The sequence below is a fragment of the Vandammella animalimorsus genome (assembly GCF_002285265.1).
In the GTDB taxonomy this organism is placed as follows: Bacteria; Pseudomonadota; Gammaproteobacteria; order Burkholderiales; family Burkholderiaceae_C; genus Lampropedia.
Genome location: NZ_NSJB01000015.1, coordinates 1 through 56499 on the forward strand (window position 1 = coordinate 1; position 56499 = coordinate 56499).

A 56499-nucleotide genomic window follows, 5' to 3' on the forward strand; every position below is an offset into this window, starting at 1 on the left:
TGGGGCGCTCTCCGCGCTCCAGCGCTGCCAGCACTCGGTCTCGCAAGTCTTGCGAATAGGCGCGCATCTCATGCTCCGGCTGGTAGAAAACCCTATTATGTAACCTTATCAATCAAAGTTTCTCTAGAGCAGTTTCGATTCTTATGAAGACATTGCCTGCAAGCGTGCGGCCTTCTCTCGTTTTCGTCACACCCGCGAAGGCGGGTGTCCAGTCGCGACGCGGGCAGACGGCGCTGCCGTTGGCCAATCGCCTTCTCGTGCGCAAGGGTGGCGCTGGATGCCCGCCTTCGCGGGCATGACCAGAGCTGCTTGCGAGATGGCGATGCCAGTCAGCGGCCAGGTCTTGGATTGGTCAACGTTCGAGCAGAACACGCCTAGAGCAAGGTGTGCCCGAGGCCCCAGGGCAGCAGAGCCTGTGTGCCTTTGTGGCCTCGGTCTGTGTGTTTTTGCCCCGGCGCTTGCGCTGACAGCGGCCATTGCTGCAGCCTGCGCCCTGCTGCAGGCCATCTTTGCAGCCCATCCCATGCCGCTGCTTGCCCGCTTGCGGCGAGATTTTGAGCAGGCTCAGGCCATCTCAGGCACTTTCAGTTTCAGGCCGTGCGCGCCAGCGCGGCAAAGCGCGCCTGGCACAGACGGGCCAGGTCCTGCGGCGCCAGGGCGATCTCCAGCCCGCGCCGCCCGGCGCTGACGTACAGGCAATCCAAGGCCTGCGCCGCTGCGTCGATGAAGCTGCGGTGCGCTTTTTTCTGCCCCAGCGGGCTGATGCCGCCCACCAGATAGCCCGTGGCGCGCTGCGCTGCCTGTGGCTGCGCCATCTCGCATTTCTTGCAGCCAGCGGCCTGGGCCAGGGCCTTCAAATCGAGCTGGGCGGCCACGGGCACGACGGCCACCAGCAGCTCGCCAGCCTCGGTCTGCGCCAGCAAGGTTTTGAACACCTGCTGCGGCGCCAGGCCGAGTTTTTCGACCGCCTCCAGGCCGTAGGACGGGGCCTTGCTGTCGTGCGTGTAGCTCAGCACTTGGTGCGCCACGCCGTGCGCCTTGAGCAGTTCGATGGCGGGTGTCATGCGGCGGCAGGCGGTTGCGCATGGCAGGCCGCGTCGGCCTCAACGCCCAGTGACACGCCAATGCAGCGCGCCGCCTGCAGCATGGGGTGGTCCAGCGGCACGGTGCGATGGCCTTGGGCCACTTCGGCCAGGGGCACGCTGGAGCAGGTCTCGCCCTGCAGTACGACCATGCGGCCAAATTCGCGCCGCGCCACCATGTGGGCGGCGTGGTGGCCAAAGCGGGTGCAGAGCACGCGGTCGAAGGCCGTGGGGCTGCCGCCGCGCTGGATGTGGCCCAGCTGGGTGCTGCGCACTTCGGCGCTCAGCAGGGGCTGCAGCTGGGCGCGCAGCGCTTCGCCCACGCCGCCCAGGCGCACCGGGTCGGGGCTGTGCGCCAGGTGGGTGCGCACGGTCATGGCGCCATCGGCCGGGCGTGCGCCCTCGGCGATGCAGATCAGGGTGTGGCCGGGGTGTTGCTCGCGCGCCTGGCAGTGCCGGGCGATGGCCTGCAGATCGTAGGGCAGCTCGGGCAGCACGATGACGTCGGCGCCGCCGGCCAGGCCGCCGGCCAGGGCGATCCAGCCGGTGTAGCGGCCCATGGTCTCCAGGATCATGACGCGCCGGTGGCTGCGGGCGGTGGTTTCCAGCCGCTCCAGCGCCTCGGCGACGATGGCCACGGCGCTGTCAAAGCCAAAGCTGCGCTCGGTGTGCAGCAGGTCGTTGTCGATGGTCTTGGGCACACCCACCACAGGCAGGCCCAGCGTGTGCAGGCGGTGGGCGATGTGCATGGTGCCATCGCCGCCGATGGCCACCAGCGCGTCCAGGCCCAGCTCGCGCGCATAGTCCAGCACCTGGGCCGAGACATCGGCGCCGCCAGCGCCGGACCAGCGGAACGGGTCGGCGGCGTTGTGCGCGCCCAGGATGGTGCCGCCCTGGTGCAGGATGCCGCTGACGGCGTTCCAGTCCAGCGGGCGGGTGCGGCGCTCGATCAGGCCGAGAAAGCCGCGCTCGATGCCGGTGACGCGCGCGCCGGCGTCGTGCAGCAGCGATTTGGTCACGGCGCGGATCACGGCGTTCAGGCCGGGGCAGTCGCCGCCGCCGGTCAGCAGGCCGATGTGCAGGCCCGATGTGCTGCGCGGCTGCGCCGCCGGGGTCGATGGGCAAGAAGGGGAAGTCATGTGGCGCTCTGGCTGGCAGCTCAAGTGGTGGCGGGCGTGGTGGCCGCCGGTGGCGCGGGAGAGGCGTGCGCATCGGCGGGCTCTTCCAGCGGCACGTGGTCGGCATCGGCCATGGCCTTGGCCAGGCTGGCGGCGAGCAGCAAGATGGCGCTGGAGAAGTACAGCCACATCAGCAGCGCCACCAGCGAGCCGGCTGCGCCATAGGCCGAGACCACGGCCGCGCCGGCCAGGTAGGCGGTCATGGCGTGCTTGCCCAGCGTGAACAGGATGGCGCCAATGGCGGCGGCGCGCACCAAGTAGCGCATCGAGGGCTTCTTGCCATCGCTGATGCGCATCAGCCCGACGAACAGCAGCGCGATGAAGAGAAAGGAAATGGTTTCGTTGAGCAGCAGCAGCGCCCAGGGGTGCGAGAGCACATCGCCGAGCATGGGGGTGATGACGCGCAGCACGGTGGTCAGCACCAGCGAGACCATCAGCAGGCCACCGACGACCAGCATGTAGCCCACGCCGCGCAGCCGCAGCACCAGCAGCCACCACCACGGTTGGTTTTCGTCGCGCGATTGCTCCCAGATGTCCTTGAGGGCATCTTGCAGGGCGACGAACACGCCAGTGGCCGCCGAGAGCAGCACGCCAAAGGCAATCAGCGAGGCAATGACCCCTTGCGCCGGGGCGGTGGCGCTGTTGAGCGCCTGCTGCACCACGGCGGCGGTGCGCTCGCCGGCCACGGCCTGCACCTGGCTGAGCATGGTGTCCTCGACCACGGAGCGGTCGACCCACCAGCCCACGCCGGCGACCACGAGCACCAGCAGCGGCGCCAGGCTGAGCATGGCGTAAAAGGCCATGGCCGCGCTCATGCGCATGCCGTCGGCATCCAGCCAGGCCATGACGCCGCGCACCAGCCAGTGCTGCATCACGCTGGCCTGCAGCCGCGCCAGCCAGGAGGCGGGCTTGCGCGCTGTCTCCGCAGGGTTTTGGGGGGATGGGGCGTGCGGCGGGGGCGTTGTCTGGGTGATCGCCTGGCCGTGTGGGACGGCTGCCGCCAAGGGGCGCTGGGTTGGGGATGGGCTCTGTGGCATAAGGCGCGCAATGGTAGCAGTGCTTGGGGGCCATTGCTGGGGCGCAGCCGGCATGCCGCCAAGCCTGTGGGGATGTTCGAGCAGGGCCGGTTTGCCGGCCCTGCCTGCGGCGGCGGGGATGCTGATGTCCACGACAAACCCCATGAAAAAGCCCGCCCCTGCATTGGCAGGGGCGGGCGCTGGGGCGCTGGGCGCAAGCGGTGCGCGCCAAGACTTTGAACAGGCTCTTCAGCTTCCCAGGGCCTCGAATACGCGCTGGGTGATGGCCTCCACGCTGCCCACGCCGCTGATCTTGCGGTACTTGGGGGCCTTGCCCGGCTCCTTGGCGGCCCAGTCGGAGTAGTAGCTCACCAGTGGGCGCGTCTGCGCGTCGTAGACCTCCAGACGTTTCTTGACCGTCTCTTCCTTGTCGTCATCGCGCTGGATCAGCGGCTCGCCGGTGACGTCGTCCACCCCCTCGACCTTGGGCGGGTTGAACTTGATGTGGTAAGTGCGGCCGCTGCCCGGGTGCTGGCGGCGGCCCGTGGCGCGCTCCATGATGTCGCCAAAGGGCACGTCGATCTCCAGCACGTAGTCCAGATCGACGCCCGCCTCCTTCATGGCATCGGCCTGGGGGATGGTGCGCGGAAAGCCGTCGAACAAAAAGCCTTTGGCGCAATCGGGCTGGGCGATGCGCTCCTTGACCAAGCCAATGATGATGTCGTCGCTGACCAGCTGCCCGGCGTCCATCACGGCCTTGGCCTGCAGGCCCAGCGGCGTGCCGGCCTTGACGGCCGCGCGCAGCATGTCGCCGGTGGAGATTTGCGGGATGGCGAATTTCTCGCAAATGAATGCGGCCTGTGTTCCCTTACCGGCACCGGGTGCGCCGAGCAAAATCAGTCTCATTGGATGGTTCCTTTGTTGTGCTGGGCCTTCGCCGCGCATCGCAGCACGCGGCAAAGGCCCCGAAAAATGCCGCCCGAGCATAGCATGGGGCCCATGCGCCCCAGGCGCAGGCCGGCGATGAATTTGCCCGTGGATACCCGCAGGCGCTCAGGGCCTGGCCAGCGGGGCGGCAAACAGCAGCACGGCCTCGTCGCTGGTGGGGCGCTCGATGCGCGCCTGCAGGCGCCAGCCCGCGCGCTGCAGCGCTGCCTGGGTGGCCTCGCTGGCATGGGCGCCAACCAGGCTCAGCGGGCAGGCCTGGGCATCGGCTGGTGCCTGCGCGGCCGGGCCGTTGGCGCCGCGCTGGCGCAAGGGCCAGCCGGCCTGGGCCCAAAAGGCCGCCAGTTGCGGCGTGCCCAGCTCGTAGGCCCACAGGCAGGGCGCATCCTGCGGGATGTGGGCGGCGAGCTTGTCGATCTGCGGCTGGTAGGAGCGGCCATAGTCCAGCATGGGCAGCCACAGCGTCATGACCAGCGTCAGGCACCAGGTCGCGCCGCCGGCGGGCAGCACCAGACTCTTCCACAGCGCAGAGCGGTGCCGCCCGGTGCGCCAGGCAATCACGGCCAGCCAGATGGCCGTGCTCAGCGCTGCCAGCCCGAAGGCCAGCGCCGAGAACTGCGGCACATATTCCGGCGCCAGCTTGGCCACGTTGGCCGCCGGCTTGGCCGGCAGGCCGGTTTGCGTGGCCGTCCAGATCACCCAGATGGCCACGCCGCAGGCGGTGAAGAACAGCAGCGTGAACCAGTCGATGAGCGAGGACAGCGCGCGGCGCATCGTCGGCAGCGCAAACGCCGCCAGCGTGGCGGCCATGGGCAAGCTGAGAAACAGCGTACGATCGCGCGCCGAGCCCTGGGCACACGCGGCCAGGGCCAGGGTGAGCAGTAGCCACAGCAGCGGCAAGGCCAGGTGCAGGCTGGGCCGGGCGCGCAGCCAATGCCGCCGCCAGCGGTACAAGGCCCAGCAGGCCAGTGGCCAGGCCGGCCAGCCAAACCAGATCAGCAGGCGCACGAAGCGCAGCCACTGCGCGCCATCCAGCCCCGGCCAGGTCAACGGCCAGGCCGTGCTGTGCCAGACGGCCTGCGCCGCAGCGCTGAGCACAGCCAGCAGCGCCAGCGCGCCCAGCAGCGGCAAGGGCAGCGCAAGGCGCGCGGCAGATCCTCTGAGCTGCCAGGCCAGCAGCAGGGTGGCCAGCAACACCGGCGCCAGCCAATAGGCCCCGCCGCTCAGCAGCAGCGCGGCGCAGGCCAGCGCGGCCAGGCTGCAGGCCAGGGGCCGCCGCGCCTCGGGCAGGGCCAGGGCAAGAAACAACAGGCTGGCGCCGCCCAGCTGCACGACCGTGGCCGTGGTTTCGTGCGAAAACTGCATCAGGCCCAGGCTGGCCACCAGCGCCAGCACGCTGCCATCGGCAATGGCGCGGGCGTAGGCCACGGGCTCGGCCTCGCCGCCAAAGGCAAAGGGCACGGGCTGGGCCTCGGGGCGCCTGGCCAGGTGGTAAGTGGCGTACCAGACGGCGGCCAGACTGGCCAGCATCAGGCCCATGAAAGGCAGGCGCACGGCCAGCGTGGGGGCCAGCCAATCCGGGCGCAGCAGCAAGGCCAGCGCGCCCAGCCAGACGGACAAATGCTGCGAGGCATGGCCCAGCCCCTGGCCCAGCAGCTCCGGCTGCAGCCAGCTGCTCTGGCCCTGGGCCAGCGCCTGCATGTAACCGTAGGCGGCCATGTCCTCGTTCTTCCACGGGTGGCGGCCGATGAAGCCCGCGCAGACGTACACCAGGCTCAGTGCCCAGAGAACGGCGCGCGCCAGCGGGCGCACGGCGCTTTGGCTGACGATGGCGGGCGAGGGGGGCAGGGCGCTCACGCGGGAAAGCAGTCGTGGAAAAGGAGGAGGCTGAGAGCCTGTTCAAAGACTCCGCCTGATTGGCAAGAGGGGCGAATGGGAAGTGCCATGGCGTGCGCAAAGCCCATCCCGGGCGCGATTGTGCCGCACATCCCGCATGCGGCCATTGGGCGGGCGGGCCGCAAAAAAACAGCGCGGCCACACGGGCCGCGCTGTCGGGTGGGGCAAGAGCCAGGCTTACTTGGCGCCCAGTTTGCCGAAGCGGTTGCGGAAGCGCTCGACGCGGCCGCCCATGTTGTCCACCGACTTCTGCGTGCCGGTGTAGAACGGGTGCGATTCGCTGGAGGTATCGAGCTTGAACAGCGGCAGCTCGCGGCCATCGTCGGTGGTGCCGGTCTCCTTGGTGTTGACGCAGGAGCGGGTCACGAACTTGAAGCCGTTGGACAGATCGACGAACAGCACTTCGCGGTATTCGGGGTGGATGCCTTCTTTCATGGCGAAATCTCTCGGGTTTTTCTCTTGCAATTGGGATAAGGGCAAGAACCTCGCGCCAGCCACATGCAGCACCCATTGCCACAGCACTTGGCACAGAAAAAGCGCGATTATCGCATGTTTTCAAACCGCGCAGGGACCGTCGCCTTGCGCAGGCGCTGGCATTGCCCTTGCCCGGGTGCCCGGGCGGAGCTTCATGCGCAAGCGCCTTGCACCCGCACTGCCACCACTGAGCAGTCGTCCGGCGCGCCGGCCTGCAGGTAGGCCGCCTTCAGGGCCTGCACATTGGCATCCAGGCTGGCCTGGGCCTGCCACAGCTGGGGCAGGCGCTCATCGCCCAGGCTGTCGTGCAGGCCATCGGTGGCCAGCACGAACACGTCGCCCGCTTGCACCTGGCCATGCCAGATGTGCAGCCAGTTTTCCAGCGCTGGCGGCGGGGTGTCGTCGCCAGCCGGGGCGTCCAGCCAGTCGGGCTCGTTGCCCTGGTTGCTGCCCAAGGTCAAACAATGCAACAAGCCCTGGTAGATGGAGGCGCCGGCGCCGCGCTGCTCGGGGCTGACTTCGCCTTCGTCCAGCATGTGCTGCCAGATGGTGTGGTCGCGGCTGAGCTGTTGCCAGGCCATGCCGCCCGTGGCGTTTGGGCGCAGGCGCCAGATGCGCGAGTCGCCGCAGTTGACGGCGCAGGCCTGGCCATTCTTGATCATCAGGCTGGCCAGCGTGGTGGAGGCGCCTTGCGTGGCGGGCTTGAGGTAGCGCGATTGCCATGCCGAGGCGGCTGCGCGCACCAGGGCCGGCAGGGCCGATGCGCTGCCGGGCAGCAGGCCGGCTGGGTGGTGCAGGGTGTGCAGCAAGCTGCGGCTGGCCAGTGCGGCATGGGGGCTGGCCGATACGCCGTCGGCCACCGAGAGCCAGAGCGCCGCGCCTGCGGGCACGGGCTGTGCGGGCAGGCTGGCGTCTTGCTCCTGCCAGATGGCGCGCTGGCGGCCCCACTGGAAAGCCAGCGCGTCCTGCATGTTCAGGCGGTGGCCATTGCGGCAGTGGCGCTGGTCGATGGCGTGCTGGAACAGGGCGATGGCAAACGTGGCGGGCGCAGGCAGGGGCATAGGCAGGCATTGGGTAGTGGCGTTGCCCGCGATGATGCCCAGGGCTGCGACAAAACACGTCGCATGCAGTGGCGGTGTGCAGGGTGCGACCCAATATGCCGCTGCACCGGCTGCCCATGGGCGAGGCGCGCTGCAGAACGTGCCGGATGCGCGCCACGCCACGCGCGCTGTGTGACGGGGCGCTGCAAGGACAGGCCTTGCCTGGGTGTCCCTTTGGGGTGTCGCTTATTCCAGCTCGGCGATCAGCTCGACTTCGACGCAGGCGCCCATGGGCAGTTGCGCCACGCCGAAGGCGCTGCGTGCATGCACGCCCTTGTCGCCCAGCACTTCGACCAGCAACTCGCTCACGCCGTTGGTGACCAGGTGGTGCTCGGTGTAATCGGGCGCGGAGTTGACCAGGCTGAGGACCTTGACGACGCGCTTGACGCGCTCCAGATCACCGCCTGCGGCGGCCTGCAAGGTGGCCAGCAGGTCAATGCCCACGGCGCGCGCGGCGGTCTTGCCTTCCTCGGTGCTCATGTTCTTGCCCAGTTGGCCGACCCAGGCCTTGCCGTCTTTTTTGGCGATGTGGCCACTGAGGAAAACCTGCTTGCCGCTTTGGGCGTACATCACATACGCTGCCACCGGGGTGGCGACGGCGGGCAGCTCAATGTTCAGGGCTTGGAGCTTTTCGTAGATTCCCATGACTTGGACCTTTCTGGTGAGGGGGATGCCTTTGGCCTTGGCCTGGCGGTGAGCCCCCATGGCCTTGGCGGCGCGACGGTGGCGCTGCCGCTCGCGTGATGATGGATGCAGCAGCAAGAAGGAGGGGGCCGGAAGCGGGCGAAATGATACGGCATGCACCATGGGCCGCTTGGGCCGCGGACGCTGCGCCCGGCCCGGCCATGGGGCCAAAGGCATGCCGCGCAGCGCCTGGCGGGCCCAGTGCAATGCGTGTGAACAGCTTGGGAAAAAGGCAGTGGCAGGCCGTGGCGGCCGGGCGCGCCGGCCTGGCCGATGCTGGGCCGGCCGGCCTTGGCGCGTGCCGGGCCTGGGCCTTGCTGGGGGCTGGCTGCGTGGGGCTGGCCGTGCAATTGCGGCAGCCGCAGTTGTGGGCCTGGGGCGCATACCTGGCATTGCTGTTGGCGGCGTTGATGTGGTTGGTCGCCTGGTGGCGCCTGGGGCGCAGGGGCATCGCCCGTAGCGCGCTGTGCATGCTGGCGGCTGCGGCGCTGGGCTTGGGCTGGGCGGGGCTGCGCGCCGCGTGGCATGCCCAGGGGGCCTTGCCGCCGCAGTGGGATGGCCTGCAGCTGGAAGTCACTGGGGTGGTGTCGGCCTTGCCGCGCCAGCAGGCCGATGTGCTGCGCTTTCGCTTTCAGCCCGAATCGGCGCGCCGCGCCGATGGCCAGGCGCTGGCGCTGGTGCAGCCGCTGGAGGTGGCCTGGTACGCACCATCGCAAGCCAGGGCTGGAGCCTGGCGGGATGCGCCGCAGGGCGCGGCGGCGCAAGCGCTGCCGCCGTGGCCGCCGCAGCTGCGGGCGGGCGATCGCTGGCAGTTGCCGCTGCGCGTGCGCGCGCCCAGCGGGCTGCGCAATCCGCTGCTGTTCGATTACGAGCAATGGCTGTGGCAGCAGGGCGTGCAGGCCACGGCCAGCGTGCGCCAGCAGGGGGCAGAGGATGCGCGCTGGCTGGGCGATTCGGGCCGCTACCGCCTGCAGCGCTGGCGGCAGGCGGTGCGCGACCGCATCGTGGCCTTGCCGCCGCCGGCCTGGGCTGGCGCGCCGGCCGATGTGCCAGCCGATGTACCTGCCAGCGCGCAGGGCGATGGTCAGACCCAGGTCCAGACTCAGGGGCAAGGCCCGACGCTGTGGCAGCGCAGCGCCGGGGTGCTGGCGGCCCTGGTGACGGGCGATCAGCGCGCCATCGACCAGGGCGATTGGCAGGTGTTTCGCAGCACCGGGGTGGCGCATTTGATGGCCATCTCCGGGCTGCACATCACCATGTTCGCCTGGCTGGCCACGGGGGCGGTGGGCTGGCTGTGGCGCTGCTGGCCGCGGTTGATGCACGCCGTGCCCGCGCCCGTGGCCAGCCTGTGGGGCGGTTGGCTGCTGGCGGCCTGCTACGCGCTGTTCAGTGGCTGGCAATTGCCAGCGCAGCGCACGGTGTGCATGCTGGGCGTGTGGGTGCTGCTGCGCAGCGCCGGCCTGCTCTGGCCCTGGCATGCCACGCTGGGCCTGGCGGCGCTGGCCGTGCTGTTGTACGACCCCTGGGCCTTGCAGCAGGCCGGGTTCTGGCTGAGCTTCGTGGCCGTGGCGGTGCTGCTGGTGCTGCCCGGCAATGGCGATGCCGCAGACCGCGGCGCAGCGGGTGCGCCAGGTGCGCCTGACGGGGGGCCGGTGCGGCGCGGGGGCCTGGCGCTGGCGGCGCAGCTGCGCCAACTGTGGCAGATGCAATGGCGTCTGTCGCTGGTGCTGGCGCCGCTGACGCTGGGCCTGTTTGGCCAGCTCAGCTGGCTGGGCCTGCTGGCCAATCTGCTGGCTGTTCCTCTGGTGACTTTGCTCATCGTGCCATTGGCCATGCTGGGCAGCCTGCTGGCGGCATGGTGGCCCGCGCCACTGGCGGCTGCGGCCTGGCTGATGGTGCAGCTGCTGCACGGCCTGCAATGGCTGGCAGGCTGGCCCCTGGCCGCATGGCACGGCCCCAGGCTGCCGTGGTACTGGGCGCTGCTGGGCCTGGCCGGCGCTTGGCTGGCGGTGGGACGTTGGCCGGTCTGGCTGCGCCTGCAGGGCCTGGTCTGGCTGGCGCTGATGCTGGCTTGGCGACCAGCGCCCGTGCCTTGGGGGCACTTCCGCCTGCTGGCGCTGGACGTGGGGCAGGGCGGGGCCTTGCTGGTGCAGACCCGGCAGCACACGCTGCTTTATGACGCCGGGCCCAGCTACGGCGGCGGGCGCGATGCCGGGCACAGCGTGGTGGCGCCGCTGCTGCAGGCCCATGGCCTGCGGCCCGATGCGCTGGTGCTCAGCCATGGCGACAGCGACCACGTGGGCGGCGCGCGCAGCGTGCTGGCGGCGTTCGACGTGGCGCAGCTGTATGCGCCGGCCACGCCGCTGGCGCTCTGGCCTGCGGGGCTGGCCAGTGTGGCGGCGCAGGCCAGGCCGTGCCAGGCGGGCTTGCAATGGCAATGGGATGGCGTGACGCTGGCGTTCGTGCATCCCCAGCCTGGGGCAAGCTGGCTGGAGCGCAATGCCAGCAGTTGCGTGCTGCGCATCACGGCCAGCGATGGGGCCAGCGCCTTGCTTACCGGCGACATTGGCCGCCTGCAGGAGCAGGCGCTGCGCCTGGCGCTGGGGGCGCAGCTGCGCGCCGATTGGCTGCAGGTGCCGCACCACGGCAGCCGCACTTCCTCATCGACGCCGTTCATTGCCAGCGTGGCGCCGCGCTTTGCCGTGGCACAGGCCGGTTACCGCAACCGCTTCGGCCACCCGCACCCGGAGGTGGTGGCGCGCTACCAGCAGCAGGGCGTGCGGTTCGTGAATACGGCCGATTGCGGCGCGGCGCTGTGGCAGTCCAGCGCGCCGCAGCAGTTGCGCTGCGAGCGCGAGGCCGGGCGGCGCTATTGGCACCGGCCGCCGCGGTGATGGGTGGCGGCCCAGTGCAGTTCAGGGCCTGCCCTCAAAAACGAAAGCCCGGCGGGGCGCTGCTGCCGTCCGAGCCGCTGGCGGTGCTGGCGCTGGCAGCTGGTGCATTCTGTGCGGCGGCGCTGCTCAGCGACCGGGGCGCAGGGGCGCTGTAATCGGCGGGCAACTCGGATTGGGCCGGGTAGCCGGCGGCATCCAGGTACTGGGCCCATTGCGAGGCGCTGAAGCCATCGAGCGTCTGGCGGCCAATGTGCAGTTGGGGCAGGGATTCGATGCCCAGGCGCGCTGCGGTTTGCTGGTCCTCGGGTGTTTTGATGCTGTATTCCTGAAACGGAATGCCGCGCTCTTGCAGCCATTTGCGGCCGTTGTTGCAGGCCGGGCAATTGGGCATGACGTACAGGGAAACGGGGTAGCGGCGCATGGCGGCCTGCAGGCCGCCGCTGGCCGGGCGGCTGTCCTCGGCCGCCTGGGCGTTGCCTTTGCCTGAGAGGGATTGCGCGCCAGCCGTTGGCGGCTTGTCGGTGTAGAGCGTGCTGCCGCTGGCGCTTTTGCTGCGGTAAACCTCTTGCGCGCCGGCTGGCAGGCTGACGGCGCAGGCCAGCGCCAGGGCAGCCAGGGCTGTCAAGGCGGTGGCGCGGGGTGGCAGATGGGCCATGGTGATTCCTCCTCTGTTGTTGTGATGCGGCGCCATTCTGCCAGCGCGGTTGCCGGTGATGGCTTTCAGCTCCAGCGCAGCGCCGAGAGGTCGTTGACGAAGATGGGCATGTCGCGCCACAGGCCGCGCACGTCCTTGTGCGCCACGGTGACCCACTGCGGCTGGTAGAGGAAGGCGTTGACGCAGTCCTCGGCCAGCAGGCGCTGGGCCTGGCCAAGCAGGCGCGCGCGCTCGGCCGGCTGGGTGGCGCTGCGGGTTTGCTCCCAGATGTCGCGGAAGGCCTGGGAATCGTAGCCCCAGTAGTAGTCCGGGTTGGCGTAGTTGCCCAGATCCAGCGGCTCGACGTGCGAGATCAGCGTCAGGTCGAACTGGTGCTGGCCCATGGTGTTGCGCAGCCATTGCGCCCATTCGACGTTTTCCAGCTGGGCCTGGATGCCGACCTTGGCCAGCATGGCGGCGATGACGATGCCGCCCTGGCGCGCATAGGGCGTGGGCGGCAGCGTCATGCGCAGCTTCAGCGGCGTCTTGACGCCAGCCTCCTTGAGCAGGGCCACGGCCTTGTCCGGGTCGTAGGGGTTGATGCCGGTGGTGTCCACGTAGCCGAAGGCGCCGGGCACGTAGTGGCTGCCGATGGGCACGCCATAGCCGCTGGCGGCGCCTTCGATGACCTGGCGCCGGTCGATGGCCGCAGCGATGGCGCGGCGCACGCGCACATCGTTCAGCGGCTTGCGGCGGTGGTTGATGGACAGGATGGTCTTGGCGCGCGAGCCGCTGACCAGCACCTGGAACCTGGGGTCTGATTTGAATTGCTCCACGCCGCGCTGCGCCACGCGCGGGAAGCAGTCCACATCGCCGGCCAGCAGGCTGGCCACGTGGGCTGCGGGGTCGGCGATGAAGCGGAAAGTGGCCGTCTTGATGGGCAGCTGCGCCGCGCGCGGCGAATCGTCCCAGCGCTGCAGGGTCAGCGCCGTGCCGCGATTCCAGCGCGCCAGCCGGTAGGGGCCGGTGCCGACGGGGGCGCTGGCGTTTTTCGCCACGCTCTGAGGCTCGACGATGATGGCCGTGGCCTGGCCGAGCACGAACAGCAGATCGGGCTCGATCACTTCGTTGCGGATGCGCACGGTGTATTCGTCCACCACCTCGGTGCTGAGCTTGGACAGGCGCGCCTTGTCCTTGTTGGTGCTGTTTTGCGCCTTGGCGCGGTCGAAGCTGAACTTGACCGCCGCGGCGTTGAAGGGCTGGCCGTTGTGGAACTGGGCGTCGCGGCGCAGGCGGAAGGTGTAGGTCTGCAGATCGGGCGAGACCTCCCAGCTTTCGGCCAGCAGCGGGGCCACGCTGCCATCGGGGTTGATCTTGGTCAGGGTCTCGTAGATGTTGTAGAGCGTCACTTCACTGACGGCTGCAGCGGCGCTGACGGTGGGGTCCAGCCCGGGCGGCTCCAGCACCATGCCGATGGTGATGCTGGACTTGTCGGTCTTGTCCATGCCAGCGCCACGCGGGGCGGCGTGCAGGGCTGCGAGCGGGCTGGCCGCGCCGGTGGCGGCCAGCCAGGCGGCGCTGGAGGCCAGAAGGGTTCGCCGTTTCATCATTGCGGGGGTCTCTCCAAAATCGGTGGGGCGCGCATTATTCCACGGGCGTTGCATGGGCGTGCTGCATGGGGGCGCAAGGGGCCGAAGGCTCAGCCCTGGCGGCGCAGCGCCAGCAGCCATCGGTCCAGAATGCCCGCCACCAGCGCGGGCTGCTCCAGCGTGCTGAGGTGGCCGCATTGCGGCACGATGTGCAGCTGCCGCAGCGGCGCGGCGGCGGCGCTGCCGCTGGCGCCGCGCGCCTGGTCGCCGGCCAGCAGCGCGGCGTGGATTTCCTCGGCCAGGGCCGGCGGGGTGAGCTGGTCCTCGGCGCCGACCAGCACCAGGCTGGGGCAGCGGATGTGCGCCAGGCCGGGGCGCGAGTCGCAGCGCTGCATGATGGCCGTTTGCTGGCGCAGGTAGGCGGCCACGCCAGTGTCCTGCGCCATGGCCTGCACCACGGCGCGCAGCGCCGCATCGTCGGCGCGGCTGGCATGCACGGAGCGCGGGAAATTCAGCTCGATGGCCAGGGCCAGCTTGTCCTGGCGGGCCAGCTCCATCACGCGCAGGCGCAGCGCGCGGGCCTCCTCGCTGTCGGCGCGCGCCGAGGAGTCGAGGATGGCCAGCGCAGCGACCCGATCGGGCGCCTGGCGCAGGATTTCAAAGGCGATGTAGCCGCCCATGGACAGGCCCATGAGAGCAAAGCGCGGCGGCGCATCGCGCAGGATGGCGCGGGCCATCTCGGCCATGCTGTCGTGCGCGGTGGTCTGCGCCAGCGTCACCGGGCCGTGGCGCCACAGCGTGGGCAGCTGCGGGGCAAACAGGGCCGGTGAGCAGGCCAGGCCCGGCACCAGCAAGATGGGCAGGGCGCTGGCCGGCGGCGCGGATGGCGCGAGTGGCGCAGATGGAGGGGTGGTGCTGGTGGTCATGCGTTCATGCGTTCATGCGGGGGAGGCTGCGGCCAGTTGCGCGGCGATTTGCGCGATGGAATCGAAATGGCCATCGGCGGCAACCTGCTCGATCGGCTCGCCGTGGTTGAAGCCGTAGCGCAGCAGGGCAATGGCGCAGCCGGCCGCGCGCGCGGCGGCGGCGTCGTTGGCCGAGTCGCCAATCATCAGCACCTGCTGCGGCGCCTGGCCCAGGCGCTCGCAGGCCTGCAGCAGCGGGTAGGGGTCGGGCTTGCGCCGCGCAAAGCTGTCGCCAGCGTAGAGAAATTCGATCTGCCCGGCCAGGCCGGTGGCGTCCAGCAGCGGGCGGGCCAGGCGCATGGGCTTGTTGGTGACCACCGCCATCGGCAGGCCCAGCGCCTGCAGGCCCTGCAGGCCTTCGCGCACCCCAGGGTAGACCTTGGCATGTTCGTGGCCGGCGCTGTCATAGCCGATGAAATACAGCCGCATGGCCTCATCGAAGCGCTGCGCCACGGCCTGCTCGTCGTGCGGCAGACCGGCCTGGGCCAGGGCCTGGGCCAGGATGCTGCGCACCAGGTGCTCCGAGCCCTTGCCGATGGTGCGCGCAATGGTGGCGCGCGTGGTGGGCGGTAATTGCAGGCTGCGCAGCATGTGGCCCAGGGCCAGCTCGAATTCGTCCAGCGTGTCGATCAGGGTGCCGTCCAGATCCAGCAGGACGGCGTGGATGGGGCGTGCGCCCAGGTGGGCGCGGGCGCTGCGGTGCGGGTGGCTCATGGCAAGCGGGGGCGGGCGGGTGGCGGTGTCTTGGCGCGGTAGTCTCTTGGCGGCCTCATGGCGGCCGGGCTGCGCCGGGCGGCTGGCGATAATACGGCAATGGCTGTTGTGACCCTGAACAAAACTCCCTGGCACCACCACTTCCTGGGCGTGTTCCAGCGCTTTGATGGCTGGCTGATTGCCGCCATCTTGTTTTTGGCGGCCCTGGGGCTGATCGCCATGTATTCGGCCGGCTTCGATCATGGCGCGCGCTTTGGCGACCATGCGCGCAACATGGCGCTGGCCGCGGCGATCCTGTTCGTGCTGGCGCAAATCCCGCCCCAGCGGCTGATGGCGCTGGCCGTGCCCCTGTACCTGGCCGGCCTGTTGCTGCTGCTGGGGGTGGAGTTCTTCGGCGTTGCGCGCAAGGGCGCGCAGCGTTGGCTCAACGTCGGAGTGGTGATCCAGCCCAGCGAGATCATGAAAATCGCCGCGCCGCTGATGCTGGCCTGGTGGTTCCAGCTGCGCCCCACGCCGCTGCGCGCCACGGACTTCGTCGTCGCCGTGGCGCTGCTGGCCCTGCCCGTGGGGCTGATTCTGCGCCAGCCCGACCTGGGCACGGCCCTGCTGGTGCTGGGCGCCGGGCTGGCTGTGATTTTCTTTGCCGGCCTGCCCTGGAAGCTGGTGCTGCCGCCAGTGCTGCTGGCGCTGCTGGGGGTGGCGGCCATCATCGGCTTTGAGCCCTACCTGTGCCAGGACGGCGTGGACTGGGTGGTGCTGCACGACTACCAGAAAACCCGCGTCTGCACGCTGCTGGATCCGTACAACGACCCGCTGGGCAAAGGCTTTCACATCATCCAGGGCATGATCGCCATTGGCTCGGGCGGCCTGTGGGGCAAGGGCTTCATGGCCGGCACGCAAACCCACCTGGAGTTCATCCCCGAGCGCACCACCGACTTCATCTACGCCGCCTTTGCCGAGGAGTTCGGCCTGCTGGGCACGCTGGCGCTGCTGCTGGGCTTTCTGTTTCTGATCTACCGCGCGCTGTGGATCGCCCTGCGCGCCAAGACGCTGTTTGGCCGCCTGATGGCCGCGGCCGTGGCGATGATTTTCTTCACCTACGCCTTCGTCAACATGGGCATGGTGATGGGCGTGCTGCCCGTGGTGGGCGTGCCGCTGCCCTTCATCAGCTATGGCGGCACGGCCATGGTGACGCTGGGCTTGGCGCTGGGCATTCTGATGTCCGTGGCCCGCGACGCCGCCATCGCGCCGCCAACCATTGAGTTCTCGGCCCAGCGCTTGTGAGCTCTGTGAGGCCTGTGAGCGTTGGGCGGCTGGCCTCGCACAAAAAAACCTTCAGCGCATGCCGATGGGCAGCTCCTGGCCTGGCAGGTGGTAGGTGCTGTGCAGTTCGTCTTCGGGCAGCAGGCTGTTCCAGGCCGTGGGCAGAAAGGATTCGGGCGGCAGTTGCGACAGGCCGTCCTCCTCGCCCAGCACGTGGTGGCCGGCACGGATGGATTCGATGTCGCCCAGCTCGTCGTGAAAGATGGTCACCACGTTGGATTGCTGCAGGCGGTCGAACATGGTGCGCGAGACTTCGAAGGCGCGCATCAGGCGCCGCTCTTCAAGTTCTTGGGCGTTCTTTTTCGAGCGCGCGCCCAGCAGGCGGATGAGGCTGGCCCACAGCGCCATGATGAACAGATCCAGCAGCAGCAGGGCGCTGTAGACCAGGGCGATGATGCCCATGCTGCGCAACAGGTGCGCCAGCATGCCCAGCCAGCCGCCGTGCTCTTTCTCGGGGTGGCCACCGATGTAGAGCACGGTGGCATAGATCAGCCCGGCCCAGATCAGCAAGGTGATGAAGGTTTCGACGGCATAGCGCGGCGAGCGCGTGTCCGGTTGCAGCACCAGGCGCTGGTGCGTCAGGTACGGCGGCAGCGCTGCCGGGCCGATGGCCGGCGGCAGGTTGCGGTAGTGCTTGTGGCGGCGGCTTTCAGCCATGGGCAATCCCCCTGTCGGGGCTGGTCCAGCGGGCGCGTTTTTGGCTTTTGCGCAGCATGACCTTGGGGTAGCTGGCCAGGGAGGTGAGAAAGCCGATCAGCCAGAACGCGGCCGGGTACCAGACGGTCCAGATCAGCGTGCCGCCGTGGCCGCGTTCGTAGCGGCGCTCGATCATCAGGCTGATCAGCATCTGGATCAGGCAGGCCAGCGCCAGGATGACGCCGGTGAAGGCCGTGGGCGCCAGCGCCGGGTGGTGCCAGCTGGCCGGCAGCGGCAGCAGCCAGTCCACGATTTGGAACAGCAGGGTGTAGAACAGGCAGAAGGCCCAGAAGGTGGAGAGGGCAAACTCGGCGGCCAGGCCCCACATGTGGCGGTGTTTCCACTGCGCCAGCACAGGCAGGTTCTTGATGAACACTTCGGCGCCGCCCTGTGCCCAGCGCAGGCGCTGGCGCCACAGGCCCTTGATGGTTTCGGGCATGAGGATCCAGCACAGCGCGCGCGGCTCGTAGAAGGTGCTCCAGCCGCTCATTTGCAGCTTCCAGCTGATGTCGATGTCCTCGGTGATCATGTTGCTGCTCCAGTAGCCAGCCTGGTGCAGGGCGCGCTTGCGGAAGGCCGCAGCCACGCCGGAGACGGTGAAGATGCGGCCGTAGATGCGCTGCGTGCGCTTGATCAGGCCGATGATGGAGGAGAACTCGCCCACCTGGATTCGGCCGATGAGGGTGCTGCGCGTGCGGATGCGCGGGTTGCCGGTGACGGCGCCCACGTGCGCCAAGTGCAGCATGGGCGCGACCATGTAGGCGGCGCTGTCGGCGGCCAGCATGGCGTCGCCGTCGATGCAGACCAGGTATTCGCTGCGCGCGGCCAGTGCGCCCATTTGCAGTGCGATGGCCTTGCCCTGGTTGCGCGCCAGATGGATGACGCGCAGCTTGGGGTTGAGCGCGGCCATTTCGTTGAGGATGCGGGCCGTGCCGTCCTTGGAGCCGTCGTTGACGGCGATGACTTCGATGTGGCGGTAGCGCTGCGTCAGCGCCGCGCCGATGGTGTCGCGCACATGCTGCTCTTCGTTGAAGCAGGGCACGATGATGGAGATCAGCGGGTTGCCCGGCAGTTGCGGGGGCGGCATGCGCTCGCCCCAGGGCCAGTGGCGCTCCCAACGCCACCAGAACAGCAGCCCGCCGGAGACCCAGATGCAGGACATGAACAGCGGGTAATAGAGCACGAAGCTGAGCACGGCCTCCAGGCTGAACAGCCAGGCGGCCAGCAGCGGGCCCAGCAGCATGGCCAGCAGCGCGGGAATGGTCAGACTGCGGCGATTCATGGCGCGGGGAACCAGTACAGCGAGAAGTGGCGGCGCAGCATGCCCTGCGGCGGGTGCTCGCCGATGAAGTCGTCGGGGTAGTAGCCCAGGTGCTGCGCGCCTTGCATGCTCAGGCGGCGCAGCCATTGCGCCAGCCGCTCGGGGGCGATGGCGCGCTCGGCGTCGCTTTTGCGCCAGTCCACGCTCTGGATTTCGAAGATGGTCTTGTCCAGCGCGCCGGGGATGCGCGCTGCGCTGGCCACGACCCGATCCAGCCAGGGCAGGATTTGCGCCTCGGGCACCTGCTCCATCAGCGGCATGACCATGGGCGCGACCCAGTCGTAGGCGGACAGGGCCTGCTGGTAGTTCTGCGCGAACCAGCGCTCGCTCTCGGGCTGCAGCAGGGTGTTGACGTAGAGGTTGCGCGCGCTTTGCACGTCCGCGCCGCGGATGGCGCGCACGGTCTGCAGCAGCTCCAGCGTGAAGTCGGTCAGGGCCTTGGTCTTGAAGCGCATCCAGCGCTGCTGCTCGGGCTGCGAGGCATCGGTCTTGGGGAAGGGGCCTTCGAAGCCGGCGGCGCGGTAGGCCGCCAGCGCCGGCGCGCTCACGTCCTCGTCCTCGCGCAGCAGCGCGTCGTCGTGGAACACGATGCCGGCAAAGTTCGCGTGCCAGGCCAGGTCGGCATACAGGGTCTGGATGGCCTGGCGCACGCGCGCATCGAACAGCGACAGGCGCTGGTAGTCTTGCCCGCCATCGTGCGGCGGCAGCGTCTTGCCTTGCAGCTGATCGGGCAGCGGCGGCTCGGCGCGGGCGATGCGCGGGTAGCTGCTGTCCAGGTTGAAGCTCAGCACCGGCATCCAGGCAAAGACCTTGACCCCGGCGCGCGAGCGCAGCTGCCAGGCCACGCGGTTGAACAGGTCGGCGCGCATGGGCAGCACGCGGTTGGGGAAGTACACCGAGCGCACCAGCCCGTCGCCTTCGGGGTCGGCAAAGGCCTGCAGGTAGACGGTGGTGATGCGCAGGTCGTGGATGCGCTGCACCAGCTGGCCGAGGTTTTTCTCCTGCTGGATGGGGTCGGGGTCGTAGATGTAGTCCAGATCGACGTGGGTGATGCGCTGCGCGCTGCGCTGCTGGATGTTGACGATGGAGGCGGCGAACTGCTCCAGGCTCTGGTCCTCGCCCATCAGAAAGCGCGGGATGTTGTCGAGCTGGCTGGCATGGGCCAGCCCTTCGTCAAGGCTGAAGGAGAGGCGGTAGCCCTGGGCCTTGGCCAGCGCCCAGGCCTTGCCGTTCATGGCGCCGTAGGGCCAGACCCAGGCGCGCGGGGCCTGGCCGGTGGCGGCCTCGATGTTGTGGCTGATGGCGCGGATGTCGGCCTCCAGGCGCTGCTCGAATTCGGCCGGGGTTTCGTAGCGTTGGCGGGCCGGGTCGTAGCGCAGCGTGGCCGCCGCTGGCTGGGTGTTGCCCTGCGGGTTGGCGATGTGGCCGAAATGCAGGTTCTGCGTGTGCGCGGCGATCTCCACCAGGCCGCTGGCGTGCACTTCGCGGATTTCCTCCCAGTTGCTGAAGTGCTTGCGCGGCACGTTCAGGCCGCCGAAGTCGATCTCCGGCTGCGAGGCCGGCGCGCCAACCCAGTGCCCGACCGGGGCCAGCACGGCGGGCCATTGGTAGCTTTTGAGCAGCGGGAAGACGCGGGTGTAGAAGCTGCGGTAGCCGTCGTCAAAGGTCAGCAAGATGGCCTTGGGCGGCAGCGGGGTCTTGCCTTCGTGGGCATCGAGGATTTGCTGCACCGAGACGGCCTGGTAGCCGTTCTCGCGCAGCCAGGCCAGCTCGGCCACGAGCTTGTGCGTGGTCACGGCCAGAAAGCGCTGGTCGGCCTGGCGGTCGTCCACGTCGTGGTAGGACAGCACGATGAAGCTGTTGTGCGGCCAGGGCTGCTCGCGCGCGGGCAGCGGGCGGCTTTGCACGGCGCTGAACACCGGCTCGCCCGCATGCGCGCGCTGCGCCAGCGGCAGCAGGGCGGCCAGGGTCAGCAGCATCAGCGCGGCGGCTGCGGCGCCAAGCCAGCGCAGGCCGGCAGCCTTCATGGCTTGGCGCATGGCAGGTGGGGGCGGGGCAAAACAGAGCATGGCAATCGGTACAAAGGGTGGGAACGGGCCGCGCCGCGGCGGCGGCCCATTCTGGGGTGAGGCAGATGCGACTGGCCTGGGCTTGGGCGGCGCGCGTCAGAACCGGTGCGAGAAACCAATGTTGAAGTACAGCGCCCGCTCGCGCGCGCCGTCGTACGGGCGCCAGCTCAGGCCGGTGTTCCAGTCCAGCGAGGTGGTGTCGTTCCACTTCCATTGCTGGCCGTAGCGCAGGCGTTGATAGCCCCCGCTGCCAAAGCCGTGCTGGGTGTAGCGCCCGGCAGCCAGGTGCAGCTCGTGACGCCAGACCTGTTCATAGCGCCGGTGCAGGATGTGGTAGGCCGTCAGGCCCGGCAGGATGCTCCAGTCGCGTTGCGGCGCGAAGTAGGGCCCCTGGCCTGGGCGGGTGTTGCGGCTGTGCGAGAGCTCCAGCCCGGCGTCGAGCTGCAGGTGCGCGGTGGTCAGCAGGCGCTGCTGGCCGTCGATGAAATAGCCGGTGCGGCGGTTGCCGTCGCTGAAATCCATGGCCTCGGCCGTCAGGCCCAGGCGGGTGCTTTCGTGCGCGCGCCATTGCAAGCCCAGGGCCAGCTCATCGGCGGTGATGCCCGCGCGCAGTGCGCGCAGCGGCGTCTCGATGCTGTTGCGCGCGGCGCGGGCCTGCAGTTGCCAATGGTCGTCCAGGTTGTGGCGCGCAGCCAGGCGCAGGCCGGTGTGGGTGCGTTGCGCAGCGCGCAGCGCGGAGAGCTCGAACTCGGCCTGGGTGTCGCGCCAATGCCATTGGGCGCCAGCGGCCAGCTGGTGGTAGCGGCCCTTGCCTTCCAGGTAGTTGCCGCTGCTGTGGCGCGCGGCGGCAAACAGGCGCCAGCGCTCGTGCAGCGGCGCCGAATAGCCCAGCAGGGCGTAGCGGGTGGCGCCTTCGCCGATGGCGCTGGGGCTGTCGGAGTCGCGGTATTCGGCGTTGAACTGCACCATGGGCATGCGCGCCACCTGCCACTGGCGCTGGGCGCGCTGCACGCGCGGCTCCTCTGGGTAGCGCTGCTGCGCGTGATCCAACAGGGCCTGGGCCGTGGGCCAGTCTTGCAGCTCTTGGGCCACGCCGGCTTGCTCCAGCAGCAGGCTCAGGTCGTGGGCATCGCCGGAGGTGTGCTGGATGATTTTCAGCTCCTCGGCGGCTCGGCGCGGCCAGCCGCGGTTGCGGTAGGTGCTGACCAGGCCCATGTGGGTGTGCGAGTCGCCCGGCCCCAGGGCCATCAGCTCTTCGAATTGCGCCTGCGCCTGCGGCAGCCGGCCGGCGTACAGCTCGACGGCGGCCTGTTCGCGCCGCGTGGCGCTCCAGTCCGTGTTGGGCAGCGGGTTGGGGTTGCCGGGGATGCGGCGCTCGGGCGAGGTCTGGGCCAGGTGCTGGCGCGCCAGTGCGCGCGCGGCGTCGAGCTGCTCGGTTTCCACCCGCGCATAAAGCCGGCCCGTGTACAGGCTCTGGGGCTGCGGGCTTGCGTTGGCGCCGGCGGTGGCGGCCCGGCGTTGGGCAATGCCGTCGTAGATGCGCAGCGCCTCTTCGGGCTGGCGGGTTTCGAGCAGGGCTGCGCCGACTTGCATCAGCGCGTAGTCCGGCAGCTCTGGATCCTGGGCCAGCAGCGCGGCGTATTCGTCCAGCAGCGCCTGGGCCTGGCGGGCCTGCCACAGCGCGATGAGGCGGTCGGTGCGCACGCGGCGGATGTCGCGCTGCAGCGCCTGGTGCTCGGCCGAGCCGGGCGCGCTGGCCTGCAGCGCCTGCTGCCATTGCGCCAGCAGCTGGGCGTAGTAGTCCAGCGTGCGGCGCTTGCGGGCCTGGTCTTCGGCCCGGGTGCCGCTGGCCGATTCGCCGATGCGCACCAGCTCGGCGCCGTAGTCGGCCTGCAGGCTGCGCACCAAGGCGGCGTCGGCCTCGGCGGGGCGGGCAGCGGCCAGGTATTGCAACGCGCGCTCGGCCATGCCGGCGGCGCGCAGCGCATGCAGGTAATGGTTTTGCGCCTGGGCGTTGTCGGGCGCCAGGTCGATGGCGGCGCTGGCGTATTGCAGCGCGTCGTAGGGCTGCTGCGTGATGCGGGCCACGTAGCTGCGCGCCAGCAGCAGCGGCAGGCGCTGCTGTGCGAAACGCTGTTCAAAGGCATCGAGCTGGGCGCTGGCCTGGGCCGCGTGGCCGCCTTCGGCCAGTGCGTAGGCGGCGGCCAGGTACCAGTCGCTGTGCTGGGGCTCGCGCTGGATGGCCGCATCCAGCAGCGAGGCGGCCATGTCCCAGTGCTTGAGGTTGCGATAGGCGCGCCCCACGGCGGCCAGGCTGGCGGGTTCGAGCCGCACGCGCTGGCGGTGCTGCTGGTAGATGGCCAGGGTTTGCTGATCCTGGCCGGCCCAGCCGCTGATGACGAGCCAGTCGTTGACGTGCCGGGCGCTGAGGGCGTCCTGGCTCTGGGCGGCGAAGTACGCCAGCGCGGGCGCGGTCTGGCCGGCGCGGGCCTGATGGATCAGGCTGTCGTAGTGGGCATCGGCCAGCGCGGGCGCGGCGGCGCAGCCCAGCGCTGCGGCAGCGGCAAGGCAGCGCAGCAGGCGGCTTGTTGGCAGGGGAGTTCGTGGTGACATGGGCAAACAGGTGGCAAAGCGCTGGGGCTGTTGCCAGGGGTGTTCAGGCCGGTGATGGCTTGTTGGCGGTGCTGTGCAAAAGACGCCCAGCACGGCGGCCGATTGATGGCTGTTTATACCTGCAAAAGCCTTGGCAGACCGAGCCTGGGGCGCCATGCCCGGGCTGCCGCGCGTGGCAAGTGTTGTTTTTGCCGCCCAATCAAATTGGGTGGGAAAGTGGGTGGGGCGCCTGGCTTTGGGCGGCCGGTGGCGGCCCGGGCTGCGCCGTGCGGGGCGTGGGCTGCAGCGCCGTGGCCGCGGCGCTGGCCGGCTGGGTGCGCCACTGCGGGCCGATCAGGCGCGCGCCATGCACTTTCTTGACGGCCACGATGAAATAAACGCCGCTGAACACCGGCAGGCGATCCTGCAGCAGGCGGTCGATCCAGGCCAGGCGCTCATACCACTGCGGCCGGTGGCCGTTGGGGATGTGGCAGCCGAAGAACTGCGCCTGCAGCTCGAAATCCAGCAGCGCCAGCCAATCGCGCAGGCGCTGGTGGCCAATGGCGGCGCTGGCCGGTTGCAGGCGGCGCGGCGCGCGCGCGCCCAGCAGCAGGCGCGCCGGGTTGAAGCCGCTGATGATGAGCCGGCCTTCGGGGCGCAAGGTGCGCGTGGCCTCGCGCAGCACGGCGTGGGGCTGGCAGCTGAGCTCCAGCCCGTGGGGCATGACGATCAGATCGAGTTGGTTGTCCGCAAAGGGCAGGGCCTCGGGCGCGGCGCACAGGTCGGCCGCTGCGTCGCCGGGCCACTGCGGAGCCAGCTGCCAGGTGTGCGCAATGCGGCTGGTCTGCAGCGCGGCAATGCTGGCCACGCCGATGTGCAGCGCGTAGTAGCCAAAGACGTCCTGCACGGCGTGCGCATAATGGCGCTGCTGCCACTGGCGCACGTACAGGCCGGCAGCGCTTGTCTGCAACCATTCGTCGAAACGGGTCTGTGGCATGGCCATGGAGAAACAACTGCATTGGCGCGCGATCGAGGCGCTTTCCGATAACTACATCTGGCTGTTGCACGAAGCCCCGGCGGCGGCGCAAGAGCAGGCCGCGCAGGCCGTGGTGGTGGACCCAGGCGATGCCCAGCCGGTGCTGCGCTGCCTGGCGCAGCAGGCGCTGGCGCTGCAGGCCATTGTAGTGACCCACCACCACGCCGATCACACGGCCGGCATCGCTGCGCTGCAGGCCGCGCACCAGGCGCGCCACGGCGCGCCGCTGCCGGTCTATGGCCCGGCTGCGGAGGCCATCGCTGGCGTGAACCGGCCCGTGCGGGATGGCGATGCCATCGAGCTGCTGGGGCTGCACTGGCAGGTGCTGGCCGTGCCGGGCCATACGGCCGGGCATGTGGCCTACTTCGTGCCGGCCGCGCCCTTGGCCGAGGAGGGCCTGCGGCCCATGCTGTTCTGTGGCGATACGCTGTTCTCGGCCGGCTGTGGCCGCCTGTTCGAGGGCACGGCCGCGCAGATGCTGCATTCGCTGCAGCGCCTGGCGCAGCTGCCTGCAGATACGCTGCTGTGCTGCGGCCATGAGTACACGCTGGCCAACATGGCCTTTGCGCAGGCCGTTGAGCCCGATAATGCGCAGTTGGCCGCCGCCTTGCAGCAGGCGCGCGCGCTGCGCGCGCAGGGCCTGCCCACGCTGCCGGCCATGCTGGGGCAAGAGCGCCAGATCAACCCCTTTTTGCGCAGCCGCGAGCCGGCTGTGCGCCAGGCCCTGAGGCATTTTCTGCAGGGCCAGCAGCGCGCTGATGAGCCGCCGCCGCAGGACGATGCGCAGTGGTTTGCGCTGCTGCGGGCCTGGAAGAACCAATTCTGAAAACAGTGAGCGGTGTGAATTTCGTAACGGTATGGGCGCGCGTGCGCTTTTGGCTGGCCTCGGCAGGGGCCTGTGTGTTGGTGGGTTGCAGCACGGTGCAGGCCCCGCTGGGCGATGACGCCGCGCAGGCGCGAGCGGCGCAGTCCGGCGAGCTCTCGCCCATCGAGCATGGCCGCCTGCAGTCCTTGCGCGTCAATGGCCTGGAGCCGCCGCGCGACGTGTGGCAGCGCATGCGCGCGGGCTTTGCCATGCCCGATCTGCAATCGCCGCTGGTGCACGACCGCGAGCAGTGGTATGCCAGCCGGCCCGACACCATGCTGCGCATGAGCGAGCGCTCGCGCAAATACCTGTTTCACATCGTCGAGGAGCTCGAGCGCCGCGGCATGCCCACCGAGCTGGCGCTGCTGCCCTTCGTGGAGAGCGCCTACAACCCCGGCGCCGTCTCCAGCGCCAAGGCCGCTGGCATGTGGCAGTTCATGCCGGCCACGGGCACCTACTTCGAGCTGCGCCAGAACGCCTTCCGCGACGACCGGCGCGATGTGCTGGCCTCCACGCGCGCCGCGCTGGATTACTTGGAAAAGCTGCACGGCATGTTCGGCGACTGGCATCTGGCGCTGGCGGCCTACAACTGGGGCGAGGGCAGCGTGCAGCGCGCCCGCGCAAAAAACCAGAACCAGGGCCTGGGCGTGAGCTATCTGGACTTGCGCATGCCCGAGGAAACGCGCTGGTATGTGCCCAAGTTCCAGGCCCTGAAAAACATCGTGCGCGACCCCGAGCGCTTCAACGTTGTGCTGGCCGACATCGGCAACCACCCCTATTTCGAATCGGTGGAAATCCGCCGCGACATCGACGTGGCCCGCGCCGCGCAGCTGGCCGGCATCAGCGAGGCCGACTTCCGGCTGCTCAACCCCGCGCACAAGGGCCCGGTCATCTTCGCCGCGGCCACCTCGGAAATCCTGCTGCCCTGGGACAACGCCGAATTCTTCAAGAACAACCTGGCCCAGCTGCGCGATGCGCGCCTGGCCAGCTGGACGGTCTGGACGGCGCCGCAGCGCATGCCAGTGGCCGACGTGGCCAAGAAGGTCGGCGCCGACGAGCAGGCCATCCTGAGCGTCAACCGCATCCCCAAGGGCATGCTGATCGAAGCGGGCGCGGCCCTGCTGGTGCCGCGCTCGGCCTCGCTGCTGGTGGATGTGGCCGCCGAGATCGCGCAAAGCGGCCAGCTCAAGCTCGCGCATGCGCCCAGGCCGCAGCCCGCGCTGCGCCGCAGCAGTGCCGTGGCGCGCAAGGGCGACACCCTGGACAGCGTGGCGCGCCGCCACGGCGTCAGCGTCAGCGACCTGTACAAGTGGAACCGCCTGGGCCGCAATGCGCGCCTCAAGGCCGGCCAGAAGCTGGTGCTGTACCAGGCGGCCCCCCAGGGCGCGCGCAACGCCAGGGCCGCAGCCGGCGCGAAAAGCAATGGCAACGGCAACGGCAACGGCAATGCCCGCAAGGCCACGGGCGGCAAGGCCACGAACGGCAAGGCCAATGCGGCCAGCGCCAAGTCGCCCGGCAAGGCCGCTGGCAAAGCGGGCAGCACCAAGGCTGCCAGCGCGGGCAGGGCCACCGCTGGCAAATCCGGCAGCAAGCCGCTGGCCAAGGGCAAGGCCCAAGCCAGTCAGACGCGCAACGGCAAGGCCAAGGTCAGCAGCGCCGGCAAGTCAGGCAACGGGAGCAAGGCCGCCAAAGCGGGCCAAGCCAAAAGCACGCGCCGCTGAAGGCTGGCGTAAAGCCCGCAGCAGGCAGCGCACCACACAACGCGCAACGCCCGCCGCGCATGCAAGGCGCGGCGGGCGTTGTGTTTGGTGATAGGTGCGAGGAATCCCTTCTGAGAACCGCGCCGCTCAGGCCTCGGGCACGATGGCATCGGCCCATTCATACAGCGCGGCCAAGATGTCCTGCTGCGCCTCGGTCGCGGTGTCTGACAGGGCATCGACTTGCTCCATCAGCTGCTCGGCCGTGCGCGCGCCGCCCGCGCCGTCGATCAAGACCGCCTTGCGGTGCTGCTCCCAGCGCTGGCGCTGGGCCTCGTCCAGGCTTTCGGGGTGGTTGCGGGCGCGGTAGAAAAACACCAGCTCGTCCAGCCGGGCATCGTCAAAGCCCAGGTTGCCGGCGGGCCATTGCGCCACCGGCTGCAGCAGCAGGCGCTGCAGGCGCTGGCGATCGGCATCGCCCACGAAGCCGCCGTACAAATCCTGCTCGGCCGGCAGAGGCTGCGCCGGCGCTGCGGGGCGTTGGAAGACCTCGGCCCACACCGCGCTCATGTCCGGCAAGGCGCGCGCCGCTTGCGCGTGGCGCTCGATCTGCGCCCAGTCCAGCCCCCAGCGCTGTTGCAGCGCCGGCGTCAGCACCTTGCAATTGCCCACCACCATGGGCGATTTGTTCAAGTGCACCGTCTTGATGGGCAGGCGCTGCACGCCCTCGGGCAGATTGGCCTGGCGCGTGAACAGCCGCTGGTGGATGCTGCGGGCATCGAGCTCGACCAGCTCGCTGGGGTCGTGCGCCAGATTCCAGGCAATCAATTCATTGCGGTTGTGCGGGTGGCTGGCCAGCGGCCACATCACGGCCAGGCAGCCCTGCTCCACAGGGAACATGCCCGAGACATGCACGAAGGGCCGCGCCTGCGCCGGCGCTGCGGGCAGGCCCAGCTCCTGGGCCACGGCCCGCTTGTCGCGCAGGCGCAGCGCAAATTCGAACAGACGCTCGTTGCACTGGCGCAGGCGCCGCGCCAGTGCAATCGTGGCGCGCACGTCGGAAACGGCGTCGTGCGCTGCCTCATGCGCCAAACCGTTGGCAGCGCTCAAGACCTCCAGCCGAAAGCTGACCCGGCCATCCTCGCCCAGCGGCCATTGCAGACCATCGGGGCGCAGCGCATAGGCCATGCGCGCCACGTCCAGCAAATCCCAGCGGCCATTGCCATCGCGCCACTCGCGCGCATAGGGGTCGCGCAGATTGCGCCAGAGCAAAAAGCGCGTGAACTCATCATCAAAGCGAATGGTGTTGTAGCCCACGCCAATGGTGCCCGGCTGCGAGAAGGCATCGTGCACGTGCTGGGCAAACACCGCCTCGCTCACCCCCTGCTGCCAGGCGCGCTGCGGCGTAATGCCCGTGATCAGGCAGGCCTGGGCATCGGGCAGGTAATCCTGCGGCGGCTGGCAAAACCACTCCAGCGGCGCCTGCAGCTCATTGAGCTGCAAATCGGTGCGAATGGCCGCAAACTGCGCCGGCCGATCGCGGCGCGGATCGGCGCCGAAGGTCTCGTAGTCGTGCCACAGAAATGTCTGCATGCATCCCCATTTCTTCGCTGAAAAACACTTGGTCCGAGAGCCGAGGGCTCACCGGCGCGGGCGATTGTAAGAGTGGGCCTGGGCAAGGCTGGCGCGATCCTGACGGCCCGCGCGGGCCCTGGCACTACAATCGCGCCCTTATGGACACGCCCAACGCATTGACCACCCGACTGGCCGAGCAAATCGACCAGCTGCTGGCGCACCTGGACGCCAAGGAAAGCGACAACCTGCGCCTGCGCCAAGAGCTGTACAGCCTGGTGCAGGAGCGCGATGCGCTGCAGGCGCGATTGCAGACGGCCCGCATCCGGCTCGATGCCCTGCTCGAACGCCTGCCCGCCATCCAAACCGCACTGGAGAGCGGACAATGAACCAGGTCGAAGTCAAGATCCTGCAGCAAAGCTACACCCTGGCCTGCAAAGAAGGCCAGGAAGACCGCCTGAACGAGGCCGTGCGCGCCGTGGACCTGGCCATGACGCGCATTCACGACACCGGCAAAGTGCGCGCGCGCGACCGCATCGCCGTGCTGGCAGCCCTGAACCTGGCCTACGAGCTGGCCGATCTGCGCGAGCAACTGCAGCGGCTGCAGGCCCAGTCGCCGCATGCCGCGCCTGCGCCCCAGCCCGGCGGCACGGGCGATGAGGGCCTGGCCCTGGCGCAATCGCAGGCCCTGCAGGCCTTGGTGGGCAAGCTCGATGGCGTTCTGGCGCAGCTGGCTCCGGCGTCTGGCGGCGTTGCAGATCGCAGCGGCACGGCGCCCGATGCCTCCGCCCTGGCCCAATGAGCTGGGCTGAGCGCGCCAATTGCCGTAAAATGCCCCCGTCTGCTTCACTGCTGGGCTTTATATTTCCTTGAACCAATGCTCATTGAGCTCGGGTTTGGAACATCATCTGGCGGGCGTGATCATCTCGCGTCAGATGAACCCAACGCCAGGTTGACCGGACCCACCTGATCCTCCGGTTCAGGCTGCCGGTCCAGCGGCTCGAAGCAGACACTGTTTTCCCCCAGCGCTGCCGTGGCACACACGGCAGCGCTTTTTCGTGCCCGCGCGCCGCATAGCGCACCAGCCCGGCCCAGCCTGCCGCAGCGTGCGGCCCAAAGCCTTTGCTTTGAATAGGCGCTCAAGGCCCTTCCTGGCTGGCAGCGGCCTGTTGCTGACGGAATGCCTTGGCCGCGCTGAAGTGGCCGCAGCCGATGAAAGGGCGCGGCGGCCTGGTAGCCGACAGCGGCGAGGGGTGATTGGCCAACAGCACAAGATGGCCCCGATCGGGCGGGATCAGCGCCTGCTTGGACTGCGCGTGCGCCCCCCACAGCATGAACACCACCGGCCGCGGCCCCTGCGCCACCTGCGCGATCAGCGCGTCGGTCAGCACCTCCCAACCCTTGCCAGCATGGCTGGCGGCCTGGCCTTCCTCGACCGTCAGGCAGGTGTTGAGCAACAGCACGCCATTTCTGGCCCACTGCACCAGGCTGCCGCCCGGCTGCGGGAAGGCCGGCGGCGCCACGCCCAGGTCGCGCTGCATTTCCTGGAAGATGTTGCGCAGCGACGGCGGCAGAGGCACGCCCGGCGCGACGGAAAAGGCCAGGCCCTCGGCCTGGCCGCGGCCGTGGTAAGGGTCCTGCCCCAGGATCACCACGCGCACATCCTGCGGCGCCGTCAGCTCCAGGGCGCGCAGCGGCTGCGGCGGGAAGATGCTGGCGCCCGCATCCAGGCGCTGCTGCAAAAAGGCCAGCAGCGCCTGGCCTTTCGCGCTGCCAAAGAATGCGCTGGTGGCCGGCATCCATTCTGGGGCCACAGGCCAATCGACGGGGTCGGCGCTGAGCAGTTGATCGGCCGGCAGGGCTGCACTATGGACTGGGCTTGAATTCACGTTGGCACTCTCCATCGCGGGACAGGGGTTGACCAGCGCCACTCCGACTGCAAGGCACAAGGCGGGCGCTCGCTGGCCATTGAGCTTCCATTGTGCGGCCTGTTGGCGTCACCTCCCGGCAGGGCGCGCCGCCACAGCTCCTACAATGCGCAGCTTTTTCCGCTCCCCCCTATTGCTTTCGAAGCCCATGACTCTGACCGCCCTGCTCTCCGTCTCCGACAAAACCGGCATTGTGGAATTCGCCCAGGCGCTGCATGCGCAGGGCGTGCGCCTGCTCTCCACCGGCGGCACGGCCAGGCTGCTGGCGGGCAGCGGCCTGCCCGTGACCGAGGTGGCCGATCACATCGGCTTTCCCGAAATGCTCGATGGCCGCGTCAAGACCCTGCACCCGCGCATCCACGGCGGCCTGCTGGCGCGGCGCGACCTGCCTGCGCACATGGCCGCGCTGACCGAACACGCCATCCCCACCATCGACATCCTGTGCGTGAACCTCTACCCCTTCGAGGCCACCGTGGCCCAGCCCGGCTGCACGCTGGCCGATGCGATCGAGAACATCGACATCGGCGGCCCGGCTATGGTGCGATCGGGCGCCAAGAACTGGAAAGACGTGGCCGTGCTGAGCGATGCCAGCCAGTACGCCCAAGTGGTGGACGAACTCAAAGCCCAAGGCCGCGTGAGCCTGGCAACGAAATTCGCGTTGTCGGTCGCCGCCTTCAACCGCATCGCGCAGTACGACGCGGCCATCAGCGACTATCTTTCCTCCATCACTTTTGACGAAAACCAGATCAACGGCGCGCCCGCGCGCACCCTGTTTCCGGCGCAAAGCAACCCCGCCTTCATCAAGGTGCAAGACCTGCGCTACGGCGAAAACGCCCACCAGCAAGCGGCGCTGTACCGCGACCCGCAGCCCGTGCCCGGCAGCATCGTCACCGGCCAGCAATTGCAGGGCAAGGAACTGAGCTACAACAACATCGCCGATGCCGACGCCGCCTGGGAATGCGTCAAGCAATTCGACGCGCCGGCCTGCGTCATCGTCAAGCACGCCAACCCCTGCGGCGTGGCCGTGGGCCAAGATGCGGCCGAGGCTTATGCCAAAGCCTTTCAGACCGACCCGACCAGCGCCTTTGGCGGCATCATCGCGCTCAACCGCCCGCTGGACGGCGCAGCGGCCGAGCAGATCGTCAAGCAATTCGTCGAGGTGCTGATGGCGCCCGCCTTCACGCCCGAGGCGCTGGAAATCTTCAAGCCCAAGACCAATGTGCGCCTGCTCCAGATCGCCCTGCCCGAGGGCGCGCCCGCCTGCGCCAACCGCCTGGAATACAAGCGCGTGGGCTCCGGCCTGCTGATCCAGAGCGCGGACGACCATGCGCTGGCGCTGGCCGACCTGAAGGTCGTCACCCACAAGCAGCCCACGCCCGAGCAGTTGCAAGACCTGCTGTTTGCGTGGAAGGTGGCCAAATTCGTCAAGAGCAATGCCATCGTCTTCTGCAAAGACGGGCAAACGCGCGGCGTGGGCGCGGGCCAGATGAGCCGCCTGGATTCGGCGCGCATCGCCAGTATCAAGGCGCAGCACGCCGGCCTGTCACTAGACGGCACGGCGGTGGCCAGCGACGCCTTCTTCCCCTTCCGCGACGGGCTGGACGTGGTCATCGACCACGGCGCAAGCTGCGTGATCCAGCCCGGTGGCAGCATGCGCGATCAGGAAGTGATCGACGCGGCCAACGAGCGCGGCGTGGTCATGGTCTTCAGCGGCGTGCGCCACTTCCGCCACTGAGCGCCTGCTGCAAGCAGGCCAGGGGGCCTGGGCGCCCTTCACAAAGCAAAACGCCAGCCGCACTCCATGCGCGGCTGGCGTTTTGCTTTGGGTCATTCCTGCTGCGGCCGGCCCTGCTGAAGCGCCTGGCACCGCAATCGGTGGCGCAAAGCCGTTGATTGCCCATGCGAGAATCTCGCCCCACAAGCAGGGCCGCCCCCGTGCGCCGTGGCGCAGCAGAAAAATGGGTAAGCAGGCCCCTATTCCGCATTGCAACGACAAGGAGTGTTTCCATGGGTTTTCTCAGCGGCAAGAAATTGCTGATCACCGGCGTGCTGTCCAACCGTTCCATTGCCTACGGCATTGCCAAGGCCTGCCACGCCCAGGGCGCCGAGCTGGCTTTCAGCTACGTGGGCGAGCGCTTCAAGGACCGCATCAGCGAATTTGCCGCCGAGTTCGACTCCAAGCTCGTGTTCGATTGCGACGTCAGCGATGACGCGCAGATCGAGCAGCTTTTTGCCGACCTGGCCGCGCACTGGGGCCAATTCGACGGCTTCGTGCACAGCATCGGCTTTGCACCGCGCGAGGCCATTGCGGGCAATTTTCTGGACGGCCTGACGCGCGAGAACTTCCGCGTCGCGCACGACATCAGCGCCTACAGCTTCCCGGCCATGGCCAAGGCTGCGCTGCCGCACCTGAACACGGGCGCTTCGCTGCTGACGCTCTCGTACCTGGGCGCCGAGCGCGCCGTGCCCAACTACAACACCATGGGCCTGGCCAAGGCCAGCCTGGAGGCGAGCGTGCGCTATCTGGCCGAAGCCGTGGGCCCGCAGGGCATCCGCGCCAACGGCATCAGCGCCGGCCCGATCAAGACCTTGGCCGCCAGCGGCATCAAGGATTTCGGCAAGCTGCTGGCCAACTTTGCCGCCACCTCGCCGCTGCGCCGCAACGTCACGATCGAGGACGTGGGCAATGCCGCGGCCTTTTTGCTCTCCGATCTGGCCGCGGGCATCACCAGCGAAATCCTCTACGTCGATGGCGGCTTCAGCCACACCATCGGCATGCCTTCGCCGACCGAGGGCTGAAGGCGCGGCCGAGGGCGGGCGCGCAGCCTGCCTGCCAGGCTTTCTTTGCCCCGCGCGCAGAGCGCCACAGTGAAACCGCTGGCCGAGCTGTGAAGCTGTGCACGGGCTTGGCACAGGCGCTGTGAAGGCGGTTTGCCACGAAGTGCGCATGACTGTTGCTGGGGCAGAATGCCCGCATGGACGATCGACTGCTTTTCTGCCCCGGCGGCGCTGGCGGGCTGTTGCTGGCGGCGGCGGGGCTGCCGGCCTTTTTCAAACGCAAACGCGCTTTCACCCGTGGCCCAGGGGATGCCCCGGCCGCGCGCTGCCGTGCGTGGCTGGCGCTGGCGCGTGGGGGCGTTCTCTGCGCCGCCTTGGCTGGTGCTGTGGGCGCGGGCATTGCCCAGGCCGAGCCGTCCCACGCCTACGCGCTGTGGGGCCAGCCCAAATACCCGGCGGGCTTTGCCCATTTCGATTACGCCAACCCGGCCGCGCCCAAGGGCGGCGAGCTGCGCCTGGTGAGCAATCTGCGCAGTTCCACCTTCGACAAGTACAACCCCTTCACCCTGCGCGGCTCGGCCCCGGCCTATTTGCAGGCCATGCTGTTCGAGAGCCTGCTGACTGGCGCGCTGGATGAGACTTCCACCGGCTATGGCCTGCTGGCCGAGAGCGTGGATGTGGCGGCCGATCGCCTCTCGGCCACCTTCCGTATCCGCGCCCAGGCGCGCTTTCACAATGGCAAGCCGGTGCTGGCCGAGGACGTGCGCCACAGTTTCGAGACGCTCATCAGCGCCCAGGCCGCGCCCGGCTACGCCACCTTGCTGGAAAAAGTCGCCCGCGCCGAAGTGCTGGATGCGCGCACCGTGCGCTTTCACTTCAAAAGCCCCGATCGCGAGCTGCCGCTGGTGGTGGGCGGCCTGCCCATCTTCAGCCGCGACTGGGGCCTGGGCGCAAACGGGCAGCGCAAACCTTTCGACCAGATCATCACCGACACGCCCATTGGCAGCGGCCCCTACCGCATCGGCCCGGTCGTCTTCGGGCGCGACATCACCTACGTGCGCGACCCCGATTACTGGGGGCGCGAGCTGGCCGTCAACGCAGGCGCGCACAACTTCGAGCGCATCACCATCCGCATCTACAAGGATGCGACCGCGCGGCTGGAAGCGCTCAAGGCCGGCGAGTTCGATCTGATGCAGTTTCACAGCGCGGGCGACTGGGCGCGGCGCGTCAAGGGGCGGCGTTTTGACAGCGGCGAGCTGGTCAAGGCCGAGTTCGAGCACCGCAACCCCACGGGCTTTCAGAGCTACTTTCTCAACCTGCGCCGCCCCCATTTGCAAGATGTGCGCGTGCGCCGCGCCCTGGCCCTGGCGATGGATTACGAGTGGATGAACCGCCGCCTGTTCTACGGCAGCTACCGCCGCGTCCGGGGCCTGTTTGGCAACACCCAATGCGCCGCCGAGGGCCTGCCCAGCGCCGCCGAGCTGGCCTTGCTCGAACCCTGGCGCGGCCAGATCCCGCCCCAAGCCTTCGGCCCCATGCCCGAGCCGCCGCGCACCGACCACGGCGAGCACGGCCTGCGCGAGAACCTGCGCCAGGCGCGCGAGTTGCTGGCCCAGGCGGGTTGGACGCTGCAGGGCGGCACGCTGCGCAACGCCCAGGGCCAGCCGCTGGTGCTGGAGGTGATGGACAGCAACGAGGCGGGCATCCGCACCGTCGCGCCCTGGCAGCGCAACCTGCAAAAAATCGGCATCGAGCTGCGCTTTCGCGTCGTCGATTTCGCGCTGATGCTCCAGCGCATGGATGCGTTCGACTACGACATCACCTCGCTGAACATCCAGGGCACGCACAACCCCGGCCAGGAATACGCCCAGCTCTTTGGCAGCGCCGCCGCAGAGCAAAACGGCTCGGCCAATTACAGCGGCCTGAAAAGCCCGGCGGTGGACGCCCTCATCGCCCGCATGGTGCAGGCAGGCACCCAGGCCGACTACCAGGCCGCCTGCCGCGCGCTGGAGCGCGTCGTCACCGCCGAAAACGTCATGGTGCCCGCCTGGTACGCCAGCAACTTCCGCGTCGTCTACAACGCCCAGCGCCTGGCCTTTCAAGCGCCCATGCCGCCGTATGTGCAGGTGATGGAAAACTGGGCCATGGCCTATTGGTGGCGCAGGCGCTGAATGGCCGCGCTGGCCCTGCTGCCAGCGCCGCAGGCAGGGCAGGCGGCGCCCATCCCGGGCCGCTGCGCACCACGGGCCGCGGGCTTCGTGCAGACCATCCCTGGCAAAAAGTTAGAATCACGGGTTTTTTCCGTTTCTTTCAACCCATTGGGATCTTTTATGGCAATCGAACGCACCCTCTCCATCATCAAACCCGATGCCGTGGCGAAAAACGTCATTGGTCAAATCTACGCCCGCTTCGAGAACGCCGGCCTGAAAATCGCCGCCGCGCGCATGGTGCATCTGTCGCGCCAGGAGGCCGAGCAGTTCTACGCCGTGCACAAGGAGCGCCCCTTCTTCAAGGATCTGGTGGACTTCATGGTCTCCGGCCCCGTCATGGTGCAGGTGCTCGAGGGCGAGAACGCCATCGCCAAGAACCGTGAGCTGATGGGCGCCACCGATCCGAAGAAGGCCGACGCCGGCACCATCCGCGCCGACTTCGCCGACAGCATCGACGCCAACGCCGTGCACGGCTCGGACGCCGCCGAGACCGCCCAGGTCGAAGTGGCCTTCTTCTTCCCCGGCCTGAACATCTATTCGCGTTGATGGCCCATCCGGTGCGTCTGGCTGCTTTGGCAGAACGCACCGGAACCTTTTTGGGGCTGCGCCGCTCTTTCACGGCGCCCCGGCCGGCGGCTGTGCCGATGTGAGACACTTGCGCCGGGCGGGCACAGATTGGCCCAGCCATCTGTTTTCTTCTTTTTCTTCCCCCCGATGCCAGCGCCCGCAGGGCCGGTGTCTGGATCACACACATTTGCCAATGAGCTCTCCCGTTGCGCAGAAAGTTTCCCTGCTGGGGCTGGACCATGAGGCCCTGGTGCAATGGTGCGCGCAACTGGGGGAAAAGCGCTTTCGCGCCACGCAGCTCTACCGCTGGATTCATCAGCGCGGCGTGGCCGATTTCGATGCCATGTCCGACCTGGCCAAATCGCTGCGCGCCAAGCTGCACGAGCAGGCCCAGGTGCAGGCGCTGCCGGTGCTGACCGAGCAGGTCTCGCGCGATGGCACGATCAAATGGCTGTTCGACGTGGGCCAAGGCAATGCGGTCGAGGCCGTGTTCATCCCCGAGCGCGATCGCGCCACGCTGTGCGTGTCCTCGCAGGCCGGCTGCGCCATCGGTTGCCGCTTTTGCTCGACGGGCCATCAGGGCTTCAGTCGCAACCTCAGCAGCGCCGAGATCATCGCCCAGCTCTGGTATGCCGAGCACACGCTGCGTCGGCGCTTTGGGCGCGAGGAGCGCATCATCACCAACGTGGTGATGATGGGCATGGGCGAGCCGCTGCAGAACTATGGCCAGCTGGTGCCGGCGCTGCGCACCATGCTCGATGACAACGCCTACGGCCTCTCGCGCCGCCGCGTGACGGTGTCCACCTCGGGCATCGTGCCGATGATGGATCGCCTCAGCCAAAGCGTGCCGGTGGCGCTGGCCGTGTCGCTGCACGCGCCAGACGACGCGCTGCGCGACCAGCTCGTGCCGCTGAACCGCAAATACCCGCTGGCCGAGCTGATGGCCGCCTGCCGGCGCTACCTGCAATACGCGCCGCGCGATTTCATCACCTTCGAGTACTGCATGCTCGATGGCGTCAACGACAGCGACGCCCATGCCCGCGCGCTGGTCGATCTGCTCAGCGGCGCGCCGGACGGCGGCCAGGACACGGGCTGGTGCAAGCTCAACCTGATCCCGTTCAACCCGTTTCCCGATTCGGGCCTGAAGTGCTCGAAGCCCCAGCGCGTACAGGCCTTTGCGCAGGTGCTGCTGGAGGCGGGCATCGTCACGACCGTGCGCAAGACGCGCGGCGATGACATCGACGCCGCGTGCGGCCAACTGGCCGGCGAGGTGCAGGATCGCACCCATGCGCTGGTGCGCATGCAGCGCCAGCGCCAACCCGCCGCCGTGCAGGCCACTGCGCAGGCGGCCCTGGAAACCGGCCCGGCCAAGGTGCCCGGGCCGGCCCAACGATTGGAGACCAACGCATGAAACCTCGCCACACACTCTGGCGCCTGCCGGCGGCCTTGGCCCTGGCTGCGGCTGCCCTGGGCCTGACGGCCTGCCAGACGTCGTACACCCGCTCTTCCGTGCCGGTGGCCACGCCGGGCGCCGCAGCCGCCGCATCCGAGCCCGATGTGCAGCGCGCGGCCAAGGTGCGCCTAGAGCTGGCCTCCGAATACCTGCGCGTCGGGCGCAGCAATGTGGCGCTGGAGGAAATCAACCATGTGCTGTCCATCGCGCCGCACATGGTCGAGGCCTACATGCTGCGCGGCATGATCCATGCCGATCAGCACAACTTTGCCGCCGCCGAAGCCGATTACGCGCGCGTCATGCGCGAGCGCGGCAATGACCCCGATGCGCTGCACAACTACGGCTGGATCCTGTGCCGCCAGGGCCGCTACGCCGATGCCGAAGGCTATTTCGACCGCGTGCTGGCCGCCCCAGGCTACACCGCCTCGGCGCGCACGCTCATGGCCAAGGGCTTGTGCCAGCAAAGCGCTGGCAAAGCCGGCGCGGCCATGGCCACGCTGCAGCGGGCTTATGAGGTTGACCCCAACAACCCCATCGTGGCCTACAACCTGGCCAGCATGCTCTACCACGCCGGGCGCGTGGCCGATGCGCAGACCTATCTGCGCCGCCTCAATGGCTCCGATCTGGCCAATGCCGAGACCCTGTGGCTGGGCATCAAGGTAGAGAACGCGCTGGGCCGGCGCGATCGCGTGCGCGAGCTCGGCAGCGTGCTGGCGCACCGTTTCCCGAACTCGCGCGAGTTCGCCCTGTATGAGCGTGGGGCTTTCTATGAGTGATTACGAAGCGGCCCGCACGGCCGCGTCTGCCGATGCCGCTGCGGTCGAGGACGCAGCCCTGGCCGCCGCCCAGAGCGAAGCGCAGCAGGACGGGCAGGCCATGCCGGGGCTGAGCAAGCCCTCGATCGAGTCTTTCAAGACCCCGGGCGGGCTGCTGGCCTATTACCGCATGGAGCGCGAGGTCAGCCTGCCCGAGCTGGCGGCGGTGTTGAAGGTGCCGGTGGACAAGCTCGAGGCGCTGGAGCGCGACGACTACGCCATGCTGCCCGACATGGTCTTCACCCGCGCCCTAGCATTGAGCATTTGCCGCCTGCTGGGCGCGGACGCGCAGCCCGTCATGGCGCTGTTTCCCAGCGCCCATGCGCCGCGCCTGGCGCGCGACTCCGACGGCCTGAACCGGGCCTTCAAGGCCACCGAGCAACCCGCGCTGGGCGGGGAGCGCAAGCCGCCCTCGGCGGGCATTCCGCGCTCGGCCTGGCTGCTGGGCGCGCTGCTGCTGTTGGCGGCGCTGGCGGTGTTTTTCTGGCCGCAGATCCAGCAGCGCCTGGGCTGGGCGAGCCCGGGCGAGGTCACCACGGGCGCGCCCGATCCCGCGGGCACGCCGGGCGCGGCCGATGGCCTGCGCAGCCAGCCGCTGCACATCCCAGGCCTGAGCGATGGCGCCGGCGCAGAGCCGCGCTCGGCCCAGGCCCCTGAAGAGCCCGAGGACAAGCCCGACGAAGAGGACAACAGCGCGGCCAACGCGCCTGCAGGCCCAGGCCAGGCTGGCGCCGACACGGCCGCCGGGCAGGCGCCATCTGCGACCACACCTGCCACAGCAGCCACCGCGACGGCCACAGCGGCCGCCGGGGCGGGCGAAGCCGCCAGCGCCGCAGCGCCGGCGCACACCCTGCACATTCAGGCGCAGGAGTCGGTGTGGATCCAGATCCGCGATGCCTCCAACGCCATCCTGCACCAGAGCACGCTGCCCAAGGGGCGTGAAATCGCCATCACCAACGAGCCGCCGCTGCGCGTGGAAATCGGCCGCGCCGATGCCGTCAAGGTCACCGTCAAGGGCCAGCCCTTCGACCTGCAGCCCTTTGCGCGCGGCAATGTGGCGCGCTTTGAGGTGTCGCCGTGACGCGCGCGGCCCAGGCCTTGCCCATCGCACTGTCCGAGCCGCGCCCGCACCACTCCCTGCAGGCGCAGGTGCGCTGGGGCGAGCACCTCGTCACCATGGGCGGGGGCGCGCCGGTGCGCATCCAGTCCATGACCAACACCGACACCGAGGACGCCATCGCCACGGCCATCCAGGTCAAGGAACTGGCGCAGGCCGGCTCGGAGCTGGTGCGCATCACCGTCAACACCAACAAGGCCGCCGAGGCCGTGCCGCACATCCGCGAGCAGCTCGACCGCATGGGCGTGCACGTGCCGCTGGTGGGCGACTTCCACTTCAACGGCCACAAGCTGCTGAGCGACTTTCCCGACTGCGCCCAGGCCCTGTCCAAATACCGCATCAACCCTGGCAACGTGGGCAAGGGCGCGCGCCATGACATTCAATTCGGCCAGATGATCGAGGCCGCGCTGAAGTGGGACAAGCCCGTGCGCATCGGCGTGAACTGGGGCAGCCTGGACCAGGAGCTGCTGGCGCGCCTGATGGATGAAAACCTGCAGCGCGCCCAGCCCTGGGACACGCGCCAGGTCATGTACGAGGCGCTGATCTCATCGGCCCTGGACTCGGCGCAAAAGGCCGAGAAGCTGGGCATGGCCGCCGGGCAAATCGTGCTCTCCTGCAAGGTCAGCAGCGTGCAGGACTTGGTGGCCGTCTACCGCGAGCTTTCGCGCCGCTGCAACTACCCGTTGCACCTGGGCCTGACCGAAGCGGGCATGGGCGCCAAGGGCACCGTGGCCTCGGCCGCGGCGCTGTCGCTGCTGCTGCAAGAAGGCATTGGCGATACCATCCGCGTCAGCCTCACGCCCCAGCCGGGCGAGGCGCGCACGCAGGAAGTCGTGGTCGCCGCCGAGATCCTCCAGGCCCTGGGCCTGCGCACCTTCGTGCCCAGCGTCACCGCCTGCCCGGGCTGCGGGCGCACCACCAGCACCACCTTCCAGGAGCTGGCCAAGCAAATCGACGATTTCCTGCGCGCCCAAATGCCGCTGTGGCGCGCGCGCTATCCGGGCGTGGAGAACATGAAGGTGGCCGTCATGGGCTGCATCGTCAACGGCCCGGGCGAGAGCAAGCACGCCGACATCGGCATCAGCCTGCCGGGCAACGGCGAAGCGCCTTCGGCGCCCGTGTTCATCGACGGTGAAAAAGCCATGCACCTCAAGGGCGAGGACATTGCCCAGCAGTTTCACCGCATCGTCAGCGACTACGTGCAAAAGCGCTACGGCACGACCACGGCGGCTTGAACCGTCGCAACGGGGGCGCGAGGGCATTGGGCCAGGCCATGGCGGCGGGCCTTGAAAAGTTTGCCAACGTAGAACAGGCAAGGGCTGACAGCAGCAAGGCTTAATCGGTGTGCCAGGGACAGCGCAAGAAGCACAGCTGTTGGCCGCTGCTGCTCAGGATGAGTGTCACTCCAGATGCCGTGCGGCATCCATGCGCTGATGAAGAATGCGCACGATCAACAATGGATTGCTACCCTGATGGCGGTAGAACAGCAGGTGCTGACCTATAACGTATTTGTGGTAGCCACTGCGAATGGCCTCGGCAGATTGCCCTTGCAAGCGGCCGGCACCAAGAGCCTGGCAGGCTTGATCGATCAATCGAACATAGCGCTCGGCTTGCGCAATGCCCCATTGATTGGCCGAGTATTCCCAAATGCTGGCAAGATCCGCAACGGCTTGATTCGTGAGCTGGTAGCTCACGGGCATAGGGCTTAACCGGCATGGTTTTGTCGCTGGGTTTGTAAAAACTCTTCCAAGTCAAACCCTTGGGCGACGCCGCTGCGCTCGCCTTCCTCAAGGGCGCGGCTCAGGGCTTGCCATTGCTGTTGCTGCTTTTCCAGAAGATGCAACCCGGCGCGAACCACATCACTGGTCGAGCCATAGCGGCCGTGCATGATTTGTTGCTGGATAAAGCCAGTGCAGTGCTCGTCAAGGGAAATAAAAGTGCCTTTGCTCATTGCAAAGCTCCTGGATGTGCCACGAATGAGTTCTCTGCCGGCCATTGTAGGAGCTCTGTTCTCGGGCTGGTTTGGGGGCTGTGAACAGGCCCAAAGCGCCAGTGCAGACGGCAGACTTGGTAACATCGCGCCCCTTGCGCTGGCCGCTGCTTGGCAGTGGCCAGCCATTTCTTTTGCGCCTTCTTTTTGACACTGCCCTAGTGAACACCGTGACCCAGCCCGCCCTTTCTGCCCAGACCGAGAAGGCCAACAAGGCCGCAAACCAGGCGCTGCGCGCCGTGCGTGGCATGAACGACATCCTGCCGCCCGAATCCAGCCGCTGGCAGTGGCTGGAAGATGCGGTGCGCCGCGTCATGGCGCGCCACGCCTTTCGCAACGTGCGCCTGCCCATCATGGAGCACACGGCGCTGTTTGTGCGCGGCATTGGCGAGGTCACCGACATCGTTGAAAAAGAGATGTACGCCTTCGAGGACCGCGCCGACCAGCACGGCCGCGCCGAGCACCTGGCGCTGCGCCCCGAGGGCACGGCCGGTCTGGTGCGCGCCACGGTGGAGCACAACCTGCTCTACGACGGCGGCAAGCGCCTGTACTACATGGGCCCCATGTTCCGGCGCGAGCGCCCGCAGCGCGGCCGCTACCGGCAGTTCCACCAGATCGGCGCCGAGGCGCTGGGCTTTGGCGGGCCGGAGGTCGATGCCGAGCTCATCCTGCTGGCCGTGGCGCTGTGGCGCGAGCTGGGCATCCAGAACTGGCGGCTGGAGCTCAACAGCCTGGGCCAGCCCGAGGAGCGACGCGCGCACCGCGCCGCGCTGATCGCCTACTTCGAGCAGCACGCCGAGCAACTGGACGAAGACGCGCGCCGCCGCCTGCACAGCAACCCGCTGCGCATTCTGGACACCAAGAACCCCGCCATGCAGGCCCTGGCCGAAGGCGCGCCCAAGCTCATGGACTATCTGGGCGAGGCCTCGCTGGCGCACTTCAAGGCCGTGCAGGCCATTCTGGACGCCAACGGCGTGCCCTGGCGCCTCAACCCGCGCCTGGTGCGCGGGCTGGACTACTACAACCTCACAGTGTTCGAGTTCATCACCGAATCGCTGGGCGCGCAGGGCACCATCTGCGGCGGCGGCCGTTATGACTACCTGATCGAGCAAATCGGCGGCAAGCCCGCCCCGGCCGTGGGCTGGGCGCTGGGCGTGGAGCGCGTGCTGGAGCTGCTCAAGGAAGAGGGCGTGACCCCGCCCGAGGCCGTGCCCGATGCCTACGCCGTGGTGCCCGACGCGGCCAGCCTGCCGCAAGTCATGGCCGTGCTGGCCCAACTGCGCGCCGCCGGCGTGGCCGTGCAAATGCACGCCAGCGCCGACCCGGCACAGGGCATGGGCAGCTTCAAGAGCCAATTCAAAAAAGCCGACGCCAGCGGCGCGCGCTTTGCGCTGATCTTTGGCGCTGACGAGCTGGCGCGCGGTGAAGTGGCCCTCAAGCCCTTGCGCGCCGTGCCCGGGCAGGAGGGCGCGCCGGCACAGCAGCTGTGCCCGCTGGCCGATCTAGCGGGGCTGGCAGCGCGCATACAATCGCCGCTGGCCGCGTGAGCGCCAGCCCCCCTTTGGCCCCTTAGCCCTCATTGGGCCGCAGGGTGTGGGCAACAGGCAGGCGCCTGCTGCCACGCCTGCGGCACCACAGCCGCCGCCCTTGCGCCGCAAGGGCTTGACCCAACCCCATTCCAACGGCAATGCAGCAATACGATTTACAGGAACAGGAACAGCTGGCGACCCTCAAGCACTTCTGGGATCGCTGGGGCAACTTGATCAGCGCCGCGCTGCTGGCCATCGTGGCCGTGGTGGCCGGGCTCAATGGCTACCAGTACTGGCAGCGCAGCCAGGCGGCCAAGGCCGCCGTGCTGTACGACCAGGTGATGCAGGCCACGGTGCAGAACCAGCAGGCGGTCGTGCAGCAAAGCCTGCAGGCGCTGCAGCAGAGCTTCCCCAAGACGGCCCAGGCCAGCCAGGCCACGCTGCTGGCGGGCAAGCACTTGGTGCAACAACAGGACTGGGCCGCTGCCGAGCAGGCTTTTGATTGGCTGGCGCGCCACAGCAAGGACGAGGGCTTCAAGGCCCTGGCCGTGCTGCACAAGGCTTCGGTGCAGATGCAGCAGGAGCAGGGCGAGCAGGCGCTGGCCGCGCTGGATGCGCACAGCTTCCCCTATGAATTCAGGCCGCTGCGCGACGATCGCCGTGGCGACATCCTGCTCGGCCAGGGCAAGACGCAGGAGGCCATCAGCGCCTACCAGGCCGCTTTCGATGGGCTGGGCCCGTTCAGCCGCTACCGCAGCGTCGTGCAAAGCAAGCTGACGGCGCTGGGCCAGCAGAGCGCCGCCGCTGCCCAGGCGCCTGCGGCAGCACGCTCCAGCTCCTGATGGGGCAGGGGAGGTAGGCCGTAGGCTGCCTGTGCCGCCAGGGCCGGCTGGCCCGTTGTCGGGGTCTGCCGGCCCGTTTCGATTTTTGGAGTCCAGAGATGTCCGCTTTCTCTTCCTCTTCGTCGCCTTTCCCGCGCTCGCCGGTGCGCCGCGCCGCTCGCGCGCTGGCCATGCTGGCGCTGGCCGGGCAACTGGCGGCCTGTGCGATGTTCAGCAGCAGCAAGGCCCCCAAGCCGCGCGAGCTTGAACCCAACGAAGCGCGCTTTGCCGCCAGCCAGGTCTGGACGGCGCAAATCGGCAACCTCGGCAACATCGAGCTGCAGCCTTTGGTGCATCAGCTCTCGGTCACGCTGGCCACGGCATCGGGCACGGTGGTCAGCCTGCAGCCGACCACGGGCGAGCAGCTCTGGCAGGCCCGCGTGGGCGAGCGCCTGGTGGCTGGCGTCGGGGGCGATGGCCAGACCTTTGCCGTCATCAGCGCGCGCAATGAGGTCGTGGCCTTGCGCGATGGCCAGGTGCTGTGGCGCCACGCCCTGCCGGGGCGTTCGTTCACGCCGCCGCTGGTGGCCGGCGGGCGGGTCTTCGTCATCACGGCCGAGCGCGCGCTGCTGGCGCTGGATGCCGACAATGGCGCGCTGATCTGGGATCGCCCCGCAGACGATGAGGAAAGCCTGGCGCTGCAGCAGGCCCTGCTGCTGACGGCCGTGGGCGATACGCTGGTGGCGGGTTTTTCGGGCCGCGTCGTCGGCATCGACCCGGACACAGGCACGCTGCGCTGGGAGGCCAGCGTGGCCGTGCCGCGCGGCATCAACGACATCGAGCGTCTGGTGGACGTGGTCGGCCATTTCAGCCGCGAGGACTCCAGCCTGTGCGTGCAGGCCTTCCAGGCGGCCATTGGCTGCGTCGATGCGCGCTCGGGCAGCACGAGCTGGAGCCAGCGCCTCAATGGCGCGGTGGGGGTGCATGGCGATGGGCAGACGGTCTACAGCGTCGATGCCACTGGCCGCATCCAGGCCTGGGGCCGGCACGATGGGCACCAGCAATGGCTGTCCGACCGGCTGCAGTATCGCCAGTTGACTGCGCCGCTGCGCCTGGGCCGCGTGCTGGCCGTGGGCGATGCCAGCGGCTGGCTGCACTTGCTCGAAGGCAGCGATGGCAGCCCGCTCAATCGCTTCCAGACCAACCGCTCCGGCCTGCGCATCGCGCCGGTGTATGCGGGCAATACGCTGATTGCCATCAGCAACAACGGCACGGTGTACGGCTTCAGGCCCGATTGATCCCGAGCGATTGATCTCCAACGATGGATTCGCACGCCCCGCCGGGCTTGGCCTTGTCGCGCCGCCCGCCCGAGCGTGCGGCGAGGGCCTTGGCCCGCCACCTGCTTCACAACCAAGGACGATTGCCATGCTCCCGGTCATTGCTTTGGTGGGCCGGCCCAATGTGGGCAAGTCCACGCTGTTCAACCGCCTCACGCGCACGCGCGATGCCATCGTGGCCGATTTTGCCGGGCTGACGCGCGACCGGCACTACGGCACGGCGCGCTGGGGCGCGCGCCAATTCATCGTCGTGGACACCGGCGGGCTGGAGGACAGCGCCGAAGGCGCGATCTTCGAGAAGATGGCCGGCCAGACGCAGCAGGCCATCGCCGAGGCCGATCTGGTGATGTTCCTGGTCGATGTGCGCGCCGGCCTGGCCGGGCAGGACCAGGAAATCGCGCGCTACCTGCGCCGCCTGGGCAAGCCCTGCCTGCTGGTGGCCAACAAGGCCGAGGGCATGAAAAGCGGCGCGCAGCTGGCCGAGTTCTATGAGCTGGGCCTGGGGCCGGTGTATGCCGTCTCGGCTGCGCACGGCCAAGGGGTGCGCGACCTGTTGGAGCTGGCTGCCGAACAGCTGCCGCCCGAGCCGCAGCCGGGCGAGGCTGCCGATGCCGCCGATGGCGCCAATGGCGCCGATGCCGAGCAGCAAGCCGCGCCCATCCGCATTGCTGTGGCTGGCCGGCCCAACGCTGGCAAGTCCACGCTGATCAATGCCTGGTTGGGCGAGGATCGGCTGGTGACTTTCGACATGCCGGGCACAACGCGCGACGCCATTCGCGTGCCCATCGAACGCGGCGCGCAGCGCTATGAGCTGATCGACACCGCCGGCCTGCGTCGCAAAGGCAAGGTGTTCGAGGCGGTGGAGAAGTTCTCCGTGGTCAAGACTTTGCAGGCCATCGAGGGCGCACAGGTGGTGGTGCTGGTCATCGATGCCACGCAGGGCGTGACCGATCAGGATGCGCACATCGCCAGCTTCATCCTGGAGTCTGGGCGGGCTGTGGTCGTGGCCATCAACAAATGGGACGCGCTGGATCGCTATCAGCGCGAGCAGTTGGCGCGATCGCTGGAGCTGCGCCTGGGCTTCATGCGCTTTGCGCCGGTCAAGCACATCTCGGCGCTCAAGCGCCAGGGGCTGGAGCCTTTGTGGAAAGCCATCGACGCGGCCTATGCCGCGGCCACGCGCAAAATGCCCACGGCCAAGCTCACGCGCCTGCTGCAAGAGGCCGTGCAGTACCAGGCGCCGCGCAAGAGCGGCATGTTCCGCCCCAAGCCGCGCTATGCCCACCAAGGCGGCATGAACCCGCCGGTGATCGTGATCCACGGCAACTCGCTGGACCATCTGGACCAGGCCTACCGGCGCTTTCTGGAAACCTGGTTTCGCAAGGCCTTCAAGCTCGAGGGCACGCCGCTGCGCATCGAGCTGCGCACCAGCGACAACCCCTACGCGGACAAGCCCTGAGCTTTTTGCTTCACGGTTTTGCCGCCTGCGACACCTGTGTGCAAAGGGCGGCTTGAAGAAATGGCGCAAAAGCCTGCGGGTTTGCACGTAAGTAGCAGCACTGTGTTAAGGTGCCGCCTTTCGTTTTCTCTTAGAACAGGCTCTCATGCAAAACGCTTGAGAGCCACCCCAAGAGGCCTGCCCAGGCCTCTTCAACACGGAGCTATATCGTGAGCAATAAAGGTCAACTGTTGCAGGACCCCTTTTTGAACGCCCTGCGCCGCGAGCACATCCCGGTGTCGATCTATCTGGTCAACGGCATCAAGCTGCAAGGGCAGATCGAATCCTTCGACCAATACGTGGTGTTGCTGCGCAATACCGTCACGCAAATGGTCTACAAGCACGCCATCTCGACCATCGTGCCGGCCCGCCCGGTCAACTTTGCCTCGCTGTCGGCCGAGCAATCCGGCGCGGCAGAGAAAAAAGCAGCCGGCCAGGCCTGATGGCGCCGGGCCAGGGCGGTGGCGCAGTGCCTTCAGGCATGCCGCGTTGCCGGTCTCTGGCCTTTGGCTTTCGCTGTTTTCGATCCAGGGCCTGTCTGCGCAGCAGCAGGCCCTGAGTTTTTTGTCCCGCCCAATGCATGGCATGCGCCATGCCTCATACAGGAACCTGACCCGTCTTGAGCAAGAACACGTTTGCCATCACCCCTGAGCCAACGCCTACGGCCGTGCTGGTCGGGGTGGATTTTGGCGAGGCCCATTTCGACCATGAACTCGATGAGCTGGCGCAGCTGGCGCTGACGGCGGGCCTGCAGCCGTGTGAGCGCGTCGTCGTCAAGCGCAAATTCCCTGATGCGGCGCTGTTCATCGGCAAGGGCAAGGTCGAGGAGCTCAAGGCCCTGGCCCTGGGCCATGGCGCCAGCGAGATCGTCTTCGACCAGGCCTTGAGCCCGGCGCAGCAGCGCAACCTGGAGCGCGAGATCGGCCTGCCGGTGTACGACCGCACGTTTTTGATCCTGGAGATTTTTGCCCAGCGCGCCCGCAGCCACGAAGGCAAGCTGCAGGTCGAGCTGGCCCGGCTGCAGTACCTGAGCACGCGCCTGGTGCGGCGCTGGTCGCACCTGGAGCGCCAGCGCGGCGGCATCGGCGCGCGCGGCGGCCCGGGCGAGACGCAGATCGAGCTGGACCGGCGCATGATCGGCGAGGCCATCAAGCGCGTGCGCGATCGCCTGGCCAAGCTCAAGAAGCAGCGCAGCACGCAGCGCCGCCAGCGCCAGCGCAACCAGGTGCCCAGCATCTCGCTGGTGGGCTACACCAACGCGGGCAAGTCCTCGCTGTTCAATGCGCTGGTCAAGGCCCGCAGCTACGCGGCCGACCAGTTGTTTGCCACGCTGGACACCACCACCCGCCAGCTGTATTTGCAGGAGGCGGGCATGGCCGTGTCGCTGTCGGACACGGTGGGCTTCATCCGCGATCTGCCGCACGGCCTGGTCGAAGCCTTCCAGGCCACCTTGCAGGAGGCGGTCGATGCCGACTTGCTGCTGCACGTGGTGGATGCGGCCAATGCGCAATTTCCCGAGCAGCTGCAGCAGGTGCAGCAGGTGCTCGAAGAGATTGGCGCGGCGCAAATCCCGCAGCTGCTGGTGTTCAACAAGATCGACAGCCTGCCGCCCGAGCGCCAGCCGCGCAGCCTGCGCGACACCATGGAAATGGGCGGCGTGCAGGTGCCGCGCGTGTTCATCAGCGCTCAGACTGGCCAGGGGCTCGATGGCCTGCGCCAGGCCCTGGCCCAGTGGTGCCTGCAGTATCGGGGCGATGATGGTTCGAGCGAGGCCGATGGCCGGGCATCGGAAGAAGGTATCCAAGGGGCAGGCGATGCGCAGGCAGGCGCGCCAGGCAGCGATGCCCTGCAATGACCTGGGGAATACCTGAGCCCTGTGCTTTTTGGGCACAATCGCGGCTTTTGCCGCCAGCGGTGGCCTGCGCGCACGCCCATGGCTTGCGCGCCTAGGCGCTTCCAGCATGGCACAGCGCGCCTGCCGGCCCGGCCATGCGGCCATGCGCAGTGCGCGCCACACAAGATTCAACCAACGAGACCGAGTGAATGACTGCATTACCACGCCGCCAAGGTTTGGCGCGCTTTCTGGAGCGGCTGCGCGCCCTGTTGAACCTCAACGACCCAGGCTGGGGCAGGGATGCGGGGGCAGGCCAGTCCAGCGGTGGTGCGCGCGGCGGCAATGGCTCTGGCGGCGCTGAGCAGGGCGATGCTGCGCCCCCGCCGCCCCCACCCCCACCCCCACCGATGCCGCCCAGGCCCCCTGCGGGCCCGCAAGGCGGCCCCCGGGGCGGGCAGCAGCAACCGCCTGATCTGAGCGAGCTGATGGGGGACTTGAACCGCAAGCTCTCCAAGCTGCTGGGCAGCCAGGGCGGGCGCCGCCCGCCGGGCGGCCCGCGCGGCGGCATGCCCGGCGGTTTCAAGCCGCCGAGCATCTCCGGCGGCCTGGTGTCGCTGGTGGCCGTGGTGCTGCTGGGCCTGTGGCTGGCCTCGGGCTTTTTCGTCGTGCAGGAAGGGCACAACGCCGTCATCCTGCGCTTTGGCAAGTACCAGAGCACCGTGCCGGCGGGCCTGCGCTACCGCTTGCCATCGCCCATTGGCAGCCATGAGATCGTGGACATGCGCATCCAGCCGCTGGCCGTGGGCTCGAACAATATGCTGTCGGCCACGGGCCTGAACGAGCACGCCATGCTCACCAAGGATGAGAACATCGTCGAGGTGCGCTTCAACGTGCAATACCGCATCACCAATGCCGAGAACTGGAAGTTCAATGCGCAAAACCCGCAGGGCGCGCTGGTGTCTGCGGCCGAGACGGCGGTGCGCGAGGTCATTGGCGACATGACCATGGACGAGGCCCTGGCCAACCGCCGCGCGGAAATCGCCCCCGGCGTGCGCGAGATCATGCAGGAGATCGTGGACCGCTACCGCCTGGGCGTGACGGTGGTGGCCATCAACATGCAAGACAGCGGCGTGTTGCCGCCCGAGAGCGTGCGCGCGGCCTTCGACGACGTGCTGCGCGCCGACCAGGAGCGCGAGCGCGCCAAGAACGACGCCGAAGCCTACGCCAACCGCATCATCCCGCGCGCCGTGGGTGAGGCCGCGCGCATCAAGGAGGAAGCCCAGGGCTATCGCCTGCGCGTGATGGCCGAATCCGAGGGCGATGCCGCGCGCTTCTCGGCCGTGCTGGGCGCTTATCGCCAGGCGCCGGCCGTCACGCGCGAGCGCATGTACCTGGAGACCATGGAGGAGATCTACAAGAAGAGCAGCAAGGTGCTGCTCGACGGCGGCGATGGCGGCAACAACTTGGTCTATTTGCCGCTGGACAAGCTGATGGAGCAAAGCGCCGCCGCCGCAGTGCGCAGCCACGCGGCCGCCGCAGAAGGCACGGCCAGCGCAGAGGCCGCCAGTGCACCCGCCGCGCCCAGCGCCAGCTACGCCCCGGCCGCGCCGCAGGGCACCCGCCGCCCCAGCCGGGAATCGCGCTGAACGCAGCCCTTAGCAAGAGGAATCAATCATGAATCGAATTGGGTTTTGGGTGGTGTCGCTGCTGCTGTTGCTGGCAGCGGCCAGCTCGGTGCTGTTCGTCGTGGACGAGCGCCGCTACGGGGTGGTGTATCACCTCAGTGAAATCAGCCGCGTCGTCAAGCAGCCGGGCCTGCACGTCAAGTGGCTGCCAGCGCCGTTCCAGACGGTCGATTATCTGGACAAGCGTCTGCTGACGTTGGAGAGCCCTTCGCTGGAGCCGACGCTGACAGAGGAAAAGCAATGGGTGGTGATCGACTGGTATGTGCGCTGGCGCATCACCGACCCCGAGGCCTACATCCGCAGCGTGGGCCGCACTGAAGAGGCCGGCGCCGCGCAGCTGGGCCGCGTGGTGCGCAGCGCCTTCCAGGAAGAAGTCAACCGCCGCACCGTGCGCCAGCTGCTCTCCGAGGATCGGCGCGGCCTGATGCAGGACGTGCTGCGTCAAGTCTCTGAAAGCGTGGGCGGCAGCCCCATCGAGGCGCGCAAGCCCGCATCGGACGCCGCCGGCGCGGCCAGCACCGCCAGCGTTGAGTCTTCGGCGCAGGATGGCGCCCAGGCCGCCGAGGCCAAGGTGGAGCTCGACGAGCATGGCCAGGCGCGCGTCAAGCTCTCTTGGGGCATCGAAATCGTCGACGTGCGCATCACCCGCGTCGACTACTCCAAGGACATCACCGAATCGGTCTTCAAGCGCATGGAGGCCGAGCGCACCCGCGAGGCCAACCGCCTGCGCTCCGAAGGCCAGGCCGAGGGCGAGCGCATTCGCGCCAATGCCGACCGCCAGCGCACCGAGACCCTGGCTGCGGCCTACCGCGAGGCCCAGGAAATCCGCGCGCAAGGTGACAGCGCCGCCACGGAAACCTTTGCCCGGGCTTACAGCCAGGATCCGGACTTCGCCCAGTTCTACCGCAGCCTGCAGGCCTACCGCAGCAGCCTGGGCAAGCCGGGCGATGTGATGGTGCTCGACCCCAACGAGTCCGAGTTCTTCAAGGCCATGCGCACTCCTGGCGCTGAGGGCCGCAGGCCCTGATGGCAGTGGCGCGCCGGCGCAGTGCGCCCGGCCCAGACCCCTTTGCCAAAACCCTTTTGGAGGGCCTGCACGAATGCGCAGCGCACACTTTGCCGCTGCAATTGGTGCAGACATTTCTTTGGCCGCCGCGTGGCCATGCCGCTTTTTGCGCGACGGCCGCCCCCGACCCAACGACCCTATGCACGCCGAAACCTTGCTGCTGGCCTTGGGGCTGGTGTTCATCATTGAAGGCCTGCTGCCTTTTTTGGCGCCAGGCGCCTGGCAGCGCTGGATGCAGCAGATTGCGCAGCAAAGCCAAGCCAGTGTGCGCGGGCTGGGCCTGATCAGCATCCTGCTGGGGCTGGCCTTGCTGTGGCTGTGGTGACGCGGCGCCCGCGACGGCTCCAACGATTGGACAATTTATGAGTGTCTCTTCTTCCTCTGGGCAGCCCGCCAACGGGGCGCGCCCGTTCTGGCGCTGGCTTGCGCTGGCGTTGCTGGTGGTGGTGCTCGACCAACTGAGCAAGCAGTGGATCCTGCAGCATTACCGCTGGGGCGAGTTCACGCCGGTGACGCAGTTCTTCAACATCGTGCGGGCCCACAACACCGGGGCGGCGTTTTCGTTTCTGGCCGGCCAAGGCGGCTGGCAGCGCTGGTTTTTCGTGGCCATTGCCGCACTGGCGGCGCTGTTCATCCTTTGGCAGCTGCGTGCGCATGGCCAGCAACGCCTGGCTTCGGCGGCGCTGGCCTTGATTCTGGGCGGCGCCATTGGTAATGTGATCGACCGCATTGCCCACGGCTATGTGGTGGACTTTCTGGACTTTCATTGGCGGGGGGCGCATTTCCCCGCCTTCAATGTGGCCGACATGGCCATTACGCTGGGTGTCGTGGGCGTGCTGCTGGCTGAATGGCTGCGCTGGCGCCAGGAGCGGGCCGCCCGTTGAAAAGCAAGCTGTTGATGATTAGGAGTTTTGCCATGAACCCATCCACTTCCATCACCGATGATCTACTTGCCCAATTGCGCGGCATGCCGCTGGCGCAGTTGGCGCAGCAGCTGGGCGTGAGCGAGCAGCAGACGCAAAGCGCTGTGGAAACAGCCGTGCCATTTCTGCTTGGCGCTCTGGGCCAGAACGCCGCCCAGCCTGAAGGGGCGCAGGCGTTGTTTGGCGCGCTGGAGCGCGACCATGCGACTGCGCCGCAGGCGGCAGCGGGCATGCCCGATCTGAGCGGCTTGCTGGGGGCCGTGCTCGGCGGTGCAGGCGGCGCAGGCATGGCTGGGGCCCTGGGCGGTTTGCTGGGCGGCGCGGGTGGCGCTGCTGCCGCGCCCGCACCTTCTGGCCGCTTCAATGCCGAAGGCATTCTGGGTCATATCCTGGGTGGCAAGAAGGCCCAGGCAGAAAGCGGCCTGAGCCAGGCCACGGGCCTGGACAGCGCCATGGTGCACAAGCTGCTGCTGATGCTGGCACCCTTGGTCATGGGCTATCTGGGGCGGCAAATCACCAGCGGCCGGGCCTCGTCTGCCGATGCCCTGGGCTCGCTGCTGGGGCGCGAGCGCAGCCAAGTGCGCCAGCGTGGCGGCGCCGCAGGCGGCCTGCTGGGCGCGGTGCTGGATCAAAACGGCGACGGCAAGCTGGACATGGGCGATGTGCTCAAGTTCGGCGCCCAGTTCCTGGGCGGCAAGCGGGGCTGAGCCTGGGAAAGTACACCAAACACGCACAGGGGGCCATCATGGGCCCCCTATGCTTTGCAGGGGCCGCATCGCATGGCCATCACTTGCGGTCTTCGGGTGGCTCCGGGCGCAGCCACAGCCAAGCGGTCACGGCCGCCATGCAGCCTGAGGCGATCCAGAACACGCCCATGGGCACGCCCACGAGCAGCATCAGCAGCGCGCTGGCCAGCATGGTCAGGCTGGCGGCGCGCTTGGCGCGGCGATGCACATAGCCGCCATCTTCCCAATTGCGCAGCATGGGGCCGAACATGCGGTGCATGCGCAACCACTGGTGCAGGCGCGGTGAGCTGCGCGCCGCGGCCCAGGCCGAAATGAGGATGAACACAGTCGTGGGCATGCCGGGCGTGAATGCACCGATGATGCCCAGCAGCAGCGAGCACATGGCCAGCAGATACAGCAGCGCCCGCACGATCGGCGCCAGCGGGCGCAGGGGGGTGGGGCCTGGCGGGGCGGCGTGCTGGCCAGTGCCAGGCGGAGGCACTGCCGCATCCAGGCTGGCTTGCGCAACGCCGGCCTTGTTGGCGCTGGCAGGCGTGGGGTCGTTGTCGGCAGGCAGGGCGCCGGGGGGGTCGCTTCGCTCGGTGGTCATGATGGTGCTCTGACGGCCAAAAGTCAGCCAGCGCCGCAGGCGGGCAAAACTTGGCGTCAGCCAAGAAGGTATTTCAGCAGGTCGGCGCGAGACTTGGGGCTGTTCATGGTCTTTGCGGGGTGGGGCCGGGCTGCTTGTATCCCATCTCAAGCCGCCCCTTGCCCACTCGCACCGAGACCGTGAACAGGCTCTTACTGTGACTTTGGCTGCGACGCATCGGTGGCTAAGGCACGCATGAGCCGATTGTAGGCATCGGCACTGGGCTGCGCGAGCCAGGCCAGCCCATCGCCGCCGGCTTGCTGCCATTGAATGTGCCCAGGGGCGAGCCAGAGCTGCAGCAGCACCCGCTGTTCATGCAGCAGCAGTATGCGCCGTGCCTGCCCTGGCGCGGGGGCCGCGGCGGGTTGCTGTGCGGCGGGCAGCACTTGTTGCAAGGCGGCGCGCACGGCTTCGGAAAGCGGTGTGGCTGCGCCCTGGTCTTGCCCGCTGGCTGTGGCCCAGCGCCAATGCGTTGCTTGCGCCAGCGGCTGCGCCAATGCCGCAGCGGCCAGCGGTGCGGCGAAAGAGCTGCGTTGCCGATGCGGCTGCGTGTGGGCTGTGGTGGCGTCGGCCGCCATGGCTTCGGCCTGGGGTTGTTGCCCCGCCGATATGGCCGCTTCCGATTGCATGGTCACCGTCGATGCGGGCGGGGCAGGGGCGTAAGCCGGGGCCGGCAGGGCCAGGGCCTCGGGTTGTGGTGGTGTATGGGGCTGGAGTGCCGCGCTGAACTGATCGGCAGGCGGCGCAGGCTTGGCTGCGCTGTTGGCCGATGGCGCGTGGTGTGCAGGGCGGCTGTCCTCCAAAGCCGCTTCGGGCCAACGGCCATACCAGATCATCAATACAAGGCAGGCCATGCACACCGATGCCAGGCCGGCGGCCCATTGGGGCTGGCGCCCTTGGCTGTGCAGCAGTTTCTGCACGGCGCGGCGCAGCCGCAGCCATGCCGATGGGGATGTGGCAGGCGGCACATGGCCGGGCGCGGCCAAGGCGTGCGCGGCATCGGCCAGAATGCGCTGGCGCAAGGCGGCGAGGCGCTCGGGCGCCAGGCCCGCCGCCGGGGCCGATGCCAAGGCTTGCTTCCAGAAGGCCTGGAGCTCGCCCTCGGATGGCCCGTGCGCCTGCGCCGAGGGAGTATCTGCGTGGCCATCAGTGGTGCGCCCTGGTGATGGTGATTCAGTCATGCGATTTTCTCCTGAGCACGGCAGCGGCGATGTAGGGATCTGGGGTGTTCATGACTGACTGTGCAAGGCATTCAAATAACTGCCCATGCATTGGCGCAGCTTTTGCAGGCTGTAGCGCAAGCGGCTGCGCAGGGCTTCGAAGCCTACCCCCAGGTGGGCGGCCAGCTCTTGCAGGGAGCAATCTTCTTCGTGCTTGAGCAAGAAGGCGGCGCGCTGCTCGGCCGGCAGCTCTTCAAGACAACGCAGCAATTGCTGGCCTGCGGCGCGCCAGAAAACCTGGTCTTCGATAGAGATGTGGCCGGCAGGCTGCGTGGCCTGAGGGTGAATCGACAACGTACAGATGTCAGTTGCGCTGGCTTCGGAGACGGCGTCTTCCTGTGCCTGGAGTGAAGACGACATGGTGATTGGTTGGCGCTGGATGCAGCGCAGGTGATCCATGGCCGTGTGGTGCGCGATGGCAAATGCCCAAGTGCGCCACTGCGCCCCTTGTGGGCGAAAGCTGTTGCGCCCGCGGATGATGCGCAGCCAGGTTTCCTGAAAAACCTCTTCCACATGCGCCTCTTGCGCCTTGCCCAAGGCGCGGGCAATGAAGCGCAGCATGCCCGCTTCGTGGCGGCCGTACAAGGTGTCGAAACTTTTCGGATCGCCAGCGGCGTAGGCCAGCATCAAGGCCTCGTCCGAATCTTGATGAAAAGCATGCATGTGCAAAAACGTTTGATGAGCGGATCAGAGCCTGCGGGGAGGGCGCTTGGCGTCGAGTTGGCAGGCGCTACAGCCCAGCCCAAGCTTGGCTTTTTCAGTGTATGCGCTTTGAACAGGCACTTATGCCGCTCAGTGCGGGCGCGCGCCGCAGTGGGATAGCAGCGGACACAGCCGAAGCGGTCTTGCCGGACGGGCGTCACGCACAATACGCCTTGTTCAAGCGATGACCTGCAGGAGTTCTCATGTCGCAAAGCCATCTCATCGATGTTTCGGAACTGAGCGCGCTATTGGCCCAGGCCCCTGAGCGCTGTGTGCTGATTGATTGCCGGTTTGACCTGGCCCAGCCCGAATGGGGTGATGCGGCCTATCGGCATGGCCACCTGCCAGGAGCCATATATCTGTCACTGGACGCCGACTTGTCGGCGCCGTTGACCGGCAGCAATGGCCGGCATCCCTTGCCCTCGCCACAGACTTTTGCCGCCACGCTGGCGCGCATCGGCGTTGGCAATGAAAGTCTGGTGGTGGTCTATGACCAGGGAGTGGCAATGATGGCGGCAAGGCTGTGGTGGATGCTGCGCTGGATCGGCTGCCGCAACGTGCGGGTGCTGGACGGCGGACTGGCCGCATGGCAGGCGGCAGGCTTGCCGCTTGCAAGTTCAAGCGGCAAGCCGGCAGAGGTGCACAAGCCTGAAGCATTCGATGTGAGGCTGCAGCCCAGCATGCTGCGCTCTGTCGAACAAGTTCTGCAGGCATTGGGCCAAGACGATCAAATCCTGCTCGATGCCCGAGCAGAAGAGCGCTTTCTGGGGGAGGCCGAGCCGCTGGACCCGGTTGCCGGGCACATCCCCGGCGCATTGAATCGCCCCTTCATGCAAAACCTGATGCCCGATGGCACATTCAAGCCAGCCGCGCAGCTAAAGCGTGAATTCGAGGCGCTGCTCCAAGGCCGACCGCCAGAGCAACTGGTGCACCAGTGCGGCAGCGGGGTGTCTGCCGCCGTCAACATGTTGGCAATGGAAATTGCCGGCCTGACAGGCAGCAGCCTGTACGCCGGAAGCTGGAGCGAGTGGGTCAGCGATCCCAGCAGGCCTGTGGTCACCCATCAGCGCTGAACAAGCAGGCTTTCAGGCAGGACCTCGCTGAGGACATGACTGCGTTGCAGCGCGCTTCGCCTTGTGGGTTGCGCGAGCCTTTCCGGCAAACCATCACGCCACTTGCATCTGGTTCAAAACCTGTGTTATAGTCACGCCTTCGCTTGCTGCTTCTGCCTAGTTTGGTGGTTGCGCTGGCAGGGGTTGAAGAAAAAGTTGTTTGACTGCTTCAGAACTTCTGCTAGAATGCGAGGTTTC

50 protein-coding genes are annotated in these 56499 nt (G+C 68.2%); 26 read left to right on the forward strand and 24 right to left on the reverse strand.

Annotated features, from left to right (window positions below; all coding sequences use genetic code 11):
* Positions 1 to 590 precede the first annotated feature (590 nt).
* The 8 genes from ybaK to CK625_RS12775 all read right to left on the reverse strand — a co-directional run bounded on the left by ybaK (position 591) and on the right by CK625_RS12775 (position 8336).
* Positions 591 to 1064 (reverse strand): Cys-tRNA(Pro) deacylase, encoded by a 474-nt coding sequence (gene ybaK, locus CK625_RS12740; RefSeq protein ID WP_095540707.1) that lies wholly within the window; start codon positions 1062 to 1064, stop codon positions 591 to 593.
* The gene (locus CK625_RS12745) at positions 1061 to 2164 is read right to left on the reverse strand and encodes a 6-phosphofructokinase (protein ID WP_095540749.1); all 1104 of its coding nucleotides are present in this window, start codon (positions 2162 to 2164) and stop codon (positions 1061 to 1063) included. Before CK625_RS12745 ends, ybaK begins: the two co-directional genes overlap by 4 nt.
* 77 nt (positions 2165 to 2241) lie before the next feature.
* Entirely contained in the window at positions 2242 to 3297 is a 1056-nt protein-coding gene (locus tag CK625_RS12750; RefSeq protein WP_172425172.1) for a YihY/virulence factor BrkB family protein, read from the reverse strand.
* Positions 3298 to 3525: 228 nt separating this feature from the next.
* On the reverse strand, positions 3526 to 4182 hold the full coding sequence (gene adk, locus CK625_RS12755; protein ID WP_095540709.1) for an adenylate kinase: 657 nt from the start codon (positions 4180 to 4182) through the stop codon (positions 3526 to 3528).
* A gap of 147 nt (positions 4183 to 4329) precedes the next feature.
* Positions 4330 to 6078: a hypothetical protein gene (locus tag CK625_RS12760; protein WP_238945663.1), complete on the reverse strand. Its 1749-nt coding sequence runs from the start codon at positions 6076 to 6078 to the stop codon at positions 4330 to 4332.
* A 216-nt stretch (positions 6079 to 6294) separates the two neighbouring features.
* The gene (locus CK625_RS12765) at positions 6295 to 6552 is read right to left on the reverse strand and encodes a type B 50S ribosomal protein L31 (RefSeq protein ID WP_095540711.1); all 258 of its coding nucleotides are present in this window, start codon (positions 6550 to 6552) and stop codon (positions 6295 to 6297) included.
* Positions 6553 to 6743: 191 nt separating this feature from the next.
* A complete protein-coding gene (locus CK625_RS12770; protein WP_095540712.1) occupies positions 6744 to 7652 on the reverse strand; it encodes a PP2C family protein-serine/threonine phosphatase in 909 nt (302 codons plus the stop codon).
* Positions 7653 to 7877: 225 nt separating this feature from the next.
* On the reverse strand, positions 7878 to 8336 hold the full coding sequence (locus tag CK625_RS12775; protein ID WP_095540750.1) for a RidA family protein: 459 nt from the start codon (positions 8334 to 8336) through the stop codon (positions 7878 to 7880).
* A gap of 251 nt (positions 8337 to 8587) precedes the next feature.
* Between CK625_RS12775 and CK625_RS12780 the strand changes: the two genes are divergently transcribed.
* Complete coding sequence (locus tag CK625_RS12780; protein ID WP_238945664.1) at positions 8588 to 11269, forward strand: DNA internalization-related competence protein ComEC/Rec2; 2682 nt, start codon at positions 8588 to 8590, stop codon at positions 11267 to 11269.
* 34 nt (positions 11270 to 11303) lie between these two features.
* Here the strand turns inward: CK625_RS12780 and CK625_RS12785 are convergent, their stop codons facing one another.
* The 4 genes from CK625_RS12785 to gph all read right to left on the reverse strand — a co-directional run bounded on the left by CK625_RS12785 (position 11304) and on the right by gph (position 15171).
* Positions 11304 to 11924, reverse strand: a complete 621-nt coding sequence (locus tag CK625_RS12785; protein ID WP_172425173.1) for a glutaredoxin domain-containing protein — start codon at positions 11922 to 11924, stop codon at positions 11304 to 11306.
* Positions 11925 to 11989: 65 nt separating this feature from the next.
* A complete protein-coding gene (locus tag CK625_RS12790; protein ID WP_095540715.1) occupies positions 11990 to 13513 on the reverse strand; it encodes an ABC transporter substrate-binding protein in 1524 nt (507 codons plus the stop codon).
* An 89-nt stretch (positions 13514 to 13602) separates the two neighbouring features.
* Complete coding sequence (locus CK625_RS12795; protein ID WP_095540716.1) at positions 13603 to 14418, reverse strand: alpha/beta fold hydrolase; 816 nt, start codon at positions 14416 to 14418, stop codon at positions 13603 to 13605.
* 12 nt (positions 14419 to 14430) lie between these two features.
* Positions 14431 to 15171 carry a phosphoglycolate phosphatase gene (gene gph / locus CK625_RS12800; RefSeq protein WP_095540717.1) on the reverse strand — a complete coding sequence of 247 codons (741 nt, stop codon included), beginning with the start codon at positions 15169 to 15171 and terminating at the stop codon, positions 14431 to 14433.
* A gap of 99 nt (positions 15172 to 15270) precedes the next feature.
* On the opposite strand from gph, the gene rodA reads away from it, so the two are divergent.
* The gene (rodA, locus tag CK625_RS12805) at positions 15271 to 16455 is read left to right on the forward strand and encodes a rod shape-determining protein RodA (RefSeq protein WP_095540718.1); all 1185 of its coding nucleotides are present in this window, start codon (positions 15271 to 15273) and stop codon (positions 16453 to 16455) included.
* 51 nt (positions 16456 to 16506) lie between these two features.
* On the opposite strand, the gene CK625_RS12810 is transcribed toward rodA, so the two are convergent.
* The 5 genes from CK625_RS12810 to CK625_RS12830 all read right to left on the reverse strand — a co-directional run bounded on the left by CK625_RS12810 (position 16507) and on the right by CK625_RS12830 (position 24169).
* A complete protein-coding gene (locus CK625_RS12810) occupies positions 16507 to 17151 on the reverse strand; it encodes a PgaD family protein (RefSeq protein WP_095540719.1) in 645 nt (214 codons plus the stop codon).
* On the reverse strand, positions 17144 to 18472 hold the full coding sequence (pgaC, locus tag CK625_RS12815) for a poly-beta-1,6-N-acetyl-D-glucosamine synthase (protein WP_095540720.1): 1329 nt from the start codon (positions 18470 to 18472) through the stop codon (positions 17144 to 17146). Before pgaC ends, CK625_RS12810 begins: the two co-directional genes overlap by 8 nt.
* Entirely contained in the window at positions 18469 to 20550 is a 2082-nt protein-coding gene (pgaB, locus tag CK625_RS12820; protein ID WP_172425174.1) for a poly-beta-1,6-N-acetyl-D-glucosamine N-deacetylase PgaB, read from the reverse strand. The genes pgaC and pgaB overlap by 4 nt, the downstream gene beginning before the upstream one ends.
* A 126-nt stretch (positions 20551 to 20676) precedes the next feature.
* Positions 20677 to 23193 (reverse strand): poly-beta-1,6 N-acetyl-D-glucosamine export porin PgaA, encoded by a 2517-nt coding sequence (gene pgaA / locus CK625_RS12825; protein WP_172425175.1) that lies wholly within the window; start codon positions 23191 to 23193, stop codon positions 20677 to 20679.
* Between the two features lie 199 nt (positions 23194 to 23392).
* Positions 23393 to 24169: a class I SAM-dependent methyltransferase gene (locus CK625_RS12830; protein WP_172425176.1), complete on the reverse strand. Its 777-nt coding sequence runs from the start codon at positions 24167 to 24169 to the stop codon at positions 23393 to 23395.
* A gap of 4 nt (positions 24170 to 24173) precedes the next feature.
* Between CK625_RS12830 and gloB the strand changes: the two genes are divergently transcribed.
* Together gloB and CK625_RS12840 are read left to right on the forward strand one after the other, a co-directional pair.
* A complete protein-coding gene (gloB, locus tag CK625_RS12835; protein WP_095540724.1) occupies positions 24174 to 25034 on the forward strand; it encodes a hydroxyacylglutathione hydrolase in 861 nt (286 codons plus the stop codon).
* 14 nt (positions 25035 to 25048) lie between these two features.
* Positions 25049 to 26794 carry a transglycosylase SLT domain-containing protein gene (locus tag CK625_RS12840; protein ID WP_238945665.1) on the forward strand — a complete coding sequence of 582 codons (1746 nt, stop codon included), beginning with the start codon at positions 25049 to 25051 and terminating at the stop codon, positions 26792 to 26794.
* 126 nt (positions 26795 to 26920) lie between these two features.
* Here the strand turns inward: CK625_RS12840 and sbcB are convergent, their stop codons facing one another.
* On the reverse strand, positions 26921 to 28363 hold the full coding sequence (sbcB, locus tag CK625_RS12845) for an exodeoxyribonuclease I (protein ID WP_095540725.1): 1443 nt from the start codon (positions 28361 to 28363) through the stop codon (positions 26921 to 26923).
* Positions 28364 to 28503: 140 nt separating this feature from the next.
* On the opposite strand from sbcB, the gene CK625_RS12850 reads away from it, so the two are divergent.
* Positions 28504 to 28731: a DUF904 domain-containing protein gene (locus CK625_RS12850; RefSeq protein WP_095540726.1), complete on the forward strand. Its 228-nt coding sequence runs from the start codon at positions 28504 to 28506 to the stop codon at positions 28729 to 28731.
* Positions 28728 to 29144, forward strand: a complete 417-nt coding sequence (locus CK625_RS12855; RefSeq protein WP_095540727.1) for a cell division protein ZapA — start codon at positions 28728 to 28730, stop codon at positions 29142 to 29144. Before CK625_RS12850 ends, CK625_RS12855 begins: the two co-directional genes overlap by 4 nt.
* Before the next feature lie 337 nt (positions 29145 to 29481).
* On the opposite strand, the gene CK625_RS12860 is transcribed toward CK625_RS12855, so the two are convergent.
* Positions 29482 to 30246, reverse strand: a complete 765-nt coding sequence (locus tag CK625_RS12860; RefSeq protein ID WP_095540728.1) for a uracil-DNA glycosylase — start codon at positions 30244 to 30246, stop codon at positions 29482 to 29484.
* Between the two features lie 172 nt (positions 30247 to 30418).
* Between CK625_RS12860 and purH the strand changes: the two genes are divergently transcribed.
* The 8 genes from purH to ispG all read left to right on the forward strand — a co-directional run bounded on the left by purH (position 30419) and on the right by ispG (position 40445).
* Complete coding sequence (gene purH / locus CK625_RS12865) at positions 30419 to 32005, forward strand: bifunctional phosphoribosylaminoimidazolecarboxamide formyltransferase/IMP cyclohydrolase (protein ID WP_172425177.1); 1587 nt, start codon at positions 30419 to 30421, stop codon at positions 32003 to 32005.
* Positions 32006 to 32277: 272 nt separating this feature from the next.
* Complete coding sequence (gene fabI, locus CK625_RS12870) at positions 32278 to 33069, forward strand: enoyl-ACP reductase FabI (protein WP_095540729.1); 792 nt, start codon at positions 32278 to 32280, stop codon at positions 33067 to 33069.
* A gap of 353 nt (positions 33070 to 33422) precedes the next feature.
* Complete coding sequence (locus tag CK625_RS12875) at positions 33423 to 35219, forward strand: extracellular solute-binding protein (protein ID WP_238945666.1); 1797 nt, start codon at positions 33423 to 33425, stop codon at positions 35217 to 35219.
* Positions 35220 to 35378: 159 nt separating this feature from the next.
* Complete coding sequence (ndk, locus tag CK625_RS12880; protein ID WP_095540730.1) at positions 35379 to 35804, forward strand: nucleoside-diphosphate kinase; 426 nt, start codon at positions 35379 to 35381, stop codon at positions 35802 to 35804.
* A 214-nt stretch (positions 35805 to 36018) separates the two neighbouring features.
* Positions 36019 to 37236, forward strand: coding sequence for a 23S rRNA (adenine(2503)-C(2))-methyltransferase RlmN (gene rlmN, locus CK625_RS12885; RefSeq protein ID WP_095540731.1), 1218 nt, complete (start codon positions 36019 to 36021; stop codon positions 37234 to 37236).
* The gene (gene pilW / locus CK625_RS12890) at positions 37233 to 38054 is read left to right on the forward strand and encodes a type IV pilus biogenesis/stability protein PilW (RefSeq protein WP_095540732.1); all 822 of its coding nucleotides are present in this window, start codon (positions 37233 to 37235) and stop codon (positions 38052 to 38054) included. Before rlmN ends, pilW begins: the two co-directional genes overlap by 4 nt.
* Entirely contained in the window at positions 38047 to 39174 is a 1128-nt protein-coding gene (locus tag CK625_RS12895) for a helix-turn-helix domain-containing protein (RefSeq protein WP_238945667.1), read from the forward strand. Before pilW ends, CK625_RS12895 begins: the two co-directional genes overlap by 8 nt.
* Positions 39171 to 40445, forward strand: a complete 1275-nt coding sequence (gene ispG, locus CK625_RS12900; RefSeq protein ID WP_238945668.1) for a flavodoxin-dependent (E)-4-hydroxy-3-methylbut-2-enyl-diphosphate synthase — start codon at positions 39171 to 39173, stop codon at positions 40443 to 40445. Before CK625_RS12895 ends, ispG begins: the two co-directional genes overlap by 4 nt.
* 165 nt (positions 40446 to 40610) lie before the next feature.
* On the opposite strand, the gene CK625_RS12905 is transcribed toward ispG, so the two are convergent.
* Positions 40611 to 40904, reverse strand: a complete 294-nt coding sequence (locus CK625_RS12905; protein WP_238945669.1) for a type II toxin-antitoxin system RelE/ParE family toxin — start codon at positions 40902 to 40904, stop codon at positions 40611 to 40613.
* Positions 40905 to 40915: 11 nt separating this feature from the next.
* The gene (locus CK625_RS12910; RefSeq protein ID WP_095540734.1) at positions 40916 to 41161 is read right to left on the reverse strand and encodes a type II toxin-antitoxin system ParD family antitoxin; all 246 of its coding nucleotides are present in this window, start codon (positions 41159 to 41161) and stop codon (positions 40916 to 40918) included.
* A 287-nt stretch (positions 41162 to 41448) separates the two neighbouring features.
* Between CK625_RS12910 and hisS the strand changes: the two genes are divergently transcribed.
* From hisS to CK625_RS12965, 11 genes are all read left to right on the forward strand, one after another.
* Positions 41449 to 42747: a histidine--tRNA ligase gene (hisS, locus tag CK625_RS12915; protein ID WP_095540756.1), complete on the forward strand. Its 1299-nt coding sequence runs from the start codon at positions 41449 to 41451 to the stop codon at positions 42745 to 42747.
* Between the two features lie 140 nt (positions 42748 to 42887).
* Positions 42888 to 43571, forward strand: coding sequence for a YfgM family protein (locus CK625_RS12920; RefSeq protein WP_095540735.1), 684 nt, complete (start codon positions 42888 to 42890; stop codon positions 43569 to 43571).
* Between the two features lie 98 nt (positions 43572 to 43669).
* Positions 43670 to 44848 carry an outer membrane protein assembly factor BamB gene (gene bamB, locus CK625_RS12925; protein ID WP_095540736.1) on the forward strand — a complete coding sequence of 393 codons (1179 nt, stop codon included), beginning with the start codon at positions 43670 to 43672 and terminating at the stop codon, positions 44846 to 44848.
* Positions 44849 to 44975: 127 nt separating this feature from the next.
* Positions 44976 to 46346, forward strand: a complete 1371-nt coding sequence (gene der, locus CK625_RS12930) for a ribosome biogenesis GTPase Der (RefSeq protein WP_095540737.1) — start codon at positions 44976 to 44978, stop codon at positions 46344 to 46346.
* Positions 46347 to 46555: 209 nt separating this feature from the next.
* Positions 46556 to 46828: an RNA chaperone Hfq gene (gene hfq / locus CK625_RS12935; RefSeq protein ID WP_095540738.1), complete on the forward strand. Its 273-nt coding sequence runs from the start codon at positions 46556 to 46558 to the stop codon at positions 46826 to 46828.
* A gap of 176 nt (positions 46829 to 47004) precedes the next feature.
* Positions 47005 to 48240, forward strand: a complete 1236-nt coding sequence (gene hflX / locus CK625_RS12940; protein ID WP_095540739.1) for a GTPase HflX — start codon at positions 47005 to 47007, stop codon at positions 48238 to 48240.
* Positions 48241 to 48428: 188 nt separating this feature from the next.
* The gene (gene hflK / locus CK625_RS12945) at positions 48429 to 49865 is read left to right on the forward strand and encodes an FtsH protease activity modulator HflK (protein WP_095540740.1); all 1437 of its coding nucleotides are present in this window, start codon (positions 48429 to 48431) and stop codon (positions 49863 to 49865) included.
* A gap of 28 nt (positions 49866 to 49893) precedes the next feature.
* Entirely contained in the window at positions 49894 to 50931 is a 1038-nt protein-coding gene (gene hflC, locus CK625_RS12950) for a protease modulator HflC (RefSeq protein WP_095540741.1), read from the forward strand.
* 178 nt (positions 50932 to 51109) lie between these two features.
* Positions 51110 to 51295 carry a DUF2065 domain-containing protein gene (locus CK625_RS12955; RefSeq protein WP_095540742.1) on the forward strand — a complete coding sequence of 62 codons (186 nt, stop codon included), beginning with the start codon at positions 51110 to 51112 and terminating at the stop codon, positions 51293 to 51295.
* A gap of 37 nt (positions 51296 to 51332) precedes the next feature.
* Entirely contained in the window at positions 51333 to 51854 is a 522-nt protein-coding gene (lspA, locus tag CK625_RS12960; protein WP_095540743.1) for a signal peptidase II, read from the forward strand.
* Between the two features lie 32 nt (positions 51855 to 51886).
* Positions 51887 to 52600, forward strand: coding sequence for a DUF937 domain-containing protein (locus tag CK625_RS12965; RefSeq protein ID WP_095540744.1), 714 nt, complete (start codon positions 51887 to 51889; stop codon positions 52598 to 52600).
* A gap of 79 nt (positions 52601 to 52679) precedes the next feature.
* Here CK625_RS12965 and CK625_RS12970 read toward each other — a convergent pair whose 3' ends face one another.
* From CK625_RS12970 to CK625_RS12980, 3 genes are all read right to left on the reverse strand, one after another.
* Positions 52680 to 53228, reverse strand: a complete 549-nt coding sequence (locus CK625_RS12970) for a YbaN family protein (RefSeq protein WP_095540745.1) — start codon at positions 53226 to 53228, stop codon at positions 52680 to 52682.
* Positions 53229 to 53419: 191 nt separating this feature from the next.
* Complete coding sequence (locus tag CK625_RS12975; protein WP_143326289.1) at positions 53420 to 54448, reverse strand: hypothetical protein; 1029 nt, start codon at positions 54446 to 54448, stop codon at positions 53420 to 53422.
* Between the two features lie 48 nt (positions 54449 to 54496).
* On the reverse strand, positions 54497 to 55150 hold the full coding sequence (locus tag CK625_RS12980; protein WP_095540747.1) for a sigma-70 family RNA polymerase sigma factor: 654 nt from the start codon (positions 55148 to 55150) through the stop codon (positions 54497 to 54499).
* Between the two features lie 242 nt (positions 55151 to 55392).
* Between CK625_RS12980 and CK625_RS12985 the strand changes: the two genes are divergently transcribed.
* Positions 55393 to 56262 carry a sulfurtransferase gene (locus CK625_RS12985; RefSeq protein WP_095540748.1) on the forward strand — a complete coding sequence of 290 codons (870 nt, stop codon included), beginning with the start codon at positions 55393 to 55395 and terminating at the stop codon, positions 56260 to 56262.
* Positions 56263 to 56499 lie beyond the last annotated feature (237 nt).

Bases quoted from the DNA above. Each gene is read 5' to 3' on its own strand.
- rodA (WP_095540718.1), top strand. From the start codon at position 15,271: ATGGCTGTTGTGACCCTGAACAAAACTCCCTGGCACCACCACTTCCTG.
- hflK (WP_095540740.1), top strand. From the start codon at position 48,429: ATGACTGCATTACCACGCCGCCAAGGTTTGGCGCGCTTTCTGGAGCGG.
- pgaB (WP_172425174.1), bottom strand. From the start codon at position 20,550: ATGCGCCAAGCCATGAAGGCTGCCGGCCTGCGCTGGCTTGGCGCCGCA.
- CK625_RS12970 (WP_095540745.1), bottom strand. From the start codon at position 53,228: ATGACCACCGAGCGAAGCGACCCCCCCGGCGCCCTGCCTGCCGACAAC.
- CK625_RS12765 (WP_095540711.1), bottom strand. From the start codon at position 6,552: ATGAAAGAAGGCATCCACCCCGAATACCGCGAAGTGCTGTTCGTCGAT.
- CK625_RS12910 (WP_095540734.1), bottom strand. From the start codon at position 41,161: ATGAGCAAAGGCACTTTTATTTCCCTTGACGAGCACTGCACTGGCTTT.
- CK625_RS12770 (WP_095540712.1), bottom strand. From the start codon at position 7,652: ATGCCCCTGCCTGCGCCCGCCACGTTTGCCATCGCCCTGTTCCAGCAC.
- CK625_RS12850 (WP_095540726.1), top strand. From the start codon at position 28,504: ATGGACACGCCCAACGCATTGACCACCCGACTGGCCGAGCAAATCGAC.
- CK625_RS12785 (WP_172425173.1), bottom strand. From the start codon at position 11,924: ATGGCCCATCTGCCACCCCGCGCCACCGCCTTGACAGCCCTGGCTGCC.
- CK625_RS12795 (WP_095540716.1), bottom strand. From the start codon at position 14,418: ATGACCACCAGCACCACCCCTCCATCTGCGCCACTCGCGCCATCCGCG.
- CK625_RS12955 (WP_095540742.1), top strand. From the start codon at position 51,110: ATGCACGCCGAAACCTTGCTGCTGGCCTTGGGGCTGGTGTTCATCATT.
- pgaA (WP_172425175.1), bottom strand. From the start codon at position 23,193: ATGTCACCACGAACTCCCCTGCCAACAAGCCGCCTGCTGCGCTGCCTT.
- adk (WP_095540709.1), bottom strand. From the start codon at position 4,182: ATGAGACTGATTTTGCTCGGCGCACCCGGTGCCGGTAAGGGAACACAG.
- hisS (WP_095540756.1), top strand. From the start codon at position 41,449: ATGAACGACATCCTGCCGCCCGAATCCAGCCGCTGGCAGTGGCTGGAA.
- CK625_RS12985 (WP_095540748.1), top strand. From the start codon at position 55,393: ATGTCGCAAAGCCATCTCATCGATGTTTCGGAACTGAGCGCGCTATTG.
- CK625_RS12860 (WP_095540728.1), bottom strand. From the start codon at position 30,246: ATGGAGAGTGCCAACGTGAATTCAAGCCCAGTCCATAGTGCAGCCCTG.
- ndk (WP_095540730.1), top strand. From the start codon at position 35,379: ATGGCAATCGAACGCACCCTCTCCATCATCAAACCCGATGCCGTGGCG.
- purH (WP_172425177.1), top strand. From the start codon at position 30,419: ATGACTCTGACCGCCCTGCTCTCCGTCTCCGACAAAACCGGCATTGTG.
- CK625_RS12895 (WP_238945667.1), top strand. From the start codon at position 38,047: ATGAGTGATTACGAAGCGGCCCGCACGGCCGCGTCTGCCGATGCCGCT.
- CK625_RS12790 (WP_095540715.1), bottom strand. From the start codon at position 13,513: ATGATGAAACGGCGAACCCTTCTGGCCTCCAGCGCCGCCTGGCTGGCC.
- lspA (WP_095540743.1), top strand. From the start codon at position 51,333: ATGAGTGTCTCTTCTTCCTCTGGGCAGCCCGCCAACGGGGCGCGCCCG.
- CK625_RS12855 (WP_095540727.1), top strand. From the start codon at position 28,728: ATGAACCAGGTCGAAGTCAAGATCCTGCAGCAAAGCTACACCCTGGCC.
- CK625_RS12810 (WP_095540719.1), bottom strand. From the start codon at position 17,151: ATGGCTGAAAGCCGCCGCCACAAGCACTACCGCAACCTGCCGCCGGCC.
- sbcB (WP_095540725.1), bottom strand. From the start codon at position 28,363: ATGCAGACATTTCTGTGGCACGACTACGAGACCTTCGGCGCCGATCCG.
- CK625_RS12750 (WP_172425172.1), bottom strand. From the start codon at position 3,297: ATGCCACAGAGCCCATCCCCAACCCAGCGCCCCTTGGCGGCAGCCGTC.
- CK625_RS12965 (WP_095540744.1), top strand. From the start codon at position 51,887: ATGAACCCATCCACTTCCATCACCGATGATCTACTTGCCCAATTGCGC.
- pilW (WP_095540732.1), top strand. From the start codon at position 37,233: ATGAAACCTCGCCACACACTCTGGCGCCTGCCGGCGGCCTTGGCCCTG.
- CK625_RS12975 (WP_143326289.1), bottom strand. From the start codon at position 54,448: ATGACTGAATCACCATCACCAGGGCGCACCACTGATGGCCACGCAGAT.
- bamB (WP_095540736.1), top strand. From the start codon at position 43,670: ATGTCCGCTTTCTCTTCCTCTTCGTCGCCTTTCCCGCGCTCGCCGGTG.
- pgaC (WP_095540720.1), bottom strand. From the start codon at position 18,472: ATGAATCGCCGCAGTCTGACCATTCCCGCGCTGCTGGCCATGCTGCTG.
- hflC (WP_095540741.1), top strand. From the start codon at position 49,894: ATGAATCGAATTGGGTTTTGGGTGGTGTCGCTGCTGCTGTTGCTGGCA.
- gloB (WP_095540724.1), top strand. From the start codon at position 24,174: ATGGAGAAACAACTGCATTGGCGCGCGATCGAGGCGCTTTCCGATAAC.
- CK625_RS12920 (WP_095540735.1), top strand. From the start codon at position 42,888: ATGCAGCAATACGATTTACAGGAACAGGAACAGCTGGCGACCCTCAAG.
- CK625_RS12830 (WP_172425176.1), bottom strand. From the start codon at position 24,169: ATGCCACAGACCCGTTTCGACGAATGGTTGCAGACAAGCGCTGCCGGC.
- ybaK (WP_095540707.1), bottom strand. From the start codon at position 1,064: ATGACACCCGCCATCGAACTGCTCAAGGCGCACGGCGTGGCGCACCAA.
- gph (WP_095540717.1), bottom strand. From the start codon at position 15,171: ATGAGCCACCCGCACCGCAGCGCCCGCGCCCACCTGGGCGCACGCCCC.
- der (WP_095540737.1), top strand. From the start codon at position 44,976: ATGCTCCCGGTCATTGCTTTGGTGGGCCGGCCCAATGTGGGCAAGTCC.
- rlmN (WP_095540731.1), top strand. From the start codon at position 36,019: ATGAGCTCTCCCGTTGCGCAGAAAGTTTCCCTGCTGGGGCTGGACCAT.
- CK625_RS12775 (WP_095540750.1), bottom strand. From the start codon at position 8,336: ATGGGAATCTACGAAAAGCTCCAAGCCCTGAACATTGAGCTGCCCGCC.
- CK625_RS12980 (WP_095540747.1), bottom strand. From the start codon at position 55,150: ATGCATGCTTTTCATCAAGATTCGGACGAGGCCTTGATGCTGGCCTAC.
- fabI (WP_095540729.1), top strand. From the start codon at position 32,278: ATGGGTTTTCTCAGCGGCAAGAAATTGCTGATCACCGGCGTGCTGTCC.